At 71.8% G+C, this 45,797-nt stretch carries 47 protein-coding genes, 1 pseudogene and 1 CRISPR repeat array; of the genes and pseudogenes, 19 read left to right on the top strand and 29 right to left on the bottom strand.

The features are described from left to right. From BUE43_RS34495 to BUE43_RS30710, 3 genes are all read right to left on the bottom strand, one after another. Positions 1–222: HC3 family zinc finger protein (locus BUE43_RS34495; RefSeq protein WP_073489847.1), on the bottom strand; the 222-nt coding region annotated here is incomplete at its 3' end. 113 nt (positions 223–335) lie between these two features. After that, the gene (locus tag BUE43_RS34490) at positions 336–662 is read right to left on the bottom strand and encodes a hypothetical protein (RefSeq protein ID WP_159447817.1); all 327 of its coding nucleotides are present in this window, start codon (positions 660–662) and stop codon (positions 336–338) included. Continuing rightward, entirely contained in the window at positions 659–970 is a 312-nt protein-coding gene (locus tag BUE43_RS30710) for a hypothetical protein (protein WP_073489845.1), read from the bottom strand. Before BUE43_RS30710 ends, BUE43_RS34490 begins: the two co-directional genes overlap by 4 nt. 260 nt (positions 971–1,230) lie before the next feature. Here BUE43_RS30710 and BUE43_RS30700 point away from each other — a divergent pair, with 260 nt between their 5' ends. The 6 genes and pseudogenes from BUE43_RS30700 (at position 1,231) to BUE43_RS30680 (ending at position 3,258) form a co-directional block, all read left to right on the top strand. Further along, the gene (locus tag BUE43_RS30700) at positions 1,231–2,085 is read left to right on the top strand and encodes a DUF5753 domain-containing protein (RefSeq protein WP_073489843.1); all 855 of its coding nucleotides are present in this window, start codon (positions 1,231–1,233) and stop codon (positions 2,083–2,085) included. Between the two features lie 21 nt (positions 2,086–2,106). Further along, entirely contained in the window at positions 2,107–2,301 is a 195-nt protein-coding gene (locus BUE43_RS30695) for a DUF397 domain-containing protein (RefSeq protein WP_073489842.1), read from the top strand. A 117-nt stretch (positions 2,302–2,418) separates the two neighbouring features. Then, entirely contained in the window at positions 2,419–2,703 is a 285-nt protein-coding gene (locus BUE43_RS30690) for a DUF397 domain-containing protein (RefSeq protein WP_073489841.1), read from the top strand. A 12-nt stretch (positions 2,704–2,715) separates the two neighbouring features. Further along, a pseudogene (locus BUE43_RS35850) lies at positions 2,716–2,817 on the top strand (DUF397 domain-containing protein); the annotation flags it as partial. Further along, positions 2,818–3,021, top strand: coding sequence for a DUF397 domain-containing protein (locus BUE43_RS30685; protein ID WP_327083656.1), 204 nt, complete (start codon positions 2,818–2,820; stop codon positions 3,019–3,021). Between the two features lie 12 nt (positions 3,022–3,033). Further along, positions 3,034–3,258, top strand: a complete 225-nt coding sequence (locus BUE43_RS30680; RefSeq protein WP_073489839.1) for a DUF397 domain-containing protein — start codon at positions 3,034–3,036, stop codon at positions 3,256–3,258. Between the two features lie 266 nt (positions 3,259–3,524). Here the strand turns inward: BUE43_RS30680 and BUE43_RS30675 are convergent, their stop codons facing one another. The 11 genes from BUE43_RS30675 to BUE43_RS30625 all read right to left on the bottom strand — a co-directional run bounded on the left by BUE43_RS30675 (position 3,525) and on the right by BUE43_RS30625 (position 14,040). Further along, on the bottom strand, positions 3,525–4,937 hold the full coding sequence (locus BUE43_RS30675) for a M60 family metallopeptidase (protein ID WP_143174500.1): 1,413 nt from the start codon (positions 4,935–4,937) through the stop codon (positions 3,525–3,527). A 161-nt stretch (positions 4,938–5,098) separates the two neighbouring features. Then, the gene (gene mnhG, locus BUE43_RS30670; RefSeq protein ID WP_200797730.1) at positions 5,099–5,503 is read right to left on the bottom strand and encodes a monovalent cation/H(+) antiporter subunit G; all 405 of its coding nucleotides are present in this window, start codon (positions 5,501–5,503) and stop codon (positions 5,099–5,101) included. Beyond that, positions 5,500–5,760, bottom strand: a complete 261-nt coding sequence (locus tag BUE43_RS30665; RefSeq protein WP_073489837.1) for a monovalent cation/H+ antiporter complex subunit F — start codon at positions 5,758–5,760, stop codon at positions 5,500–5,502. Before BUE43_RS30665 ends, mnhG begins: the two co-directional genes overlap by 4 nt. Positions 5,761–5,778: 18 nt before the next feature. Further along, positions 5,779–6,318 carry a Na+/H+ antiporter subunit E gene (locus tag BUE43_RS30660; protein ID WP_073489836.1) on the bottom strand — a complete coding sequence of 180 codons (540 nt, stop codon included), beginning with the start codon at positions 6,316–6,318 and terminating at the stop codon, positions 5,779–5,781. Next, positions 6,305–7,828 carry a Na+/H+ antiporter subunit D gene (locus tag BUE43_RS30655; RefSeq protein WP_073489835.1) on the bottom strand — a complete coding sequence of 508 codons (1,524 nt, stop codon included), beginning with the start codon at positions 7,826–7,828 and terminating at the stop codon, positions 6,305–6,307. Before BUE43_RS30655 ends, BUE43_RS30660 begins: the two co-directional genes overlap by 14 nt. After that, complete coding sequence (locus BUE43_RS30650) at positions 7,825–8,211, bottom strand: Na(+)/H(+) antiporter subunit C (protein ID WP_073489834.1); 387 nt, start codon at positions 8,209–8,211, stop codon at positions 7,825–7,827. The genes BUE43_RS30655 and BUE43_RS30650 overlap by 4 nt, the downstream gene beginning before the upstream one ends. Beyond that, on the bottom strand, positions 8,208–8,759 hold the full coding sequence (locus tag BUE43_RS30645) for an MnhB domain-containing protein (RefSeq protein WP_073489833.1): 552 nt from the start codon (positions 8,757–8,759) through the stop codon (positions 8,208–8,210). Before BUE43_RS30645 ends, BUE43_RS30650 begins: the two co-directional genes overlap by 4 nt. Next, positions 8,756–11,068 carry a hydrogen gas-evolving membrane-bound hydrogenase subunit E gene (mbhE, locus tag BUE43_RS30640; RefSeq protein WP_073489832.1) on the bottom strand — a complete coding sequence of 771 codons (2,313 nt, stop codon included), beginning with the start codon at positions 11,066–11,068 and terminating at the stop codon, positions 8,756–8,758. Before mbhE ends, BUE43_RS30645 begins: the two co-directional genes overlap by 4 nt. A 382-nt stretch (positions 11,069–11,450) precedes the next feature. Further along, on the bottom strand, positions 11,451–11,852 hold the full coding sequence (locus BUE43_RS30635) for a hypothetical protein (RefSeq protein WP_073489831.1): 402 nt from the start codon (positions 11,850–11,852) through the stop codon (positions 11,451–11,453). 834 nt (positions 11,853–12,686) lie between these two features. Then, positions 12,687–13,112: a MarR family winged helix-turn-helix transcriptional regulator gene (locus BUE43_RS30630; protein ID WP_083960332.1), complete on the bottom strand. Its 426-nt coding sequence runs from the start codon at positions 13,110–13,112 to the stop codon at positions 12,687–12,689. A gap of 46 nt (positions 13,113–13,158) precedes the next feature. Next, complete coding sequence (locus tag BUE43_RS30625; RefSeq protein WP_073489830.1) at positions 13,159–14,040, bottom strand: NmrA/HSCARG family protein; 882 nt, start codon at positions 14,038–14,040, stop codon at positions 13,159–13,161. 105 nt (positions 14,041–14,145) lie between these two features. Between BUE43_RS30625 and BUE43_RS30620 the strand changes: the two genes are divergently transcribed. After that, positions 14,146–14,625 carry a MarR family winged helix-turn-helix transcriptional regulator gene (locus tag BUE43_RS30620; RefSeq protein ID WP_073489853.1) on the top strand — a complete coding sequence of 160 codons (480 nt, stop codon included), beginning with the start codon at positions 14,146–14,148 and terminating at the stop codon, positions 14,623–14,625. 240 nt (positions 14,626–14,865) lie between these two features. Here BUE43_RS30620 and BUE43_RS34865 read toward each other — a convergent pair whose 3' ends face one another. Then, positions 14,866–15,741, bottom strand: coding sequence for a bifunctional 5,10-methylenetetrahydrofolate dehydrogenase/5,10-methenyltetrahydrofolate cyclohydrolase (locus tag BUE43_RS34865; protein ID WP_073489829.1), 876 nt, complete (start codon positions 15,739–15,741; stop codon positions 14,866–14,868). After that, positions 15,738–16,358: a cyclodeaminase/cyclohydrolase family protein gene (locus BUE43_RS34860; protein WP_073489828.1), complete on the bottom strand. Its 621-nt coding sequence runs from the start codon at positions 16,356–16,358 to the stop codon at positions 15,738–15,740. The genes BUE43_RS34865 and BUE43_RS34860 overlap by 4 nt, the downstream gene beginning before the upstream one ends. Before the next feature lie 372 nt (positions 16,359–16,730). On the opposite strand from BUE43_RS34860, the gene BUE43_RS30605 reads away from it, so the two are divergent. Further along, the gene (locus BUE43_RS30605; RefSeq protein WP_083960331.1) at positions 16,731–17,189 is read left to right on the top strand and encodes a hypothetical protein; all 459 of its coding nucleotides are present in this window, start codon (positions 16,731–16,733) and stop codon (positions 17,187–17,189) included. Between the two features lie 264 nt (positions 17,190–17,453). Here the strand turns inward: BUE43_RS30605 and BUE43_RS34855 are convergent, their stop codons facing one another. Beyond that, a complete protein-coding gene (locus BUE43_RS34855) occupies positions 17,454–17,687 on the bottom strand; it encodes a hypothetical protein (RefSeq protein WP_073489826.1) in 234 nt (77 codons plus the stop codon). Positions 17,688–18,113: 426 nt separating this feature from the next. Here BUE43_RS34855 and BUE43_RS30595 point away from each other — a divergent pair, with 426 nt between their 5' ends. After that, positions 18,114–19,142: a response regulator transcription factor gene (locus BUE43_RS30595; RefSeq protein WP_143174499.1), complete on the top strand. Its 1,029-nt coding sequence runs from the start codon at positions 18,114–18,116 to the stop codon at positions 19,140–19,142. A 60-nt stretch (positions 19,143–19,202) separates the two neighbouring features. On the opposite strand, the gene BUE43_RS30590 is transcribed toward BUE43_RS30595, so the two are convergent. After that, entirely contained in the window at positions 19,203–19,808 is a 606-nt protein-coding gene (locus BUE43_RS30590; protein ID WP_073489824.1) for a DUF2510 domain-containing protein, read from the bottom strand. 3 nt (positions 19,809–19,811) lie between these two features. Further along, positions 19,812–21,191, bottom strand: a complete 1,380-nt coding sequence (locus BUE43_RS30585) for an SNIPE associated domain-containing protein (protein WP_234996014.1) — start codon at positions 21,189–21,191, stop codon at positions 19,812–19,814. A 476-nt stretch (positions 21,192–21,667) separates the two neighbouring features. On the opposite strand from BUE43_RS30585, the gene BUE43_RS30580 reads away from it, so the two are divergent. Both BUE43_RS30580 and BUE43_RS30575 read left to right on the top strand, forming a co-directional pair. Further along, entirely contained in the window at positions 21,668–22,927 is a 1,260-nt protein-coding gene (locus tag BUE43_RS30580; RefSeq protein WP_073489822.1) for an NAD(P)/FAD-dependent oxidoreductase, read from the top strand. Further along, a complete protein-coding gene (locus BUE43_RS30575) occupies positions 22,924–24,936 on the top strand; it encodes a radical SAM protein (RefSeq protein ID WP_073489821.1) in 2,013 nt (670 codons plus the stop codon). Before BUE43_RS30580 ends, BUE43_RS30575 begins: the two co-directional genes overlap by 4 nt. A 7-nt stretch (positions 24,937–24,943) precedes the next feature. Here BUE43_RS30575 and BUE43_RS30570 read toward each other — a convergent pair whose 3' ends face one another. Together BUE43_RS30570 and BUE43_RS30565 are read right to left on the bottom strand one after the other, a co-directional pair. Then, positions 24,944–26,140: a cytochrome P450 gene (locus BUE43_RS30570; RefSeq protein WP_073489820.1), complete on the bottom strand. Its 1,197-nt coding sequence runs from the start codon at positions 26,138–26,140 to the stop codon at positions 24,944–24,946. 211 nt (positions 26,141–26,351) lie between these two features. Next, on the bottom strand, positions 26,352–27,095 hold the full coding sequence (locus BUE43_RS30565) for an SDR family NAD(P)-dependent oxidoreductase (protein ID WP_073489819.1): 744 nt from the start codon (positions 27,093–27,095) through the stop codon (positions 26,352–26,354). Between the two features lie 129 nt (positions 27,096–27,224). On the opposite strand from BUE43_RS30565, the gene BUE43_RS30560 reads away from it, so the two are divergent. Beyond that, entirely contained in the window at positions 27,225–27,863 is a 639-nt protein-coding gene (locus tag BUE43_RS30560) for a TetR/AcrR family transcriptional regulator (RefSeq protein WP_073489818.1), read from the top strand. 128 nt (positions 27,864–27,991) lie between these two features. Continuing rightward, a CRISPR array of direct repeats spans positions 27,992–28,934; the repeat unit is 28 nt; unit sequence ATCGGCCCCGCGCACGCGGGGATGAGCC. Positions 28,935–28,998: 64 nt separating this feature from the next. Here BUE43_RS30560 and BUE43_RS30555 read toward each other — a convergent pair. The 3 genes from BUE43_RS30555 to mshC form a co-directional block, all read right to left on the bottom strand. Further along, positions 28,999–29,427 carry a VOC family protein gene (locus tag BUE43_RS30555; RefSeq protein ID WP_073489852.1) on the bottom strand — a complete coding sequence of 143 codons (429 nt, stop codon included), beginning with the start codon at positions 29,425–29,427 and terminating at the stop codon, positions 28,999–29,001. A 93-nt stretch (positions 29,428–29,520) separates the two neighbouring features. Further along, on the bottom strand, positions 29,521–29,937 hold the full coding sequence (locus BUE43_RS30550) for a nuclear transport factor 2 family protein (RefSeq protein WP_073489817.1): 417 nt from the start codon (positions 29,935–29,937) through the stop codon (positions 29,521–29,523). A gap of 63 nt (positions 29,938–30,000) precedes the next feature. Continuing rightward, positions 30,001–31,239 (bottom strand): cysteine--1-D-myo-inosityl 2-amino-2-deoxy-alpha-D-glucopyranoside ligase, encoded by a 1,239-nt coding sequence (gene mshC, locus BUE43_RS30545; RefSeq protein ID WP_073489816.1) that lies wholly within the window; start codon positions 31,237–31,239, stop codon positions 30,001–30,003. Between the two features lie 864 nt (positions 31,240–32,103). Between mshC and BUE43_RS30535 the strand changes: the two genes are divergently transcribed. Next, a complete protein-coding gene (locus tag BUE43_RS30535) occupies positions 32,104–33,030 on the top strand; it encodes a LysR family transcriptional regulator (protein WP_073489814.1) in 927 nt (308 codons plus the stop codon). 488 nt (positions 33,031–33,518) lie between these two features. After that, positions 33,519–34,898, top strand: a complete 1,380-nt coding sequence (locus BUE43_RS30530; protein WP_234996013.1) for an MFS transporter — start codon at positions 33,519–33,521, stop codon at positions 34,896–34,898. A gap of 140 nt (positions 34,899–35,038) precedes the next feature. Here BUE43_RS30530 and BUE43_RS30525 read toward each other — a convergent pair whose 3' ends face one another. Then, entirely contained in the window at positions 35,039–35,818 is a 780-nt protein-coding gene (locus BUE43_RS30525; protein ID WP_073489812.1) for an AfsR/SARP family transcriptional regulator, read from the bottom strand. A 213-nt stretch (positions 35,819–36,031) separates the two neighbouring features. Then, positions 36,032–37,246 (bottom strand): MFS transporter, encoded by a 1,215-nt coding sequence (locus BUE43_RS30520; protein WP_143174498.1) that lies wholly within the window; start codon positions 37,244–37,246, stop codon positions 36,032–36,034. 128 nt (positions 37,247–37,374) lie between these two features. Between BUE43_RS30520 and BUE43_RS30515 the strand changes: the two genes are divergently transcribed. The 3 genes from BUE43_RS30515 (at position 37,375) to BUE43_RS30505 (ending at position 40,926) form a co-directional block, all read left to right on the top strand. Beyond that, a complete protein-coding gene (locus BUE43_RS30515) occupies positions 37,375–38,298 on the top strand; it encodes a LysR family transcriptional regulator (RefSeq protein WP_073489810.1) in 924 nt (307 codons plus the stop codon). A gap of 702 nt (positions 38,299–39,000) precedes the next feature. After that, positions 39,001–39,531 (top strand): DUF1697 domain-containing protein, encoded by a 531-nt coding sequence (locus tag BUE43_RS30510; protein WP_073489809.1) that lies wholly within the window; start codon positions 39,001–39,003, stop codon positions 39,529–39,531. 180 nt (positions 39,532–39,711) lie between these two features. After that, positions 39,712–40,926, top strand: coding sequence for an FAD-dependent monooxygenase (locus BUE43_RS30505; RefSeq protein WP_073489808.1), 1,215 nt, complete (start codon positions 39,712–39,714; stop codon positions 40,924–40,926). A gap of 181 nt (positions 40,927–41,107) precedes the next feature. On the opposite strand, the gene BUE43_RS30500 is transcribed toward BUE43_RS30505, so the two are convergent. Both BUE43_RS30500 and BUE43_RS30495 read right to left on the bottom strand, forming a co-directional pair. Continuing rightward, complete coding sequence (locus tag BUE43_RS30500; protein ID WP_200797729.1) at positions 41,108–41,350, bottom strand: hypothetical protein; 243 nt, start codon at positions 41,348–41,350, stop codon at positions 41,108–41,110. 497 nt (positions 41,351–41,847) lie between these two features. Continuing rightward, entirely contained in the window at positions 41,848–42,222 is a 375-nt protein-coding gene (locus BUE43_RS30495) for a VOC family protein (RefSeq protein WP_073489807.1), read from the bottom strand. Positions 42,223–42,313: 91 nt separating this feature from the next. On the opposite strand from BUE43_RS30495, the gene BUE43_RS30490 reads away from it, so the two are divergent. Beyond that, positions 42,314–43,270, top strand: a complete 957-nt coding sequence (locus BUE43_RS30490; protein WP_073489806.1) for a helix-turn-helix transcriptional regulator — start codon at positions 42,314–42,316, stop codon at positions 43,268–43,270. 274 nt (positions 43,271–43,544) lie between these two features. Continuing rightward, positions 43,545–44,417 carry an alpha/beta fold hydrolase gene (locus tag BUE43_RS30485; RefSeq protein ID WP_073489805.1) on the top strand — a complete coding sequence of 291 codons (873 nt, stop codon included), beginning with the start codon at positions 43,545–43,547 and terminating at the stop codon, positions 44,415–44,417. A gap of 72 nt (positions 44,418–44,489) precedes the next feature. Here the strand turns inward: BUE43_RS30485 and argF are convergent, their stop codons facing one another. Further along, entirely contained in the window at positions 44,490–45,506 is a 1,017-nt protein-coding gene (gene argF, locus BUE43_RS30480) for an ornithine carbamoyltransferase (protein ID WP_073489804.1), read from the bottom strand. Between the last annotated feature and the right edge of the window lie 291 nt (positions 45,507–45,797).

The following is a 45,797-nucleotide window of genomic DNA, read 5'->3' as shown; positions in this document are numbered from 1 at the left end:
GGCGCGTCGGTCGGCGACCTGGTCGACCAGGGTTTTGCAGGTGGGGCATTCGGGCCAGAGGCGTTCGGGGGCGCGGGGGTTGTCGTAGGTCGTGGTGGTGGCGGTGAGTCGGCAGTAGGTGGTGACGGCCTGCCCGTCGGGTCGTTTCTCGCCGGGGTAGGCGTGGCGGGCTCCGTCGTGGGGGAGCCAGGTGTAGCTGTGGTAGGGGAAGGTGTCGGACACGGTGGTCTCCACAGTGGACAGTGCTGGGAGGGGGTGGCGGGGCGGGAGGGGCGTCCCGTCCCGCCACCCGGGGGCCCGGCGTGGTGTGTCGGGGGCACACCACGACGGGCGAGTCAGACGAAGTGGTGACGCGGTCTGATCTCGGTGGGTGCGAGATCGTCCTCGGGTGGGACGGTGACCTGCATCGAGCAGAGCCGGCCGGTCACCTGGCCCCGCTCCCCGGTCAGAACGTCGACGGTGATCACCCACCGCTGCCCGGAGGGCACCTGCTCGTCGAGGAAGTACTCGCATGCGAGGGCGAGGGCGTATTCCTGTGGCCCGCACGGGGCGATGTACCAGTAGTCATCGTCATCGATCGCCCGCTGGTGCCGCAGGCGCCGCTGGCCACGGTCGTCGATGCGGTAGAAGGACATGAGGTGCCAGCGTGGAGGGACGTTCACGTCTCGTCTCCTTGTGTCACCGGTGGGATGCGCCGGAGCCGGTTGACGGCCTCCTCGACCTCGTGGGGGTTTTCCGTTGGCGTATTGGTGAGTTCTCGCTGGAGCCGCCGTGATCTCCGAGGTCGGCGCAGGTCACCGCGCCGCAGCAAGTCGTTGAGGGAGAGCCCGCCGCCAGCTTGACGGAGAGCGTGACGCGGAAGCGAAGTCGAGGACGCGGACACCGGCAACTCCGGCATCGGACGCGCCGCGACCAGGAACAGACCGCCGAGGACGACGGCGAACATGCCGAAGGTGACGAGCTGGATCACGGGATCGCCTCCCATGCGTGTGCTGTCCCGGGGAAGCGGTAGAGGCAGACATCGGTCGGCCGCCTCTGCCGCCGAACTCTGGGCAGGACCCTGAACACCGAGCAGAGCCGGTGCTGGCGATCCCCGCCCAACTGGAAGGTGACTATGTGGAAGGCCATGAAACTGGAAACCTTCCACTGCGTCATCCACCAATCAGGGGAACCTGCGGGATGATCACCTGGAGGGGCACACTGTGGATGCTCTGGACCTGGAGGTGAGCCGTGACTGACAGCAGTCGATCACTGCACCGTCGTCGGCTGGCAAGAACACTGCGCCGCTGGCGAGCTAACGCGGAGCTCTCGATCGAGGCTGCGGCGGCGGAGCTGCTGTGTGGAGTGGGCACCGTCCATCGGATGGAGAACGGCGAGAGCGCTCAGCCTCTTCGCGTGAAGGCTGCGTTGGAGCTGTATGGCGCACCGGCTCACGTCGTGGCCGAGATGGTGGAAGCCGCGAAACGCGGCCAGCGTCGTGGACATGTGCGACGTGCCTTCGCTGGGATCGCGGATGCGCTCGCTGAGTACTTCGAGCTGGAAGCTGAAGCAGACGCCGTCCACGTGGTCGAAGGCGAGCTGATTCCTGGTCTTCTTCAGACTGAGTCCTATGCAAGGGCTGTCATCGGTGGTGCCGACCCACACGTTGCACCAGAGGATGTGGACCGCCTCCTTGCCATCCGGATGGACCGCCAAACGCGGCTTGCTGGAGAGCAGCCGCTACGCTTGGAGGTCGTCCTTGGCGAAGGTGCGTTGCACTGGCAAGTAGGTGCCCCAAAGGTCCAGCGTGAGCAGCTTCGGCATCTTGTGGCAGTCGCCAGCGCGACCCCCACGATCGAAATTCGCGTACTTCCCTTCTCGGCTGGCGCGCATCCAGCCCTCGGCAGGAACTTCACGTTGCTGTCCTTCGCAGGGCATCCGGAGCCAGAGATGGTCTACGTCGAGAACGTTGCGGTGTTCGTGCTGACCGATGATGAGGCCGAGGTGAAGAGGTACGGCGTGTCATATGCTCGTGTGCGGGCTACGGCCCTCAGCCCAGAGGACTCGGTCTCGCTGATCGCCCGAGTCGCAGATGGGATTCAGTAACCCTACGACCGGGGAGGGGTAATGACTGCCCCCGTGACATGGCGGAAGTCGAGCCGCAGCCAAGGCAACGGTGCCTGCGTTGAGGTGGCCACGTTCAAGGATGACGCAGCGGTGCGGGACTCGAAGAACCCGACCGGCCCCGCGCTCATCTTCGCGCAGCCGGCTTTCGAGGCGTTCGTGGACGCGGTGAAGCGCGGCCAGCTCGACCTCGGCTGATCTGCAAACCTTCGACGGCGGGGGCCAATCGGGTGGCCCCCGCCGTCGCGCATCCTCAGCAAGGTTCCCCGTTCGTACCCTGATGTGCGGTCATCTCACGAGCAGGCGGGAGGGTGCATGGCAATCAGCAAGATCGACCCCTGGCGGAAGACCAGCCGAAGCGGAGCCTCCAACGGACACTGTGTCGAGGTAGCTCCGGTGACTGCACCCGCCGGCGCTGACTGGCGGAAGCCGAGCCAGAGCGCGCAGACCGGCGGCAACTGCGTCGAGGTGGCCGCCGGCGAGACCGTGGCTGCGGTGCGGGACTCGAAGAACCCCACCAGCCCCGCGCTCGTCTTCGCACCGGCCGCCTTCACCGCGTTCGTCAGCGCGGTGAAGGAAGGGCGGCTCGACCTGAGCTGACCGAGACAGAAGATGAGGAGATCTCTGGTGGTACGACCTGATCTGTCAGACGCGAAGTGGCGCAAGTCCAGCCGCTCCTCCGGCCAGAACGGCAACTGTGTCGAGGTAGCTCCGATGACTGCACCCGCCGGCGCTGACTGGCGGAAGCCGAGCCAGAGCGCGCAGACCGGCGGCAACTGCGTCGAGGTGGCCGCCGGCGAGACCGTGGCTGCGGTGCGGGACTCGAAGAACCCCACCAGCCCCGCGCTCGTCTTCGCACCGGCCGCCTTCACCGCGTTCGTCAGCGCGGTGAAGGAAGGGCGGCTCAATCTGAGCTGACCGAGACAGAAGATGAGGAGATCTCTGGTGATAGGACCTGATCTGTCAGACGCGAAGTGGCGCAAGTCCAGCCGCTCCTCCGGCCAGAACGGCCAGTGTGTTGAGGTGGCGTCCGTGGCGGAGATCGCTGCGGTGCGGGACTCGAAGAACCCCACCGGCCCCGCGCTCGTCTTCACGCAGCCGGCCTTCGAGGCGTTCGTGGACGCGGTCAAGGAAGGTCAGCTCGACCACGGCTGATCTGCGGAAATGAGAAGGTGGGGTGGCTGGTCCCCACCAGCCACCCCACCCTGCTTGCCTCTGCTCGTCAGCCCTGGAAGACCGAGCCGAGGGGCGCGACCCCGGTTCCCCCGAACCACTGGGCTTACCCTCACCGGCCCCGATTCCGGTCTACGAGGTTCACCCCGTCGCTGGTATCCAGCTTGGCTCAGGCGCCAGCGACACGCCGGGGACCACAGTCCTGACCTGGCGTCCGGAGGTCCCGGCCGGGCCGGCCGGAGCGCCGGCTACTCGGTGGCGCCGTAGACGGGGGTGCGGGACAGGTCGGTCTTCGGTGGGGGGAGCTTGAGGTTGCCGATCTCCATGCGGGCCTTTCCGCCGTCGGCGTCGAGCTGGTTGATCCAGCCCCACTTGGTGAAGAAGTCCGTGAGGTCGCGGCCGGAGATCTGGCTCGCGGCGACCATGAAGAAGCGTTGCTTGTCGAGGGCGGACGCCTGGGGGTCCCGGGTTCGGGCCGCCTTGTGCAGCGCCGGGTAGAAGTGGTCGCCGAAGGCCACGCGGAGCTGTTCGTACATCACGAGACGCTCGAAGGCGTACCAGTAGTAGTCGTCGTCATCGACGGGTTCCTTGTTGTAGTCCAGCTTGTCCGTCTGGACCTTCTCCAGGAACTTCTTGGTGTCCTCCCACTCCTTCAGCGTGCCGTGCTCCGGGCCGGGTCCGGCGCCGAGGAAGTGGCGTTGGACGGCCAGGGAGTAGAGGTTGACCGAGACCTCCTGGATGGCCGGCCAGTCGGTGGGGTCCAACTGGTGGTGGTGGCCGATCTCGTGCCAGCCACCCCAGAAGGACTTCAGCCCGTCGACGGTGAGGAAGGCCCGGGCGCTGTCGGTGGGGATGCTGACGACCTGGTCGCTGGCGTAGGGGAAGCCGGGTTTCCTGCCTCCTTCCACAATGGAGTGTCGCAGCGGGGTCGGCACGTCGGAGGGTGTTTCGCCGTCGAGGCCGCTGATCTCCTCCTCGACGCCGACGATCTCGTCGTAGGTCGACAGGAGGGCGTGCGGGCTCGGGGCCTGCTCGCGGAAGGTGGAGGTGCGGGCGGTCACGATGACGCGGTCACTCACCAGTTGCGCATAGGGCACCTCGGTGCGCTCCAGCATCGCCCGCCACTCGCGTTCGTCGCTGTGGCCCAGCACGTAGAAGGGCAGCGGCTCGGCGGCCTCGTCGAAGGCGATCGTGACGCGCGGGGCCACGCGTTCGAACAGGCCCTTGTCGGTCACGTACCGCACGGACAGCACGCCGCCCTTGGGGTCGGTGACCGTAGTGGTGCCCTCACGCAGCGGGTACGTCCGCACGTCGGCGGATTCGCCGTCGGGGTTGTCGTGCTGGACCAGGCCGGGAGCGCTGACCTGCAGCTCCAGTTTGGCGCCCTTGCGGAGGCCGTGGGGGTGCGCTGTCACGGTCAGCGGGCGGTCGGGTGGGAGGTAGTAGCCCGTGGGCTGGAAGTCGGCGCGCTGCATGGTCATCCGGAGTCGGTTCCGCTCCGACTGGGCGGACGGCAGCGCCGGCAGGGTCAGGGTGTGCGTTCGGGCGGTGGGAGAACTCGACGCGTGCCGCGGGAGCGCGTGGACCTCGGGAACGGCCGTCCCCGGTGACGCGACAGCGGTGGCGGGGAGCAGAAAGCTCGTCATGCTGACCGCGATCACGATCAGACGCTGACTGAGTCGGGCACCGGACAGTCTCACGTGTCGTCACCCCCGTGGAGAGCGGCTACCTCGGATCTTCCGGGAGGCAGTCTCACCAACCACCGCCGTGCCCGCCGGGGCCAGCGGGCATCGCCCGCTGATCGGGTCAGCGATGCCGCCCCTCAGGGTGACCTTGGGCCGTCGCCGCGCCCCGCGTCCGGGCCTCGGTCAACGGGCTGGCGGTCGCTGGGCCGTCGCTCGCCGGGCTGGCGGAGTTCGTCGAGCACCAGGTTGTCCTTGCTGATCGCGTCGCCGTGGTGGGCGGCGCGGCCGACGACCTGCGCGATGACGGGCGCGGTCACGAACTGGACGAGGGCGACCAGGACGAGTGGGGCCGCCTGGCCCGGGGTCACGCGCAGCGCGGTGCCCACCAGGATCATCAGCAGTCCGAAGGACTGCGGTTTCGCCGCCGCGTGCAGCCGGGCCGGGGTGTCCGGGAACCGCACCAGCCCCACCGCGCCCCACAGGCAGGAGGAGGCGCCGGCCAGCAGGAAGACCGAGGTCACCACGTCGGACACGCTCGTCACAGCTCCCGCTCCTTGGCCAGGCGGGCCGCCGTCATGGAGCTGACGAACGCGAGCAACGCGACCGCCACCAGCAGGGCGATGTTGCCGCCCCGGCCGGTCATGGCGATCTGGACCGCCGTTCCGGCGACGAGCAGGACGACGAGGACGTCCACCGCCACGATCCGGTCGAGGGCGCCCGGCCCGCGCAGCAGCCGCACCACGACCAGCAACGCCGAGGCCGCCAGCAGGCCCAGCACGATCGTGAAGACGACCCCCATGGTTTCCCTCCCCTGTCCTCAGGGCCGGCGGAGCGCGGCGTCGACGTCCTCGTCCGGGCCGAACGCCCGCGCCACCTGCCGCTCGATGGCCCACACCTCGTGGCGCACCCGCTCGGGGTCGTCGGGGGCCGGCAGCACGTGCGCGTAGAGCACGCCCGCGTTCCGGTCGAGCTCCATCACGAGCGTCCCCGGCGTCACCGAGACGACGTTGGCGGTGAGGGTGACCAGCAGGTCGGAGCGGACCCGCAGCGGCACCGCGACGATCGCCGTGCGCACGCGGCCGCCTCGGCGCACCACCTCCCGCGTGACCGTCACCGTCGAGACGACGAGGTCGACGAGCAGCCGGACCAACAGCACGACCAGCCACAGTGGACGGACCCGGAGCCGGTGCGCCAAGGGCGGCAACGGGAACAACACCACCACGAACGCGGCCACCACCACACCGCCGAGCACCGCGAGCGGGGTCACCGAGCCCCACAGCAGCAACCACACCACCACGAGCCCGATCGCGCCGGTTCGTCGTCGCCACGCCTGCCGAAGCCGGTCACGGATTCCCATCAGCGGCCCCCAACACAGCGGTGAGATACGGCCGCCGGTCCACCAGGTCGGCGGCGGCCCGGCCGCTCAGGGCGGCCAGCGGGCCGGCCAGGACGGCGACCAGCACCCCGAAGCCGGCCAGCGCGCTCGCCGCGCCGAGCATCACGCGCGTGCCGGGCCGGGGCGTCGAGTCCACTGTGGAGCGTCGTGGCTCCCCCGGTTCGCTCCAGAACACCCGGACCCACGCCCGGCCCAGCGTGAGCAGTGTCAGCAGGCTGGTCAGCACGGCGACCGCCGCGACCGCGAGGGGTAGCGCCGCGCCGGTGGCCACGGCCGCGCGCAGCAACGCGAACTTGGCGACGAAACCCGACAGCGGCGGAATGCCGGACAGGCTCAGGGCCGGCACCGAGAACAGCGCCGCCAACACCGGCGTGGACCGCAGCAGCCCGCCCATCTTCCGCATCGCCGGCGTTCCCGCCCGGCGCACCACCAGTCCGCTCACCAGGAACACGGTGGCCTGGGCGGTGATGTGGTGCACCACGTAGAGGATCGCGCCGGTCAGGCCCCGCACGTCGAACAACGCCAACCCGAACACCATGAAACCGATGTGGCTGACCAGGATGAACGACAGCATGCGGTTGATGTCGTCCTGGGCGAGCGCGCCGAGGATGCCCACCAGCATGGTCAGCATCGCGGCCACCAGCAGCACCGGCCACGCGTCCTCGCGCGGGAACAGCAGGGTCTGCGTGCGCAGCATCGCGTAGACGCCGACCTTGGTGAGCAGGCCGGCCAGCACCGCCGTGATCGGGGCGGGGGCGGTGGGATAGCTGTCGGGCAGCCAGAAGTGTAGCGGCGCCATCGCCGCCTTGATCCCGAACACGACCAGGAGCAGCAGGGCCAGCGCGGCCCGCAGGTCGGCGGGCAGCCCCTCCACCTTCCGGCCGAGGTCGGCGAGGTTGACGGTGCCGGTGGCGGCGTAGACGAGGGCGATCGCGGTCAGGAACAGCAGGGACGAGGTCAGGCTGCTGATGGTGTAGGTCATGCCGGCCCGCAGCCGGCGGGCGGTGCCGTTGAGGGTGATCAGCACGTAGGAGGAGACGAGCATGAGCTCGAAGGCCACGAACAGGTTGAACAGGTCGCCGGTGAGGAAGGCGAGGTCGATGCCGGCGACCAGGGTCAGGTAGGCCGGGTGGAAGATGGGGATCGAGCGGCTGGGCGAGCGCGCGGCGACGCCCTGGCCGACGGCGAACACCAGCACCGCGGTGGTCACGGTGGTGGAGACGACCAGCAGCAGAGCGGAGAGCCGGTCGGCGACCAGCGTGATGCCGAAGGGCGCGGGCCATCCCCCGGCCTGGGTGACCAGTGGGCCGCCGCGGTCGGCCGACACCAGCAGGGCGATGGCGTCGGCGAGCACGACGAGGAGGACCGCGACGCCGATCGCGCGCTGCGCGGTGGGGCGGCGGGTGAGGGTGAGGGAGACCCCGGCGGCCAGGACCGGCAGCACGACGGGCAGCGCGAGCAGGACGTTCACTCCCGTTCCTCCCGCGCGCGCCGGTCGGCGACCGAGCCGAGGCGGCGGTCCTCCACGTCGTCCCGCACGGTGTCGTGGCCGGTGAACGTCCAGGACCGGTAGGCCAGGGCGAGCAGGAAGGTGGTCAGGCCGAAGGTGATCACGATGGCGGTGAGCGCCATCGCCTGCGGCAGCGGGTCCGCCATCTCCCCCGGCGCCACCGTGCCCAGGACCGGGGCCGCGCCGGGTCGGCCGCCCACGACGAGCAGCAGCAGGTTGGAGCCGTGCCCGAGGACGGCGAAGCCGAGCACGACGCGCATCAGGGAGCGGTCCAGCACCAGGAGGAACCCGACCGTGTAGAGGCCGGCCACCACGAGGACCACGGTCAGGTCGAGGGGGTTCACCGGGCCTCCCCGCCGTTGTCGGTCTCGCGCTCGATCCTGACGCCCAGCGAGCGCAGCAACTTCAACGTCACGCCGACGACGACCAGGTAGACGCCGGCGTCGAAGAGCAGGCTGGAGGGCACTTCGACCGGGCCGAACACCGGTGGCTCGACGTGCAGCACCGCGCTGGTCAGCACCGGCTGGCCGAGCAGGAGCGGCGTCAACGCCACCGCCGCCGCCAGCGCGAGGCCGACCCCGAGGACCTTCTGCGGCTCGGCGGGCGCCGCCCGGGCCAGGTCGGCGCGCCCGCCGGCGAGGTAGCGCAGCACGAACGCCTGGCTGGCCACCAGTCCCCCGCTGAACCCGCCGCCGGTGCGGTGGTGCCCGGCCAGGAGCAGGTACAGCGAGAGCACCAGCACGGCCGGGAACACCAGCCTGGTCACGACCTCCAGCAGCATCGAGCGGCGGGGCACCGGGAGTTCGTGCGCCCCGGGCAGCCACCGGTCGCGCGGCTGGTGCTTGCCCCGGGGCCTCGGTGGGGTGTCCGGCCCGGGCCGGTCCGCGCTCACCGCGGCACCTCCTCGCGTTCCCGCTCCCGCTCCCGCTCCTGCTCCTGGCCTCGGCGGGGTCGGCGCGCGCCCACGACCAGGCTCGCGACGCCGACCGCGGCCACCGCGAGGACGCCGATCTCGCCGAGGGTGTCCAGGGCGCGGAAGTCGACCAGGACGGCGCTCACCACGTTGTGCGCGCCCGCCTGCTCGGCGTGGTCGAGGTAGGCGTGGGAGATCGCGGGCTGGTCGCGGGCCGCGGCGGCGCGCAGCGCGAACGCCCCGACCATCAGCCCGACGCCGCCGGCGGCGAGCCAGCGGGGCCAGTGCAGTCGCCACCCCCGGCGCAGGGGCGTGAAGCGGACCGGCATGCGGCGCAGCACCAGCGCGAAGACGACCAGGACGAGCGTCTCGACGAGGAACTGGGTCAGGGCGAGGTCCGGTGCGCCGTGCGCGACGAACAGGCCCGCGACCCCGTAGCCGACCACGCCGGTGAGCAGCACGGCACTGAGCCGGTGGCGGGCGCGGGGCACGGCGATCGCGGCGGCGAGGACGAGCACGCCGAGGGGCACCTGCACCACCAGGCCGTTCATCGTGGCGGGGACGCTCGTGGGCGCGTGGAGCGCCAGGAGCAGGCCGGGGCCGGCCAGGACCACGAGCAGGATCACCGTCAGGTACAGCGGCAGCGAGCCGACCTGGGTGCGCCGGGTCAGCTGGAGCGCGAGGGCGTCGAGGCCGCGCACCCCGTACTCGTACCCGCGTTGTGCTTCCGGCGCGCGGGGAAGTCGGGCGCGTAGCGCCGCCAGGCGGTCCCACGCCCAGCCCACTCCGACGCCGGCCACGAGCGCGACCGCGGAGAACAGCAGCGGCGCGGTGAACCCGTGCCACATCGCGAGGTGGTACTCCTGGGTCGGGCCGTAGCCGTTCGCGTAGCCCCGGGCGAGGTCGTCGGTGAGGCCCGGCCACAGTCCGAGCAGGAGGCCGGCCGCCGCCAGGACCGCCGGGGGCAGCACGAACCCGATCGTGGGACGCTGGCCCGCGCTGGCCTTCACTCCTGGTTTCGTGGCGAACCCGCCCCAGAGGAAGCGGACGCTGTAGGCGACGGTGAGGACCGAGCCCAGCACCAGCGGCGCCAACACCACGGGATCGCCGGCGAACGCCTCGTAGCTGGCCTCCTTGCCCAGGAACCCGACCAGGGGTGGCAGTCCGGCCATGGACGCGGCCGCGAGCACGGCCACCGCCGCCAGCCCGGGGAAGGTCCGCGCCACGCCGGACAGCTCCCGCGCGTCGCGGGTGCCGAGCTGGTGGTCCAGCACCCCGGTGAGCAGGAACAGGGCGGCCTTGAACGCGCCGTGCGCCAGGAGCATGGCGGCCCCGGCCGAGGCGGCCACGGGGGTGCCCGCGCCGAACAGCACCATCAGCAGCCCCAGCTCGCTGACGGTGCCGAAGGCGAGCAGCCGCTTCAGGTCCGTCTCGGCCAACGCCCGCCACGCCCCCACGAGCAGGGTGAGCAGCCCGACGACGAGCACGGCCGGTCGCCAGAAGGGCACGTCGGCGAACGCCGGTGTCCACCGCGCGACCAGGTACACGCCGGCCTTCACCATGGCGGCGGCGTGCAGGTAGGCGCTGACCGGGGTCGGGGCGACCATCGCCGCCGGCAGCCACGGGTGGAACGGCAGTTGCGCGGACTTGGTGAACGCCCCGACCAGCACCAGCGCCAGCGCGGCCTCCACCAGGCCGCCCCGGGGCGGGGCCGACAGGATCGCCGACAGCCGGTAGGTTCCCGCCGCCTCGCCGAGCATCACCAGGCCGAGCAGCATCAGCAGGCCGCCGAGGGCGGTGACGAGCAGGGCCTGCAACGCGGCCTTGCGCTCGGCGCGGGTGGCGCCCACGCCGCCGATGAGCAGGAAGGAGCAGACCGTGGTCAGCTCCCAGAAGACGTAGAGCGTGATCAGGTGGTCGGCGGTGACCAGACCGACCATGGCCCCGGCGAAGACCAGCAGGAGCGCGCCGACCCGCCCGGCGTCGGCGTCGTCCAGGTAGTAGGCGCCGTGGACCAGCACCGCCGCCCCGACTCCGGTGACGAGCAGGAGCACGAGCAGCGCGAGCGGGTCGAGGCGGAACGCGAAGCTGAGGTCCAGGGTGCCCGCCCACTTCACCGTCTCCCGAACGGCCTCGCCGGCGAGGACGCCCGGCGCGCGGGTCAGCGTCCAGGCGAGCGCGGCGGTGGGGAGCGCGGCGAAGGCCAGCAGGGCCCTCGGCCCCCAGCGGCGGGCCGCCGGGGGCACGAGGGCCGCCACCACGAGGTGGGCGATCACCAGGATCAGCACGCCGCGTCTCCGGGCAGACGCGGGGGCTCCAGGTGGACCAACATCACTACTCCCGGGGACGAGGACGCGTTGCTACCTCCCCTACCCTCACCCGAAGCGCGATAACCCGCCGCGTGAGAACGGGCCGGCAACCCCACCGGACGCCGCGCGCCGGCGTCGAGGCGCGTGGCGTGCTGGTCATCGTGGTGTGCTGGTCATTCGTGGCGCGCCCGCTGGCGCGTCAGCGCCCCTGCCCGGGGGGTCGCTGCGGGCGGGTGCGCCACGTCCTCGCATGGTCTGGACAAAGTGCGGCCGGAGGCCGGGTCGGGCGGTTCGCGTCCTCTCCGGCCCGCATGTCTGTCCCAAGTGGACAGTCATGGCGATGCGCGAGCCGCGAGCCGGTTCACCGGTCGGGGCCGTCAAAGCGGTCGACTCCCGGGAACGGCAGCGCGTCGCCCGGTGTCCAGAGCCGAGGCGCGGAGCCGGTGATCCGCCGGGGCGCCAGCCGGTCCCCCGGCGCCGGCAACGACAGCAACGCGAGCACGACCTCACCGAGACTCCCGGTGCGCTCCCACACGATGCCCGGCGGGTCCTCACCGGTCATCCGGAGACCGGTCACCTCGGTCGGCGAGCGCACCCCGATCACGTCGCGGGAGCCCTCCGGCCACTCCCGGAACCCGTCGATCTCCACGTGCTGTCCGTCCCGGACCAGTGGGGGGAGAAACCGCCACCCGCAGTGGCGCAACGTGATCAGGTGCCGCAGCTCCGGAAACGCCTCGATCGCCGCCTCGTCGAACGCGTTCATCGCTGGCACCCCGCCTGGCGCCGGAGCTGGTGACGCGCCTCGATCATCCCGAGTTCCTCGAACTCGACAGTGCCCACTTTCACCTCACACCGTCCTCTGTGGTCAAGCGCGGGACAGGATCTGCGGGGGTGGGACCCGTCTCGGACTCCCGGACGTGTCCCACCCCCCACGGCCCATCTCGCGGCTGGGGGTGGATCTCCCGAACACCCACCCGACAACCGTTCCCGCCGAGGATCGGACGAACGCAGGCATCGCGACCTCCGGTCGCTTCCACTGTTCCCCACCAACACCGGCAGCAGGAGGGAAACCCGTTCGCGGCCGCCACCCGAACTCTGTCCACACAGGACAGGACCGGGTGAGGTGGCGAACGTGTGGCGGCACGGGCGCGGGAGGAGCGACACCGTGTCGTTCAGCGACATCGCTGATGTTGGAGGTGGCCGTAGTACTGCCTTTCGCGTCGGGCGTCGACCGGAAGCTCCGGCGTCCACCTGACTCCGACCCGTCAACGGCTGGCGGGTGTGCGCCCTTCCCCGTGAGCGCGCACACCGTTGGATGCCGCGTGCGCCAAGAGGAAGGCGCCGGCCAGGAACCCGTTAGGGGCTCGCTGTCCGCAGACATCGTGAGGTCGGAGCGATGGGGACACCATCCCCGCGAATATCCCCCACGGGGATATTCCCGCTGGGGATGGCAAAGCGCCGAGCAGGCTGGTAGACGCGCGCCGCGCGCGCGATCACTCCCGCGATCCGAGTCTACTGTGGACCAGGTGAGAGAATCTCGCGGTTCAGCGATGGGCCATGAGAAACGGGAGGCGTCCGGTCGCCGGCCCGGCGATCGTCACGACGCGGGGGCGGTGTCCGTCGCCGTTTCGAGGTTGCGGGCCATGCGTTCCAGGACTTCCACGGCGGTGCGGTACTCGTCCCCGGAGATGCCCGTCGTGGACAGCTCGCGGAACTCGTCGACGCGCTCGGCGACCCTGACCAGGCGTTGCTGGCCGTCGGGTGTGAGGACGAGCTGGTTCGGCGCGGGACGGGTCACCCAGCCGTCGCTGAGCATCGTGTCGATGGCGGCCGACAGCGTGCGGGTGTCGGCGTTGGCGGCGAGGATGGCCAGGACGTCGGCGTCGGCGACGCGCGGGGTGTCGTGGACGACGTTGAGGACCTGCCAGGCGATCCGGGTGAGGCCGAACTCGGCCAGCATGCCGTTCATGGAGCTGGTGAGTGCCTGGTCGGTGCGGTTGAGCCAGTAGCCAATGGGTTTCACGGGTGTTCTCTCTCGTGGTCGGGTCGGGTCGGGCTGGGTGTCGCGGTCATCGGCTCGGGGCCGTGGCGGACAGGAGCGCGGGCCAGTCCTGGTTGCTGGCCCAGTCGGCGAAGCTGTGCCAACCGACCTCGGGGTAGTCGCGACGCAGCGCGGCGACGTCGACGTCGAGGCCGGTGGTGCCGAAGTAGTCGAACATGGCGGCCAGGTCCTCGGATCGGCTCCGCACGGCGGCCAGGGGCACTTCCTGGTGGACGACCGGGCGACCGAGGGCGGTGGCCAGGATCTCGGCCATCTCGGCGGGGGTGCGCTCGTCGGAGGCGATGTCGATGCGGTGGCCGGCGAACTCGTCGCGGCGCGACAACACCAACGCGGCGAACGCGCCGATGTCGGTGGCGGGGATGAGGGTGAGCGGCCGGGAGGCGGGCATCGGCCAGGCGAAGACGCCGTCACGGAGCCCGTCGAGGGTCCAGCCGCTGGCGTAGTTGTCCATGAACGCCGCCGGCGCGATCACCGTCCAGGGAACGCCGACGGCGCGCAGGTGCTGCTCGACCAGGTACTTGCTCTCGTAGTGCGGGACGCCGGTGCCGCGGTCGGCGTGTGCGGCCGTGGTCAGCACGACGTGCCCCAGACGGGCGGTGGCCGCGGCGTCGACGAGGGCCGTGCCCTGCCGGACCTCGGTGGCGAGGTCGGTGCCGAACGGGGTGGTGACCGCGAACAGGGAGTCCGCCCCGGCGAGCGCGGCGTCCAGGGAGACGCGGTCGTCGAAGTCGGCGTGGCGGACCTCCGCGCCGAGGGCGCGCAGGGTGTCGGCGGCGGGCAGGTCGGGGTGGCGGGTGAGCGCGCGCACCCGGTGACCGGCGCTGAGCAGGGCGCGGGCGGTGGCCCCGCCCTGGGTTCCGGTGGCTCCGGTGACGGCGACGGTGAGCATGGTTCCTCGCAAACTGTACGATCTGCTGTGTGGCGCATTAGCTGCGTCGCACAGCAGAGTAGACACAGATTGCTGCGTCACGAAGCGATTTGGAGGGTGATCCCGGTGACAGGAGCCCGACGGGCCCGGCTGTACGAGGAACTCCTGCTGGAGTCCCGCCGCTACCTCGCGGCCTACGTGCTGTTCAACCAGGCCGTCGCCGACCACCTCGGGCTGCACCCGACCGACGTGCAGGCCCTGAGCCTGCTGACGGCCGCGCCCGGCCCGCTCACGGTCCGGCAGATCGCCGACCTGACCGGCCTGACCACGGGGTCCGCCACCCGACTGGTGGACCGACTGGAACGAGGGGGCTACGTGGCCCGCGAGCCCGACCAGCACGACCGCCGCCGCGTGCTCGTCACCTCGGTGCCCGACCGCGTGGCCCGGGTCACGGCGGTGTGGGACGACCTCGGCCAGACCTGGCAGACGCTCCTCGACGACCACACCGAGGACGAGCTTGAGGTGATCACGCGGCACATGCGCCGGGCGCACGAGCTCAGCCACGTCCAGATGGAGCGCCTGCGGTCCCGGCCCAAGCCGGACTGACCCCGCGCGGGGCGGGCGGCCTGTTCGGAGCACATGACCGCCTCATCGGCCGGGGCCAGCCGCCTGTGTCCTCAGTGGACAGACACTCGGCGAGGGGCTCGGCGTCGACGCCGCAGGCGTGAGCGCGGGCGGGAACCCACGCCCCTCGGGGAGCGACATCTGCTCAGCCCCAAGCTCCTCCGGCGATCGGATGAAGTCCTGACCACGCAGGAAAAGCCGGCGCGGCCGAGGAGCACGCTCTCAGCCGACCGCAGGCGCGCGTGACGAGCGAGGCCGACACCGCTCGGCGGCTTCGACCGTGTGGTGGAGAAGCAGCGCGGTGGTGACCGGCCCGACGCCACCGGGAACCGGGGTCAGCGCGGCCACGGACTCGGCGACCGCCGGGTCCACGTCGCCCACCAAGCCCCCGTCGGGCGTCGGGTTGGTGCCCACGTCCACCACCACCGCCCCGGGTTGGACATGGTCCGGGGTGATCAGCCCGGCGCGGCCGACCGCCGCCACCAGCACCTCGCCTCGGGAGGTCGTCGCCGCCAGGTCCCGGGTGCGCGAGTGGCACACGGTCACCGTCGCGTTCCGGTCGAGGAGCAGGTGGGCCACCGGTTTTCCGACCACAGTGGACCGTCCCACCACGACCACGTGTCGGCCGGCCAGCTCGACCCCGTGGTGCTCCAGGACCGCCACGACCGCCGCCGCCGTGGCGGGCGCGAAGGCCGGCAGGCCCGCCGCCAACCGCCCCAGGGACAGCGGGTTCGCGCCGTCGACGTCCTTCGCCGGGTCGATCGACGCCGCCAACTCCTCCCGGCGGGCGCCGCCAGGCAGCGGGGCCTGGAGGATGACGCCGTGCACGGCGTCGTCAGCGCTGAGCGAGGACAACGTCTGCGCGATCCGCGCGTGTTCGGCGTCGGGGCCCAGATCGACCACGTCGCAGGTGATGCCGACGCTCGCGGCCGCCTTGGCGATCATCCGCACGTAGGCGGCGCTGGCCTCGTCGGCCGTCGCCGTCACCACGGACAGCCGGGGCGTCACCCCCTCCTCCGCCAGGCTCGCGACCCGCCGCGCCGCCTCGCCCCGGAGCGAGGCGGCCAACTGCCTGCCCGCCAACCGGGCGGCGGTCACCTCGCGATCTCCTTGCGCACCAGCGCCGTGACGTGCTCGGCGCGCCGGGCCAGGGACTGGACCAGGCCGGCGCGGGCGGTCAGCTCGTCGCGCACCGCGGGGTCGGTGATCCCGGCGAGGTTGGTCTCGACGTTGATCTGCGCCGTGGTCGCCGCGGCGCGGGCCGCCTCCACCGCCGCCGCCACATCGCTGATCACTGTGCGGTTGCCGATCGGGCGCAGTGTCTCGGCGAGGCTGACCAGCCGCTCCGCGACCCCGATCAGCTCGGCGGGCGCCATCGCCGCGCCGACCAGCGCGCCGGCGATCGCCGCCGAGCGGCTCCGCCTCGCCTCGCTGGTGTCCTTGGGCAGCTTGTAGGCCTCGGCGACCGCGCCGAAGGCGGCGACGTTCTCCGCCATCAGCCGCAGCGCGGCCACGCGGAGCCGCTCGGCCTCGTCGAGGATCTCGCTGATCGTGGCCTCGTGCGCCTGGTGCTTCGGGCCGGTGCTGTATCTGGCCACCATCGCCAGCAGCGCGGCGCCCTGGGCGGCGTGGAGCGCGGCGACCGCACCCCCGCCCGGCGCGGGCACCCGGGCGGCGAGTCGGTCCAGGAAGTCGCTGATCACATGGTCGCGCACGTGCGTCCCCTCGGGTAGCGGAGGGCATCAGAGATGATCGAGACGAGAACACCATGCTAGCGAGAACGACCGACAGAACGGTCGAAGTCGAACAACACCCGGCTCTTCGGTTCACCTCGTGAGAACCTCCGCGACGTGCGGCTTCACGAAAACCTCACACGCGCCGAGCGCCTCGACCGCCGACCACCCGGGCCGCACAGCTCGGCCCGGCTGTCGCCATCGGCCACTGCTCCGCCCACCGCTGCGCTGATCCGCTGAAGGGTCCTCGCACGATGTCCTCGGCCGAAAGTCGCTGCGTGTCGTCAGAGATCTCCAGGCATCATGCGGAAATGGCCCGCGTCCGACTCCGACGAAATCCCCACACCAGAACTGGTGGCCGCGTGGGCGGCACTCGACACCGTGGCTTCCGAACGGGTCCCGCTCTGGGCCGCGCACTGGCTCGCCCGGGGCCACGACGGGGAGGCGCTGAGGACCCTGGCCGGCCTCAACGAAGCCGATCCCCGCGAGGTCAACGACATCCTGCGCGCCGCACTGGCCAACTGCGATGTGACTGTGCCGGATTCCCCGGGAGCCGCCGCCCACGTGGCGTTCATCGCGTTCGCCCGTCTGCTCGCCGACGACCGGGTCACCGAGCGGTGGGTGCTGGACAGGGTCGGCGAGGTTGTTTCCGATTCCTGTTATGCCGACAGCGTTCTCGACCTTCCACTCGGCCAGATCCTTGCTCTCGACGACGAGTGGGGAACCGACTGGGGCCGCCCGGAACAAGAACTCGCAATCGAGATCCAGGACGCGTGCAAGGACCAACTCGCCATGTCCCACACGTCCGCGTGAAGGTCGCGAAGGTGGAGCCCGGCGTGACGCGACAGCGGGTCGGTCACAGATAGTCGAAGAACCGGAGCCACCAGGTCGGGCGGCCCCGAGGCGGAGAGGACCACGCCGGAACGCCGGGGCCGTCGCAGCCGGCGGAGTCCGGAACGCCGATCGTGCGTGGTCGCGGGGAAACTCCAGGTAGGCCGGATCTGGAACGTTCAGCGCACGCAGCGGAACTCGCGCTTCCTGGTCACTCAGCGGCACGAACACACCTATTTTCGTCCACTATGGACACATGTGCCACGCGATCTTCCATCCCCGTCCGCCGACGAGGAGTTCCCGCGTTGCCACGGCGGTGACCTCCGCCACCGGTCTCCTGGCCTTCGGCGCGTGCCGCTCGGCGAGGGCGACCAGTTCCGCATGAGGGCGCGGGGCGTGTTCGGCGTCTGTGACCGCCTCCATCGGGCCGCACCCGTCTGCCAACAGCCACAGGTAGCTGGCCAGGTCCTGGGCCACCACGCCGATTTCCCCCCCTCCGACCCGAGAAAGACGACCGGCTGGTCAGCCAGCGCACGGCCGGGGCGGATCAGCCAGAACGCCGCGTACCCTCCCGTACCGTCGTGAACGAACACCGGCGAGCGCGGGCGGGAGCACGCGGTCGTCGGAAAGCATCATCCGCTCACCTTAAAGATCTTCTTGTTCGACCGAACCCCTGCCCTCGATGGGCGGCGAGTCCGTAGCTCACCACCAGTTAGGCGACGCCCGGTCGCCATGTGCACACCGTGATCGGTCAACCAATGGAGCCTGGGCTGTGGGCCACGCTCGCCGGTAGCCCCAACCGCTGCCGGGAAAGACCGTCCCAGCCACCTACCGCCGGCACCCAAGTGGCAACCGAACTGAAGCGTTCACTTCACGGAGCAAGCTTCCTGTGCGGATACTGGCGTGGTGGCAGTGGATCCGGAGTTGGCCGCTCGGTCGGTGCACGCGGTCGCGGCGGACGCCTCGACCATGGCCGACGTGGCCGCGGAGATGACCCGGCACCTGGCACGGGCCGTTCCGCACGAGGGATATCTTCTGATCGGGCTGGACCCGATCACGTACGGGGGGAGTTTCCGCGGCCAGCACAACAGCTACAGCGGGGCGATGGTGCGTCGCCTGTCCCACGACTTCGTCTACCACGACGGGTGGGGCCTGCTGGACGATCCGCTCCCCGTTCGCGTGCACGGCGGCGAGACGGGACACCGGCTCCCGGACTACTTCCGGCCGCGGCTGCGGGAGATGACCGCCGAGGGCGTGGGCAGCGAGATGGGTCTTCCCCTGATCCACCACGGGCGGACCGTGGGGGCGCTGCTGTTGTTGCGGGAGAACGGAAGCCGCCCCTTCTCCTTCGACGACGCCCGACACCTGCGGCAGTTCCGCGATCCGTTCGCCTCCGCGCTCCGGCACTTCGTCGCCAGCAAGCCCTTGCGGCGGGCCCGGCCGCCCGCGCGACCGCCGGGCGTGGTCGTCGTCGGCGCGGACGACACGATCAGGGCGGCCACCGCCAGCGCGTGGCACGTGCTCGGGGCGTTCGTCTCCCCGGAGGAGCGCGACGACGAACAGGAGGTGTTCAGCTCCGTCTGGAAAATCGTCTATCTGGTGCGCCGGACGGGTGCGCCCGCGGTGACCCACGTCCCGAGCCCGTTCGGCTGGCTGGCGCTGGACGCCCAACCCCTCGCGGGACAGAACGCCGGCGACATCGCGGTCACCCTGGAACCGGCCACGGGCGAGGCGCTGCTCCCCACGATCGCCGCGTGGTACCACCTCACCCCGAGGGAACAGGGGGTGGTCAGGGCCCTGCTGCGGGGTGAGCCGACCAGGCGCGTCGCCCGCGACCTCCACCTGTCCCCCCACACCCTGAACGACCACATGAAGGCGATCTACCGCAAGACCGGCGTCACCAGTCGCGACGAACTCATCGCCGGCCTGACCTGACGGTCTGTCCACAGTGGACTCCGTGCGGCCAACCAGGACGAGGCGTCGGACTGCGGGCTGTCAGACGATGTCCAGGCGGGGCGCCGCGGCGGCGGCCTGTGCTGCCTGAACCACCGCCTGTGCGTCACCGATGTTCCCGACGCGCACCGCCAGGGCGGGCACCGCTCGTCTCGTGGGTTTCGTGGTGTAGACGGCGAAGGTCCGCGTGGCCTGGTCGTAGATGACGGCCTTCGCCTGGTTCCAGTCGACCCGCAGGAACTGCTTTCGCAGCAGGCCGACGAAGAGGAAGAGCAGGCGTTGGTTGGTGCAGACGAGCACACCCGTGCCATCGCCCTGGGCTCCGGTCAGCGCCAGCACCTGCTCCTCGGGCTGGAGGTAGCCCTCCAGGAGGTTGATCTCCCTCATGGAGCCGACGAGCAGGCCGCGCACGCGGTTCAGCGCCGTGGCGATGTCCGGGCGCAGCGCCGTTCCGGGCGCCGGCGGCGCGGCATGGTGTTGGGGCGCGTGCGTTTCCACGGCGGGGACGCTGGGACGCACGGCGGTGTGGAACGTCCAGCGGTAGCCATCCCAGTACCGGAGCAGGCCGTCGTCGAGCGGATCGGGCAACCACGCGGCGGGCCGCCCGGCGGGAGCGACGGGAAGCGGGCCTCCAGGCGGGTACGTCATCGGTCACTCCACTCCATCGTCGGACAGGTCTCCGTCCCCGCCCGCGTCGGTGTGCGTCGCCGCGGCGGCCAACGCCGCATCCCCGCGGGGTTCCGCCGGTGGTTCCTCGGCGGCCGAACCGCTCCGTCGGCCGGGTTCGGAGGCGCGCCACTCGACGGCCTCCGCGGTGTCGGTGTACTCCAGGACGTGGTCATCGCCCAGGCTGACCAGGAGGTCCCTGACCTCGGCCGGGGTCGCGTAGAAGAACTCGCGGCGCGGGTTGACGAGGTTGACCCGCTTGTCGGCCAGCCGCTGGTGCAGCGCGGTCTCCAACGCCACCGCGTCCTCGGAGAAGATCAGGGCGTGGGTGTCGAACCGGAACGGCACCGACGCGTCGCCGAGTTCGCGCACCCGGTCCATCGGCTCCAGCCGGCGGGTCATCCCGATCTTGACCACGTCGGGGCCGAACGCCCCGATGTTGGAGATCACGTAGACGTAGCCGGCGCGGGCGTTGGCGGCCCGTTCCTCCACCCCGGCGATCGCGTCGTCGATCGCGTCGAGCTGCTCCTGCGCCCGCTCCAGCGCTTCGAGGTCGCCGTTCTCCCTGAGCCGCCTGACAACGGTGCGGTAGTGGGAGCGTTCCTTCCGCAGACGCTCCCGCTCCCGCTCGATCTCCTTCATCACCTTGGCTTCCTCGCGGAGACGCTCGCGCTCGGCCCGGGCCTGCTCGCGCTCGACCTCGACCCGCATCAGGTAGTCCGCGGTGAGGTCGATCTCCTGGAGCCGAAGCCGGTGGTAGTCCACCGAGATCGCGATCCGCATCAGCAGGCCGAGTCTGGCGATGGTGTCCCGGGTCGTGGTCAGCTTCTTCTTGACCGCCTCGCGGGTGTGCGGTTTGACCACGCGCACCGCGTTGTCGGCCTCGGCGTTGTAGGCGCGCAGCATCAGTTTGGCCATGTCCCGGCCGAGCTTCTGGCCTTCCTTCACCGACCCGTTCACGGCCCAGTCGACGTGACAGGTCACCGCGTCGCCCTTGGCGGCCGTCTTGATCTGCTGCTTCAGCGTGGCCAGCGCGTCCTTGTAGGCGAGCGCGTCGTCCAGCGGGTGCGCGTACTCGTAGACGCCGACCTCCTGGAGCAGGGCGAGGTCGCGGGTCTCCACGAGCTGCGCCTGCAACGACTCGGTCTCGGTGCGGAGCCGGTACCCCGACTCGGTCAGCGTCGCGTACTCCCGCTTCGACTGCTCCACCGCGGACCGGAGCTGGCGCAACTCGGCCTCCAGCGACGCCGTCCCGGCGCCCCGCAGGTGGTCCACCCACCCCCGCAGTTCGGCGATCGTGGCGTGCGCCGCGGCCAACTGCTGCTGGAGCGCGGCGATCTCCGCGCCTCCCCTGTTGCCGAACACGCCTGTTCCTCTCCCCATGTCCCGCCAGAACCCGTGCGACCGACGGGCCGTCGCCCGCCGGTCGCACTTGTTGATCTTTCTGGCCGGTCGTCGTGTTACACGCTTCCGTACCAACCGGCTTTGCGGGGCGTCGCGACAGGAGCGCCGTGCGGGGCGGCCGACGGGGTCCCCATCGAAGGACGTCGTGTCGTGAACGAGTGAATTCGCTCAAGGGGAGGGCCGCGCCACCAGCGCTTTCCCGCCGGAACACGGGTTCCGCCTGACTGGCTACCCGTTCAGGTGGGCGCTCTTGCTCCCCTTCAGAGCCCACGGTAGGGAGAACGGGAAGTGGCTTTCCGACGGGGAGCGCACTGGCGGGAATGTTCCGTGCAGTCCGTTCGCGAGGAGCGCGCCGATGGCAGCGACGCAACAGGACAGTGCGTCCACCCGCCACCGCAGCACGGGCGGGGCCGGCGGTCACGCGGCGCGGAGGAATCATGGGTGAGGACTACGACGTCGTCGTAGTGGGCGCCCGTTGTGCCGGCGCGCCGACCGCGATGCTGTTGGCGCGGCGCGGTCACCGGGTGCTGTTGGTGGACCGGGCGACGTTTCCCAGCGACACCCTGTCCACCCACTACCTCCATCTCCCCGCGGTGGCTCGGTTGCGCGACTGGGGATTGTTGGACCGCGTGCTCGCCACCGGCTGCCCGCGCATCACCGGAATCACGCTGGGGGTAGGAGATCTCTACCTCAGCGGTATGTCACCGGAGTGGGAGGGCGTGCGCTTCGGCGTCGCCCCACGGCGATTCCTGCTGGACCACCTCCTGGTGGAGGCGGCAGCGGCCGCCGGCGCGGAGGTGCGCCAGGAGTGGACCGTCGACCGCGTGCTCACCGCCGAGGACGGCAGGGTCGTCGGCGTCCAGGGCCGGGATCGGGCGGGACGAACCGAGGTCGTGACCGCGACGATGGTGGTGGGGGCCGACGGCGCGCGCTCGCTGGTGGCGCGGACTGTCGCGGCCGAGGAGCAGTTGTCGGCCCCGGCCCGCACCGCCGTCTGGTACGCGTACTGGCAGGGCACGGACATCCGGGAGATCCTGGTCCGGATCGAGAGCCCCGAGATCTTCATCGTGCCGACCAACGATGACTGCGTGAACGTGTTGGTGGGTTGTCGGAGCGAGGAGTTCGCCGAGTTCCGCGCCGACATCGAGGGCAGCTACCTGCGGGTGCTGGACCGCTTCCCGGACATCGGGCGTCGTGTCCGCAGTGGACGGCGGGTGGGGCCGCTGCGCGGAACGCGCGACACCCGCCAGTGGTTGCGGCGCACGCACGGCCCCGGGTGGGCGTTGGTGGGCGACGCGCTCCAACGCAAGGACCCCGTCGCCGGCATCGGCATCAGCGACGCCTTCCGGCAGGCCGACGCGCTCGCCCACGCCCTCGACGCGGGTCTCACCGGGCGCCGGCCGATGGCCCAGGCCCTCGCCGGGTTCGGGACCTGGTGCGCGCGCACCTTCCGGGACCACTTCGACCACGTCGCGGAGATGGCGAAGCTGGCGGCGTGCGACCCGGACCAGCTCCGGCTCTTCGAGGCGTTGCGGCACAACGAGGAGCAGCGCACCCGCTTCTTCGGGACCGTGGGGGCCCAGGTCTCCCCGCAGGAGTTCTTCGCCCCCGAGAACATCGCACGCATCATCTCGGGCGCGCCGGCCCACGCCGCGCGGCACGAGAGCTGTCGGAGGAAGGCGAGCACGCCGGCATGACCGTCGCAGACCACGCCCCCAGCGCCCCCCGCAGGCAGGTCCACCTCATCGACCTGACGTCCATTCCCGGCATGGTGTACAGCGCGACGTTGGGCTACCTCCAGGCCGCCGCCGAGGCGGACCCCGAGGTCGGCGCGGCCTGCGAGTTCCACCGCCACGTCCGGCTCCCGCGCGGGGAGGGGTTCGAGCGGGCCTGCGCCGACGTGCTGGCCGCGCTCGACGACCCGCTGGCGGTCAGTTTCACGATCTACTTCTGGAACCGGGCCAAGTCGCTGCTCATGGCCCGTCGCATCAAGGAGCGGTGGCCGGACTGCCGGGTTGTCGTTGGTGGCAACGACGTCAGCTACCAACAGGACGAACTGTTCGCCGAGGCACCCTGGGTCGACGTGCTGGTGCACGGCGACGGCGAGCTGCGGTTCGTCGACATCCTGCGCTCCCTCCTGCATGGCCGGGACGACTTCTGCGACATTCCCGGCGTCAGCTACTGGTCCGGTCGGGGCAGCGCTCGGCACGTGGTCACCACCGAGCCGGCGCCGCGCATCGCCGACCTGGCCGAGGTCCCGTCACCGGTCGCGGTGCACTCCGACCGCGAACTGGCCGAGACCTCCCTGGTCGTATACGAGACGAACCGGGGCTGCCCCTACGGCTGCGCCTTCTGCTACTGGGGCGGCGCGACCAACTCCAAGGTCCGCCAGTTCCCGCTGGAACGCATCGAACAGGACCTCGACCGGATCATCCGGCTGTCCGGGCCACAACTGAGTTTGGGGCTCGCCGACGCCAACTTCGGCATCCTGCCCAGGGACGTCGACATCGCCCGGCTGCTGGTGGAGCTGTGCCACCGCCACGGCAAGAACCCGGACCTGATCGTCACCTGGGCCAAGAACAGCAACGACCGGGTGCTGCGGACGGCGAAGATCCTGCACGACGGCGCGATTCTCGCGCCGGTCACGTTGTCCACCCAGTCCTTCGACCCCACGGTGCTGGACCTGGCGAACCGGTCGAACATCCGGCTGGAGAACTACCGCCGGCTCCAGACCGGTTTCCGCGAACTGGGCATCGCCACCTACACCGATCTCATCTGGGGCATGCCCGGGGAGACCTACGACAGTTTCACCAGGGGCCTTGAGGAAACGCTCACCGCCGGTGGGTCCCCGGTCGTCTTTCCCTTGCTGCTGTTGAACAACACCGACTACACCCGTGAGCGGTTCCGGGAGGAACAGCGGCTCGTCGTGCGCCGGTCGCCGGCGGACGTGACCGACCCGGAGATGGTGGTGGAGATGGTGGTCGGCCATTCCCGCATGAGCGAGGAGGACTGGCTGCGCGGACTGGAGCTGCGGCTGTGCGTGTACCTGTTCCAGAAGGCGGTGCTGCGCTGCGGCCTGCGCGTTCTGCATACCGCGGGGAACGCGCGGCTGGTGGACCTGTGCGACCGGCTGCGGGACTTCCTCTTCGGCTGGGACGGCGACGACGTGGTCCGCCGGCTCGCCCGCAACTACCGGGAGTCGTGGCGCAGCCCGGAAAAGGTGGACTGGGAGCTGATCGACGGGCAGTTGGGTGTGGAGTCCGGCGACAACGGGGTCTACCTGCGCAGCGAGATGCACTACGAGGCCATCCTGCACCGACTGACCCAGGACGGCGTGGCGGCCCGATTCCTTCGTGATGCCACCGGTTTTCTCCTGGACGGCCTGCCCGACGTCGACGAGGACGGTCGGCGGCTCGCCCGCGAGACGCTGGACGTGGATCTGGCGGCGGTCGCGGTCTTCCGGTCGCTGCGCAGCGGCGAGAGCGAGAAGGTGCCTGTCCGCGTGCCTGCGGCGGCGGTCCCTCTGTTGCGGGACAACGGAGATCTTCCCCCCGATCTCGCGTCGGACGAGGGCGACGTGGTCGGTGTCGCCCTGACGCCGCCGTCGCTGTTGGCCAACCACCATCCCCAGTTCTCGTTCAGCCGCTACGCCATGCTGGTCTGGCGCGGTCTGGCGCGGCCCCTGCACGACCTGGTGTTCGCCTGAGCGCGGATCACCAGGCGACTGGTAGTTCGGCCACGCGCCGCACCTCCAGGTCCACCCGCCACGGCACCCGCTCCCCTGGCACGGCCAGCCGGATTCCGGGCAACCGGGACAGCAGCGCGTGGATCGCGGTGCGCATCAGCATTCGGACCAGCGGGCCGCCCAGGCAGTGGTGGGTGCCGTAGCCGAAGGACAGGTGGGGGTTGCGGGGGCGATCGAAGATCGCGGTGCGCGGTGACGGGAACACGGTGTCGTCGAAGTTGCCGGCGGGCAGGGCGGGCAGGATCGCTTCGCCCGCGCGCACGGTGGTTCCGCCCACTTCGACGTCCTCGGTGGCGTAGCGGGCGAAGGTGGCGTGCGCGGGAAACGGCGCCAGGCGCAGGAGTTCCTCGATCGCGGGGGCCAGCAGCTCCGGTCGCTGCCGCAGCCGGACGACGTGGTCGGGTTCCCGGAGCAGGAGGTACACCACGTTGCCCAGTTGCGCCGAGGTGTTGTCGAAGACGGCCAGCAGCAGATCGCTGGCGAGCTCCACCAGGGACAGACCGGCCAGCCGGGTTCCGTCGCTCACCTCGACCAGCGCGCTGAGGACGTCGTCGCGCGGCTCCCGCCGGCGACGCGCCAACAGCCCGCCCATGTAGTCGAAGACCGCCGCGACGCGCTCCTCGAACTCCGGGGGCGGCAGGGTGTTGGTGGCCAGTGCCACCAGCCAGCTCCGGAACATCGCGCGGTCGGCGTAGGGGACGCCGAGCAACGCGCACCCGATCCCGCCCGCCAGCGGCACGGAGAACCACTCGTCGAAGTCGACGGGAGCACCGTGCCGCGTCATGTCGTCGATGAGGCGATGCGCGAGGCGCTCGACCTGGGGGCGCAGGCGCTCGATCCGCCCACCGGTGAAGGCGAGCGCGGCCACGATGCGCCTCCGGACCTCCGTGTGGTTCGGCGGGTCCAGCGAGAGGACGCTCGTCTTGAGGGGACAGGGACTCATCCGGGGTTCGTCGCGCCGCACCGCGACGGCCCGGCTGAACCGGGGGTCCCGGAGCACCGCCCGGAGGTCCCCGTGCCGGGTGACCAGCCACGCCTCGTCCCCGAAGGGCGGCCGGACCCGGGTCAGGCCGGCCCGCGACCGGCACCCCGCGTACGCGGGATCGAGCTCCAGGCCGTTTCGCGGGCCGAACGGGTAGGGAACGGGGTCCTGCCGCGCGCTCATGAGATCCCTCCGACGTCGTCGGACTGCGCCCGCCCCGGCGTGGTCGAACCTAACCGCCAGCGTGGGACCACAACTCCGGAAACGCCTGAAAGAGTGTCGTCGCCCCTCGGGTCTCCGGGTGAGGGCGTCGAGTCGTGGTGATCCTGTCGATCACCATGACTCGACGTCCACTGAGGACAGTCACCGGAGGTGGTTGTCAGACCGGCGCTCCTCAGGCGGAGGCGAGATCTTCCTGGCCGAAGTTGCCCACGACGTCCTCCACCCGGTCACGACGCCGGTACAGCTCCCAGCACCGCTCGGCCAGGTGGTCGGGTTCGACGCGCTCGACCTCCTGCTCCGGACGGACATCCGGGTTGGCGTCGAACAGCCGTTGCGCGTCGCTGCGCTCGATGAGCGCGCCGATCGGCAGCATTCCCGCGTAGACACCCTCTCCTGCCAGGGCGGCGTGCAGGTTGTGGACGTAGTTGCGCAGTCCGGCCAGGACGATCCCGACGTTGCCCATGAACGGAACCGGGTACTTGGCGGAAACCCCCGCCGCGAACAGCAGTCCGCCCTCGCCGCGTTCCCGCATGCCGGGCAGCACCGCGCGAACCAGGGCGATCGGCGTGCGCAGCATCAGGTCCAGGTAGCCGTCGATGCTCGCGGAGTCGACGTCGAGCACCGGCACCGGCAGCAGCCCGCGCTCCAGCCCGGAGGGACCGTAGTAGACGACGTCGAGGGAGCCGAACCGTGCGGTGATCGCGTCGACGACTGCCAGAACTCCGTTGGGGTCGGAAAGATCGGCAGGGAAGGCGGCGGCCTCCACACCCTGCGCCGCGAGTTCGGCGACCAGGGCGTCGAGCCGGTCCCGGCGCCTGGCCACCAACGCGACCCGGAAGCCCTCGCGGCCGAACCGGATGGCGATCGAACGTCCCAACCCGGGACCTGCGCCGAACACGGCGATGGTGCGTGACATGTCGTTGTGCCCTTCTCCTGGGAGCGGGTCGGCCAGCGTCTCCTGGCACCACCCGAACGGAAGTTGAGGCGACCCTCAAGATCGACCGTAGATTAACTTGAGGACACCCTCAAGTTCTAGGATCGAGACATGCCCAGCGCCCGCCCCCTGCGCCGCGACGCCCAACGCAACCGCGAGCTGCTCATCGACGCCGCCCGCACGGCGTTCGCCGAACGCGGCCTCGACGTGCCGCTGGAGGAGATCGCCCGCCGCGCCGGAGTCAGCATCGGCACGCTCTACAACCGCTTCCCCCACCGCGCCGCCCTCATCGACGCCGTCTTCGCCGACCGGATCACGGCCACCGCCGCACTCGCCGAACACGTCCTGACCATGGCCGACGCCTGGGAGGGCTTCGTCTTCTTCCTGGAACACGTCTGCGAGTGGCAGGCCGCGGACCGCGGCTACAGCGACCTGGCCGCCCGACACATCCCCGAAGCCACGGCGACCGAAGAAGCCCGACGACACGGGTACGCGCTGATGCAGCGCATTGTCACCCGAGCTCAGGAATCCGGAGCGCTACGAGCCGACATCACCCTGGAGGACCTGGCCTTCGTGATCTGGGGCCAGGCCCGCACGGTGGAGGCCACCCACGACGTCGCCCCCCGCGCCTGGCGCCGCCACCTCGCCCTGATGCTCGACGGACTCCGCGCCCCAGCCGCCCACCCCCTCCCCGAACCCCCACTCCGCCCCGAAGAGGCAGCACGAGCCATGCGGGGCCGCTGCGACTGACCTCCAAGCCGAGAAGATCAGAAGACTCCGCCCCGGCACCCCACCTCCCCCAGCACCAGTTGATCTATTGTCGAACCGAACTGGTCAAAAACACGACGAGCCCGCACCATCACCCCAGGTCAAGAAGTATCGGCCCCGCGCACGCGGGGATGAGCCGTCATCGCGCTCGCCGTCGACGGCGAACTGCGCATCGGCCCCGCGCACGCGGGGATGAGCCGGTGGCCAGGCCCGCCCGGCGTCGCAAGGCCGCATCGGCCCCGCGCACGCGGGGATGAGCCGGTCGGAACGACCCTGCGGCCAAGCGAGGCCGCATCGGCCCCGCGCACGCGGGGATGAGCCGTCCAGGACCCGGCCGCCCGGGCGGATGGACACATCGGCCCCGCGCACGCGGGGATGAGCCCCCACGACCTGACGGATTATGAGCGAGCTTTGTATCGGCCCCGCGCACGCGGGGATGAGCCGCTGATCTCCGCCCTCACCTCGTCTACGTCGAAATCGGCCCCGCGCACGCGGGGATGAGCCCTGCGCGAGGAGCTCGCGCAGTTCAGCGGCCAGATCGGCCCCGCGCACGCGGGGATGAGCCTGGGCGTGGGGTCCATGGGTAGCGGCTCCTGCTATCGGCCCCGCGCACGCGGGGATGAGCCCTCGTCCCCACGACTTGTGCGAGTTGCGATCGCATCGGCCCCGCGCACGCGGGGATGAGCCGGCTGGGCCGGGTCAGCAGCCAGACCTGGTCGGATCGGCCCCGCGCACGCGGGGATGAGCCGCCCTACCCGAAGTCGAAGGCGGGCCGCCGGGTGTCGGCCCCGCGCACGCGGGGATGAGCCCCAGTGATCGAGGATGCTGGCCACAGCGGCCTGGTTGGCCCCGCGCACGCGGGGATGAGCCTGGTCCGACAGGGCGGTGGCGAAGTCTCCGTAGATCGGCCCCGCGCACGCGGGGATGAGCCCTACGTGGGCGAGCTGTTCGCGATCTCCCCCAGGTCGACCCCGGGCACGCGGGGATGAGTCGTCCGAGCAGGCTGGCACGTCCTCGCGTGCCATATCGGCCCCGCGCACGCGGGGATGAGCCCGACCTGCTCTACGTGGACGACCAGGCCGAGCTGTCGGCCCCGCGCAGGCGGGGGTGGTGGTGGTTAGGCGACGAAGATGCAGAACGGGTGGCCGGCTGGGTCGGCGTAGACCCGGAGTGGTTCTTCTGGGTCGTCTCGGCGATCTTGGAGTAGTCGTCCGCCGAGGCTCAGGACGCGGTCGTGTTGGGATTCCAGGGCTTCGACCGACGGCACGGTCAGGTCCAGGTGCATCTGCTGGGGCACCGGATCATCCGGCCAGGTCGCCGGGGGCAGGTGATCCACCTGTTGGAAGGCCAGGCAAGGCATGCCGTCGGTGGTGGTCAGCACGAGCCAGTCGCGGTCTTGCTCGTCGGGTTGGCCCGTTGGTGGGGGTTCGTCGCCGGGACGGTAGGTCAGGCCCAGGAGGTGGCGGTAGAACTCCGCCAGTGATCGGGCGTCAGTGCAGTCGAGCACCACTTGGCGCAGGACGGGCAGGTTCGCCGGGTTGGCCATCGCGATCACCCCCGGTCATTCTGCACCTGGGCAGAAGCAGGCGCACAACAACAGGACGCGCGCGGGCTGGTGTCCACAGTGGACAGAAGGCTGTCAGGTGGTGTCGGTGCTGGACACCGGGGTGACCTCGTCGTCCTCGGTCACGTCGACGGTGCCCAGCGCCTCGCCCAGGTCGCGGTAGCGGTGGATCATCTCGATGCGTCCGTCGATGACCCGGAAGACGCTGGCCACCACCTGCGGTTCGGCAGGCTCGCTCGGCTCGTCGCCGGTGTCGCGCCGGCGGACGTCCTGCTCGGCCACGACGAACTCGCCGCGCCGGAACACGCGGCGGGGCACCAGCACGAGCGCGGCGTGGCCGAACCACTGTTCGACCATGGCGATCCCGCGCACCCCGCCGTAGGTGCCGCCCACCTCGACGTCGTCGTGCAACAGGGGCCGGAGCCGTTCGGGCTCACCGGCGTTGACCGCGTCGTGGAAGTCCAGGACGATGCGCACCTCGGCCGCAACCATGAGGTTCAGTATCGCGGCCGAGGCGCGTCGTCGCCGCGTGGCGGCGGGAGGCCCAGAGAGGGCTTACAGCTCCACGCCGAGCAGGGCGTCCACGGCGGTGCGCACCAGGGCGGGCGCGGCCTCGTCGCCGTCGCGCCGGTCCAGCGCCTCGCGCGCCCAGGCGTCGACGGCGGCCAGCGCGGCCGGGGTGTCCAGATCGTCGGAGAGGTGGTCGCGCAGGCGGGCCACCAGCGCCTCGGCCGAGGGGCCGGCCGGCAGGGCCACGGCCGCCCGCCACAGGTCCAGCCGCGCCTGGCCCTGGGTCAGGGTCTCGGCGGTCCAGGCCCGGTCGGCGCGGTAGTGGCCGGACAGCAGCGCCAGGCGCACCGCCATCGGGTCCACCTTGTCGGCGCGCAGGCGGGAGACGAAGACCAGGTTGCCCCGGGACTTCGACATCTTCTCGCCGTCCAGGCCGATCATGCCGGCATGCACGTAGTGCCGGGCGAACGGGAACTGGTCGGTCAGCGCCTCGGCGTGCGCGGCGCTGAACTCGTGGTGCGGGAAGGCCAGGTCGGAGCCGCCGCCCTGCACGTCGAAGGTCATGCCGAGCCGGTTGAGCGCGATCGCCGAACACTCCACGTGCCAGCCGGGCCGGCCGGCGCCCAGCTCGGACTCCCAGGACGGCTCGCCGTCCCTGGCCGCGCGCCACAGCAGGGCGTCCAGCGGGTGCCGCTTGCCCTGCCGGTCGGGGTCGCCGCCCCGCTCGGCGAACAACGAGGTCATCGTGGCCTCGTCGTAGTTGGACTCGTAGCCGAAGTGGCCCGAGGCGCGGTGGTCGAAGTAGATGTCGGGGTACTCGGCGTCCTCGACGCGGTAGGCGGCGCCGGAGGTCAGCAGCTTGCCCACCACCTCGACGATCTCCGGGATGGCCTCGACGGCGCCGGTGTAGTCGCGCGGCGGGAGCACCCGCAGCGCCTCCATGTCCTCGCGGAACAGCGCTGTCTCGCGCATCGCGAGCACGACCCAGTCCTCGCGGTCGCGCTCGGCGCGCTCCAGCAGCGGGTCGTCGATGTCGGTGACGTTCTGCACGTAGTGGACGTCGTGGCCGTTGTCGAGCCAGATCCGGTGCACCAGGTCGAAGGCCAGGTAGGTCGCGGCGTGCCCGAGGTGGGTGGCGTCGTACGGGGTGATGCCGCAGACGTACATCCGGGCGGTCCTCCCCGGCGCCGTGGGCCTCACCTCGGCGGTGGCGGTGTCGAACAACCGCAGGGGACGAGGCGTGCCGGGCACGCGCGGAACCGAAACCGAGGACCAGGGTTGCATGTTTTCGACCCTAACCAGAGAGACCGTCAACCTGATGACCGGGCGGTTGGTCACCCGGTCTCTCGGCAGCAACCACCGACGGGTGTCATCTGTTCCATCTCCGCCGAACGAGTGAGATCACCCCTACGCGCTGTCACCGCAGGTGATCAAGCGGTGGCGCGGCGCTGGTCGTCCTCCGATCGGGGCGGCCCCCCTGGCTGTCAGGTCCTGCGCCACGGCGGTCCGCCGCGCGGCCCGGTGCGCGGTGGCGGCGGCCCACCAGCCCCCCGGTGGACCGCCGCCACGGCAGGCGTCCGGGTGCGCCAGCTCCATAGCGCACCCGTCGCCGGCAGGGATCAAAGACGTTTCCGCCTGCCCCGTTGCAGGCTTTGTGTCCCGACCCTCAACAGGTTTGTCGCGTTGTCCACGGGAACGAACAACGCGGCGTTGTCGAATTCCCAGCACCACGGGTCCGACGAGCCGTGCTCGAAGCAGATGTCCTTCCCCGGTTTCTCCGACCGGAGTGGCGCTCGAACGGGCGCGGGTGGCCGTCAGGCCAGCGGTGCAGGCCAGGCGCCTCCGCGCACGTCGGACGAGACCGAGGGCAGCGGGACGGGACGGGCTGGCCACTGCCTCGGCGGCGGCGCTTCCGCCGTGACATCGGACGCACCAGTCCCCTCCCCCGCGCGGTCTCCACACCACCGAAATCCGGTCGAACGCCCTCCCCGAAGCCGACCACCCATTCCGGAGGCGCCGGCGACAAATCATCCGCCCCCGGCGCTCCGCACCAGGTTAACCCAGCAATCGGGCTCTTTTTGTGACTGTTGACGACGGATTGGTGACCTGCTAGTCATCAATCGCGAAGCGCGCGAGCGGGGAGGGGACGTGAGTGGTGGGCGGGACCCCAGCGTTCACCAGCTACGTCTGCTGCTCACGCTGGCCGAGGAGCTGCACTTCGGGCGGGCCGCCGACCGGTTGTTCATGACGCAGTCCGGGTTGAGCCGGCAGATCCGGGCGCTGGAGGAGCGGCTCCGGGTGAAGCTAATCCGCAGCACCACGCGCCGGGTCGAGCTGACCTCGGCGGGGCAGGCGCTGTTACCCCAGGCGGAGGCGGTGGTGGCCGCCATGGACGAGCTGCACCGGTCGGCCGCGCTGAGCGCGCGCTCGGCGGGCGGCCGGCTGGTCCTGGGCATGTTCGAGGGCTCCGCCGCGCTGCCCTCGACGCGGAGGGTGCTCGCCGCGCTCGGACACCGGCACCCGGACATCGCGGTGGACGTCCTCGTGGTGGACTTCGTGGAGCAGGTCCACGCCCTGCGCTCCGGGCGCGTCGACGCCGCGTTCGTCTACTTCCCCCACCCGGCCGGCGTCCAGGCCGCGCCCCTGACCAGCGAGGACCGGCTCCTCTGCGTCGCCAGCACCGATCCGGTGGCCGGCAGGGCCGAGGTCGACCTGGCGGACCTCCGCGGCTACCCGGTGGTCAGCGTGGCCGAGGAGGTCCCCCAGGTCTGGCGCGACTTCTGGGCCGTTGATCCACGACCCGACGGCACGCGGGCGCGCCACACCTCGCACCAGGTCACCAACCTGGAGGCGCTGCTCTCCGCTGTCGGGTTCGGCGACGGGATCGCCTTCGTCCCCGCGTCCACGCGCACCCTCTACCCGCGCCCCGGTGTCGCGTACGTCCCCGTGCGGGACCTGTCTCCCTGCACCTCGGGGGTGCTGTGGCCGTCGGAGAAGCGTGACGACCCGGGGGTCGTCGCACTGCGCCGGATCTGCGCCGACCTCCATCCGGACGGAGCGCCCCCTGGGACCTGACCGTCACGCGGTTTCGGCTGTGCGGTCGACGTGGTGTCGCTCCAGCTCCCCCGTGCGCGGAGTGGAATAAGGAGGAATTGTCGAGCGAGAGGAGAAGTCGTCACCCGTGGAGAAGAAGTGCTCGCGCACAGTTTTCACTCCTCTGGCGGCTTTTCTTCGAAACGATCATTCACGGGGGACGGGAACGCGGCAGGTCGTTCGCCCAGGTCAGGCGGCGTGCCGTGGTGCGCGGCGGCGCCCCTGTGGCTGCCACCTCGAAATACGGAACTGACCTGTACCCCATTAGTGTTACGCAGAGTGGCGTGGCCCTCAAAAAGCCCGCATGCGCTGGCTCTTCTCCGCCTGCGCTGGCTACTTTGGGCAACGGTCATTGCGCCGGACACCCGGGCTCTCCCCGACCGCCACCCCCGAGGCGGTGAGCCCCCGGTCCCCCCAGAGCGTCCCCCGACGCCGTCCGGCGGATCAACCCCAAGGAAAGGGATCTGCCCGTGCGGCGACGCATGCCGCCGATGTTCCGCGCCCTGGAACAACGGAACTACCGCCTCTGGGCCCTGGCCGACCTCGTCTCGGTCACCGGCACCTGGATGCAGGTCATCGCTCTCAACTGGCTCGTTCTCTCCCGCACCGGCTCGGCGAGCGCGGTCGGCGGCGCCATCCTGCTGCAGGCGCTGCCCACCCTGCTGCTCGGCTCGTGGGCCGGCTCGCTGGCCGACCGGTTCCCGGCCCGGCGCATCCTGGTCATCACCCAGGGCGCGCACGCGCTGCTGTCGGTCGGCATGGCCGTGCTCGCCGCCGGCCACGCCCCGCTGTCCTGGGTCTTCGCGCTCACCTTCGGCGCCGGCCTGGTCGGCGTGTTCGACGGCCCGGCGCTGGGCCGCTTCGGCTCGCAGGTGGTCGGCCGCAAGGACCTCGGCAACGCGCTCGCGCTGGGCTCGATCCTCAGCTCGGGCGGCCGCATCCTCGGCATGAGCCTGGCCGGCGTGCTGGTCGCCGTCACCGGCGAGTCGACGCTGTTCCTGATCAACGCGGCCAGCTTCCTCGTCGTCATCGGCGCGATGTTCGCCGTCCGCCCCGAGGAGCTGCACCCGCTGGCCACCAGCACCCCGGAGCGGGCCGGCGTCCGCGCCGGACTGCGCATCCTGCTGCGCGACCGCACCCTGCTGACCCTGTTCGCGCTGGCGTTCGTGCTGTCCAGCCTGGGCCGCAACTACCAGGTCACGATGGCCGCGATGAGCCAGGGCCCGCTGGGCGCCGGCGCGGCCGGCTACGGCCTGCTGTCCACGGTCTTCGCCGTCGGCACCGTGCTCGGCGGCCTGATGGCGGCGCGGTTCCGGGAGCTGTCGGTCAAGCTGCTGCTCGTCGCCGCCGGCGCGACCAGCGTGCTGCAGTCGGTCAGCGGCGCCATGGGCGGGCTGTGGACCTTCGCGGCCGTCCTGGTCCCCATCGCCGCGGGCGCGGTCATCATCGACACCACGATGAGCACCCGCGTCCAGCTCGACACCGCCGAGGACCTGCGTGGCCGCGTGGTGGCCACCCACGGCATGGTGGCCGCCGCCGCGGGCGCGGTCGGCGGGCCGTTGCTGGGCTGGCTGTGCGAGCGGTTCGGCCCCGGCCACGCGCTGGAGAGCGCCGGCCTGGTCACCGGCGTGGCCACGCTGGTCGCCGCCGGGCTGCTGATGGGCCGGCCCGCGCTGGTCCGGTGGCTGCCGGGGCGGTCCCGGGTCGCGCCGGCCACGCCCGAGCTGGTGGAGCAGTCCCCGGCCGTGCCCGGCCTGACCCTGGTCACCACCGTGCCGCCGGTCACCACCCCGGCCCAGCCCGCCGCGGCCCAGCCGGCCGTCGCGCGGCTGGCCACCGCCGAGGTCTGACCCCGGTCCGACCCTCGCGGAGGCCCGACCCCCGCGGAGGCGCCCCCTCCACACCCGTGAGCGCTCCCCGGCCACTCCGGCCGGGGAGCGCTCACGTCTGTCCAGGTCTGGGCGCGACCACCGCCGAGCCCGGCCGCACCTCAGCGCGTGCCGTGGGGGTGAGCGGGCCGGTAGGAGCGCAGCGCGTTGGCCATCAGCGTGGTGAGCGCCCGGCTCGGCGCGACCCCCAGCTCGGCGGCGAACTGCAACCGCACCACCTCGTAGTGGCGCAGGGCCTCCACCACGTTGCCCTCGGCCAGGTGGGCGGCCAGCACGCACCGGTGCCCGCTCTCCCGCAGCGGCTCCAACCGCACGGCCTCCAACGCGGCGTCGAGGGCCTCGGCGGCCCGCCGCTCCCGCAACAGGCGGCGGGACAGCGACTCCAACGCGTGGATGCGCAGTTGCCGCAACCGCTCCCGCTCGAACAGGACCCAGTCGTCGTACCAGCCGGGTAACAGCTCACCGCCGTGCAGCCCGGACAGTTCCAGGTCCTCCCTGGTCACCACCGCGTCCGGCCGCAGCAGCCGGCGCGCCCGCGCGGTCAGCGCCTGGACGTCCACCCAGACCGACCGCGCCAGGCTGAGCTGCTGCCGGCCGATGTCCAGCAGGTCGCCCGCGTACCGCCGCAGCCGCCAGATCGTGGTGCGCAGGCTGCCGTGCGCGTGCTCCTCGCTGACGTCGGGCCACAGCACCCCGGCGAGCACGGCGCGGCTGGCCACGCCGTGCACCGCCAGGTAGGCCAACAGGCGCTGGCAGCCCGGCGAGGGGTGCAGGACGACCTCGCCGAACTCCAGCCGGAAGCCGCTCAACAGCCGCAGCCGGAACTGCCGGGGCGTCGCGACGGCGCCGACCGAATCCTCTCCCCGAACACGCAGACCCATGGTTGCCCCCCACCAGATGTCCGCTCGCGAATCCAGGCTGTGCGGTGACGGTCCGTGACGTCAAGCGAAGTGCCGGACCGCCCCCCGGAAGTCGAACCTGTTGGCCCAAACGTCTTTGACCAGGCTCAACCGAACGGCCCATCGCCGGCCCGCGGTGGTCGACGTCCGCGCCGCTCACCTGCGGCGGCACGCCGGACCACCGCGGGATGCGCCCTACTCCCGCCCGCCGGCGGGGGACGGACCGAGCGTGACGGCCACCAGGGCGGCCAGCGCCAGCCCGCCCCCGACCCACAGGACCTCGGCGACGCCGAGCGCGTCGACCACGCGGCCGCCGATGGCGGAGCCCAACGCGATCGAGGCGTTGAAGACGCCGACGAACAGGCCGGAGGCCGCCTCCCTGGCGTGCGGGGCGGAGGCGACCAGCCACGTCTGTGTCGAGACCGACACCCCGCCGTAGGCCAGGCCCCACAACACCAGCAGCGCCGTGCCCACCAGCACCGAGGTGCCGATCTCGGGGAAGAGCACCGCGACCGCCCCGAGCACCGCGCTGATCGCCATCAGGGTCGCGCGCGGGGAGCGCGCCGCCCCGGCCGCGCTCACGAAGTTGCCGGCGATGCCCGCGACGCCGTAGGCCAGCAGCAGCGCGCTGATCAACGCCGGGGCCGCGCCCGAGATCTTCTCCAGCACCGGACGCACGTAGGTGTAGGCGGCGAAGTGCCCGGTGACCAGCAGGGCGACCACGACCAGCCCGGTGCGGACGGCGCGTTCCCGCGCCAGCCGGGCCATCCCGCCCAGCCGCACCGCCCGCGCGACCGGCAGTCGCGGCAGCAGCAGGAACAGCGCGAGGGCGACGAGCAGGGCCAGCAGCCCGGCCGAGGCCAACGCCATCCGCCAGCCCGCGGCCTCGCCGAGGTAGGTCCCGGCGGGCACGCCGAGCACCGAGGCCACGGCGACGCCGCTGAAGATCAGGGAGGTGGCGCCGCCCACCGCCGGTGGCGGCACCAGCCGCGGGGCGAGCGAGGCGGCGAGCGCCCACACCCCGCCCATCCCGACGCCGACTAGCGTCCGGCCCGCCATCATCACGCCGAAGTGCGGCGCCCACGCGGACATCAGGTTGCCGATCGCGAGCACCAGCATCAGCCCGCACAGCGCCGCGCGGCGGTCCAGCCGGCCCACGGCGGGGGTGACCAGCGGCGCGGCCACCGCCGCGACCAGCCCGGTGACCGTCAGGGTCAGGCCGGCGACGCCCTCGCTGACCCCCAGCTCCGGGCTGAGCGAGGTGAGCAGCCCCACCGGCAGCATCTCCGAGGTCACCACCGTGAAGGTGGCGGCGGCGACGGCGGCCACCGCCGCCCACCCGCGCCACGCGGGCCGGTCCGGCCCGTCCTCGACGGATCTCGGCGGTGAGCTCGGCACTGTCTCTGTCATGTGCCCCAGGCAACCTGGGGCCTCGACCGGGAACAACGACCAGTCCCTCATCCTTTGATGAGTCAGACTCATCGATGCTGGTGGTCGACCCAGCGCCAGCGAGCGGAGCGGAACGGACTGGAGTGGGGATGAGCGGCCTGGACATCCGCGAGCTGGAGTGCTTCCTCGTCCTCGCCGAGGAGCTCCACTTCGGTCGGACCGGCGAGCGGCTGTACCTGTCGCAGAGCAGGGTCAGCCAGCTCCTGCGCTCCCTGGAGAGCCGGATCGGCGCCCGGTTGGTGGAGCGCACGAGCCGCCGGGTGCGGCTCACGCCGGTGGGCGAGCGCTTCCGCGACCGGCTCCGGCCCGCCTACGACGGGCTGCGCGCCGCCGTCGACGACACGCGCGCGGCGGCCAGGGGCGTGGAAGGCTCGTTGCGCCTGGGCTTCCAGGGCACCGCCAACGACCACCTGATGAACGCGGTGGCCCTGTTCCAGGAGCGGTACCCGGCGTGCGCGGTGGAGATGGTCGAGGTGCCGTTGTCCGACCCGTTCGGCGGGCTGCGCCGGGGCGAGGCGGACCTGGCCGCCGTGCTGCTGCCCGTCGTCGAGGAGGACCTGGTGGTGGGTGCGGTCTTCTCCCGGCAGCCGCAGACCCTGGCGGTCTCGGCGCGGCACCCCTTCGCGCGGCGCTCCTCGATCTCGGCGGAGGACCTCGCCGACTGCGTGCTGATCGGGGTGGACGAGCCCGCGCCGCGCTACTGGCGCGACGCGCACGCCCCCGCCGTCACCCCCGCCGGCCGACCGATCCCGGCCGGCCCCACCGTCGGCACCCTCCAGGAGGGGCTCACCCTGGCCGCCGCGAACCGGGGCGCGATGCTGCTCTGCCGGCCCTCGGCGGAGTACAACCGTCGGGCGGCGCTGGCCTACGTCCCGATCACCGGTCTTCCGGACTCCGCGCTGGGGATCACCTGGTGCCGCGACCACGAGACCGCGCGCGTGCGCGCCTTCGCCGAGGTGCTGGCCGAGGTCTCGGCCGCACCGATCGCGATCGGCGCCGCGGGCGCCGCCTGATCGTGCTCTCGGCCGTCTCCTGGGGTGGGATCCAGGACCCGCTTGGCCTGCGACGGTCGGGGTGGGCGGGTGAAGGTCCACCCGTCGTCGGCCCGGTGGTCTCTTGGTGGAGGGAAGCGCTCGAAGCCACATGACCAACGGGGCAAGGTCCACCATGCCCTGGCAGGACAGGGCAGTCCGGTCATACCGGGTCGCCGCCGTCCGATACCGCTTCAACCGGTGACCAGCGATCACGACCCCGAAAGGGGCACCAGCCGCAGGTTGTCACCGGCCTCGTCTCCCGGGATGAGCGGCACGCGCAACGACAAGACGTCCGTCCACCACGAGGTGGATCTTCGATCACCACGACGCTCGGGGCACAGCCCCGTTTCCGGGCTCCGGCGGCGCGCTGATGCGCTCTTCCACGCGCACCGCTCCGGTAGATCACGCCAGGGCGCGCCGGCGCGGAGTGTCCGAAAGAACAACAACTCACCCCGACCCACCACAGCCGAGAACACACCGGACAGAGTGTGTTCTCGGAGCCACGTGATCAGCGGGGCCAGATCGGGCATTCCTGGTTATCCCGCTCCGGGATCGCGGCCCCGATACCCCGTCGCGGATCGGCGGAGGGCCGGGGATGTCGGTGGCGGCTCGCATACTGGTCCCCCGCGCCGGCCCTCGGCTGACGCGCTCCTCGTGGTTTAGTCGGGAAGGAACCGGGACGTGACCCGTTATGTGGCGCTGCTGCGGGGCATCAACGTCGGCGGACGGCAGAAGGTCGCCATGGCCGACCTGCGCGCGCTGCTGACCGGTCTCGGGCACACCGAGGTGAGCACTCTTCTCCAGAGCGGCAACGCCGTGTTCACCGCCTCCGACCAGCGGACGGAGCGGCTGGCCGCCGAGATCGAGGAGGCGTTGGCCCGGGAGCTGGGGCTCACCGTCAGGGTCGTCGTCCGCACCGGCGAGGAGCTGCGGGCGGTGGTGGAGCACAACCCGCTGGAGGTGGTCGATCCGGCCCGGTTCCTGGTGTCCTTCCTGGCCGAGAGGCCCGATCCCGCACTGTTCGCCGCGCTCGACCCGGCCAGCTTCGCGCCCGAGGAGCTGGCGGTCGGCGATCGCGAGCTGTACCTGTCGCTGCCCGACGGCATCCAGAGGGCGCGGCTCCCCCAGCTCGTGGACAGGCTCCTGCCGGCCCAGGCCACCGCGCGCAACTGGAACACCGTCACCAAGCTGCTGGCGCTCGTCGGGAGCTGAGGCGAGCGGCCCAGCGGGGTGCCACTCCTGGAGCACAGGCCTTGACCGCGCGCCGTGGCCGTGGGAACCACGTCCTGACGGCGCGCCCGGTGTCGTCGACCGCCCGGCCGCCGGAGATCGCCCTCGCCCCTCGCTCCGCCTGATCATCCGCCGGGGTCGGCAGGACCGACAGGAGGGTGGATGGCTGTGCCTCTGCGAGTCGTGGTGGTCGGTGGTGGCATCGGTGGTCTCACGGCCGCGCTCGCCCTGCGGCGTCAGGGCGTCGAGGTCGTGGTCCACGAACAGGCGCCGGCACTGGCCGAGGTGGGCGCCGGCATCGCGGTGGGGGCCAACGCCAGTCGGCTGCTGCGCCGCATGGGCCTGCTCGACGAGCTGGCCGAGGTCGCGGTGCGGCCGCTGCGCCTGCAGTTCCACCGCTGGCACAGCGGGGAGATCTTCTGCGCCCACGAGATGGGCGACAGCTACGACGAGCTGTTCGGCGCCCCGTTCCTCACGGTCCACCGCGCGGACGTGCAGCGGCTGCTGGCCGAGGTCTACGTCCGCGAGGGCGGGCGGCTGGAGCTGGGGCGCGAGTGTGTGGGGGTGGCGGAGGACGCCGGGGGCGTCGAGCTGGTCTTCGCCGGCAACACCACCCCCGTCCGCTCCGACGTCGTCGTCGGCGCGGACGGCGTGCACTCGGTGGTCCGCGCAGCGGTCGCCGGCGCCGACCGCCCCGTCTTCTCCGGCACCAGCGGCTATCGCGGCCTGGTGCCCGTGGAGCGGCTGCCGCGACTGCCCGAGCTGGGGTTCGAGCCGGACCGGCCGGCGCTGTGGCTCTTCCCCGGCCCGGGTCGGCACCTGATCTCCTACCCGGTGAGCGGCGGCCGCCTGGTCAACCTCCTGGCGGTGGTTCCCGACGAGGAGTGGACGCGGGAGTCCTGGGTGGCCCTCGGCGAGCCGGCCGAGGCGGTGGAGGCGTTCGCCGGCTGGAACGCGGTCGTCGCGGCCCTGTTGGGCGGTCTGGACGTGGTGTCCCGGTGGGCGCTCTACGACCGGGAGCCGGTCCGGCGGTGGAGCACGGACCACATCACCCTGCTCGGGGACGCGGCCCACCCGATGCTGCCGCACCAGGGGCAGGGCGCCAACCAGGCCGTCGAGGACGCGGTCGTCCTGGCCGACTGCCTCGCCGACGTCGGGCGGGACGAGGTCCCGGCCGCGTTGCGCCGGTACGAGTCCGTGCGCCGGCCCCGGACCCGCCAGCTCCAGCTCGCCTCGCGGCGCGGCCGCGAGTGCTTCCAGGCGCTGGACGGGCCGGCCGCCGAGGAACGGGACGGGTGGCTGCCCCAGCTCCCCGACCGGCTCGCCTGGATCCACGGCCACGACGCCCAGGCCGAACCGCGCGGACACGCGGGCTGAACCGGCACGGGCCGTTTCTGGTGAACCGTGTCCGTGCTCGGCGCCGCCGCGACGGGAGGCCGGGAACGACGACAGAAGCGAGCAGACGCGGCAGAAGGGGGTCGCGCGGCAGACGCGCCCGCGCGACCTCCTCCTCCGAGCACAGGTCGAATTTCCTGAGGTAAAGCGGTTCGCGCGCCACCTACACCACTTGCGTCGCCTCGACGGGATTCTCCACCGTGATGGTCACAGCCACGTCAATAGGGCTGAGGGATTCCGCGTGCAGGAGGAACTCCACTCCGCCGGCCTCGACGCCGGGCTTTCCGTGCGCCCCGATGTTGGTGACGTAGACGTTCGGCTCCTGTCCGGGCTCGCCGAGCACCGGCCGTCCCTCGGGCTCGAACGCGCCGCCGTCATGATGACGGCCGAGTCTGGCTGATGGCATCCCAGTTGAAATTCATCCGGTGCCTTCCCCGCACGTTGCGGAAAATCACCCGCATTGACCGAGCCATGGCGCACCTCCACTGATCGACCGACGGCGGCCGGAATGGCCGTGTCCGTCACCGGCCCACCGATTCCCCTCCGACACGCGTCGTCCTCGCGGGATTCGCTCCGCCTCCGGGCTGACGCGCTTGACCTGAGGAGTCGCGCGCCGTCCGCGGGACACGACTCTTTCACGTCGTTTCGAGCGGATTTTGTTCGCGATTCGGGGCCGAACCGCGCCGAAGGGCGGAAATTCCCTTCTGGTCCGACGCCTCCGCCACTTCCCGACATGCCCGCGCGCTCTGCTCGGGCGGGGGGCGGCCCGCTGACGGGACGCGCCCACGGCTGGAGGCCGCTCACCCGGGCACCCCCGACCGCGTCCGAGGACGGCGCCCGGTCCGTGCCTGTGCCCGCCCACCAGTCCAGGGGCCGTCGATCCGGAGTGTCCCGATCGGTCGCTCAGCTCTGGCTGGTCGGGCACAGGCAGAACGGGTGACCGGCCGGGTCGAGCAGGACCCGCCAGCGGTCACCGCCGGGCTGGAAGTCCGGCACGGTCGCGCCGAGCGCGCGACAGGTGTTCTCGGCGGCGGCCAGGTCCTCCACGGCGAGGTCGAGATGGTAGCGCTTGGCCCCGGTGGTGTCCGGCCATGCCGGGGGCGTGTGGTCCGGCACGCGCCCGAAGCCGATCGACGTGGTGCCGTCGCTGACCATGGCGTACTCGTCCTCGCTGTGCGTCACGGGCAGGCCGAGCAGCTCGCCGTAGAAGGCCGCCAGCCGACGGGGGTCCTGGCAGTCCAGGTTGACCATGATCAGGCGAGCCGTCGTCGTGTTCATCAGGGAGAAGCTCCTTCGTTCGTTCGCTGTGCCACCACCGTGTCAGCCAAACCCGACATCCTCTGTCGGGTACGTTTGCGAGACTTCGCGAATGCGCGCCTCCCGGATGCTCAACCTGCTGACGCAGCTCCAGGTGCGGGGCCAGTTGACCGCCCGTGAGCTCGCGGATCGGCTGGAGGTCGACGAGCGCACCGTCCAGCGGGACGTCCAGGCCCTCGCCGCCGCGGGCATCCCGGTCCGATCGGTGCGCGGCCCAGCCGGCGGCTACCGGCTGGAGGGCGGCTACCGCACCCGGTTGAACGGTGTGGGGCCGGACGAGGCCGCCGCGCTGGCCTTCCTCGGCCTGCGGGGCCCGGCGGACGACCTCGGGTTGACCGGGACGGTGGACACGGCGCGCACCAAGGTGTTGGCGTCGCTGACCGGCGAGGCCCGGCAGCGGGCGCAGCGCAGCGCGGACCGGTTCCACCTCGACCCCGTCCGCTGGTACGGCCGGCCGGAACCGACACCCTGTCTCGCCGACCTGGCGGAGGCGGTCTGGCAGGACCGTCGCGTCCGGATCGGCTACGTCCGCCGCGGCACGCTCGCCGAGCGCACCGTCGACCCGCTCGGCCTCGCGCTCGCCGCCGGCGACTGGTACCTGGTCGCGCTCCGCGACGGCCAGCGCCGCACCTACCGCGTGTCGCGGGTGCGCACGGTGGAACGGCTGGACGAGCCGGTGCGCCGCCCCGCCGACTTCGTCCTGGCCGAGGCGTGGGCACAGGCCCGCCACGAGATGGAGACCGAGCACACCTGCGTGGAGGTCACCCTCCGGGTCGCCACGGCCGCCCTGCCCCGGCTGCGCCGGGTGGTCGCGGTGGAGGGGCAGGACCGGATCGACCTGACCGCGACCGGCGACGAGATCGAGCTGACCGTCCCGTTCGAGGGCGAGAGCTGGGCGTGCACGGCGTTGCTGGGCCTCGGGCCGTGGGTGGAGGTGTTGGCGCCGGCCAGTCTCCGGCAGCGCATGGCCGAGCAGACCCGGGCCGCCGCCGCCCGCTACCAGAGCTGACCCGCGAGGAGCGGCGACGGACACGCGCAGGGCACCCGTGCGCGCACAGCCACTCGTTCGGGTGCTGCCCCGGGGCGGGACGAGCACAGCAAGATCGCTTCCGGGGCTGGTCAGGCCAAGCGCGCCGCCTCGGGAGTGGGGATGATCCCGGCGGAGGCCGGTCTGTCCGCCGGACCAGCCCGCCGCAGACAGGACCTCGCCCACCGCGTGCTCGTCATGGCGATCGGCGCGGCCCACGTCCGACGCGCCCCGCTCGACGAGAGGAGAGCTCACCATGGCCGACGAGCCCGGAGACTACGCCGACGCCAACGGCATCCGACTGTGGTACCGCGACGAGGGCGACCCCGACGGGCAACCGCTGCTGCTGGTCATGGGACTGAACTCGCAGCTGATCGCGTGGCCCGAGGAGATCGTCACCGGCCTCGGCGAACGCGGCTACCGGGTCATCCGGTTCGACAACCGCGACTGCGGCCTGTCGGAGAAGATCGACACCGGCACCGCCGACGCCTACCCGCTGGCCCGCGGGTACTACCTGACCGACATGGCCGCCGACGCCGTCGGCCTGCTGGACCACCTGGGCGTCCAGCGCGCCCACGTGGTCGGCGCCTCCATGGGCGGCATGATCGCCCAGCTCGTCGCGATCCACCACACCGACCGGGTCGCCACCCTGTGCTCGATCATGAGCACCACCGGCAACCGCCTGGTCGGCAACCCCACCTTCGAGGCCGCCCAGGCCATGCTGCGGCCCACTCCCCCCGAGCGCGAGCGGGCCATCCCGCACATCGCCGAGATCTACCGGATCGTCGGTTCGAGGACCCACGCCGAGACCGAGCAGGCCAACCGCCTCCGGCTGGCCGAGGCCTCCTACGACCGCATGTTCTACCCCGCCGGCGCGCAGCGCCAGGCCGCCGCGATCGCCGTCGCCGTGGACCGCACCGCCAAGCTGCGCGAGCTCACCACGCCCACCCTGGTCGTCCACGGCGCGGAGGACAGCCTGATCCAGGTCAGCGGTGGCCAGGCCACCCACAGGGCCATCCCCGGCTCGACCTACCTCGAACTGCCCGACATGGGCCACGACCTGCCCACGCCGCTGCGCCCCCAACTGGTCGACGCCATCGACGCCAACGCCCGCAAGGGCGCCCTCTGACCACGCGCTTCCCCGCCGGTCACGCCGCTTCCGGGGCCGCGCCGGCTCCGGAAGCGGCCGGGCACGGCGAGCTCAGAGACCGGGGTGGGGTTCCTGGTCCCCGGCGCGCTCCCCGGCCGTGGTGACGAGGGTGTGCAGCACCGCCTGCGCGGTGGGCAGGCGGTTCGCCGCCTGACGCCAGACCAGCGAGCGGTTCCCGTCGAGCACCTCGGACGTGATCTCCAGCCCTCGCACCGCCGGCAGGCAGTGCAGGACCACGGTGTCCTGGCGCGCCTGGGCGAGCAGGTCGTCGTCCACCCGGAAGCCGGCGAACCGCGCCACCCGCTCGGTCTGCTCGTGGTGCTTGTCCATGGGCACCCACGCGTCGGTGTAGACGGCGTGCGCGCCGCGGACGGCCTGGGCCGGCTCGGTGGTGAGCGAGACGGAGCCACCGGTGTGCGCCATCAGCTCACGGGCCTCGGCGAGGAGCGCCTGGTCGGTGTCGTACTCGCGCGGGCTGGCGATGGTCAGGTTCATGCCGGTCGCCGCGCACGCCCCGAGGAACGAGTGGCACGTGTTGCCGCGCCCGTCCCCGACGAAGGCCACCGTCATCCCGGCCAGCTCCCCGAAGTGCTCGCGCAGGGTCAGCAGGTCGGCCAGGGCCTGGCAGGGGTGGTGGGTGTTGGTCAGGGCGTTGACGACGGGCACGGTCGCGGCCCCGGCCATCTCCTCGACGACGGCGTGCGCGAAGGTGCGGACCGCGAGGACGTCGAGGTAGCAGGACAGCACCCGCGCCGTGTCCACCGCGGTCTCGCCCCGGTCGAGCTGCGTCTCCTCCCGGTTGAGCACGATGGCGCGCATGCCGAGCCGGTGGGCCGCGGCGACCAGGGAGACCCGGGTGCGCGTGGACGGCTTCTCGAAGAGGCAGCCCAGTTCCGCCCCGGGCAGGGCGCTCGTCCAGCCCAGCGGCTCCCGCTTCATCGCCGCCGCCAGGTCCAGCAGGCCGGCGAGGGTGTCCGGGGCCAGGTCGCCGACCCGGAGCAGGTTCCGCGGGACCGGGCCCGGCACGACCGGCCGGGCGGCGGCGTTCGCCGGTGTCGGGGTGGTCATCAGGGCCTCCGGGCTCGTGCTGCTGCGACGCCGTGCTCCCAGGGTGCTGCACGCGGGTACCGGAACGTGCTCAGCCACACGAACGGGCGACTCCGGAGCGGGGGATGGTCCGCGCTTGCGGATCACCCGGACTTCACGTCGCGTCCACCGTTGGTTCTTCCCGAGGTCTGCTTTGTTTTCACCACCGGATGGAGAGCGGACAACGCGCCGTAAATCACGGCGGGAATCCCCGTCGGCGCGGTTACCCCGATTGTGCGGCGACGCGCGTCCGATCGACGACGAGCACGAGCG

This window comes from Streptoalloteichus hindustanus (genome assembly GCF_900129375.1).
Taxonomy (GTDB): Bacteria; Actinomycetota; Actinomycetes; order Mycobacteriales; family Pseudonocardiaceae; genus Streptoalloteichus; species Streptoalloteichus hindustanus.
This window is presented reverse-complemented; position numbering and strand designations above follow the sequence as displayed.

Bases quoted from the DNA above. Each gene is read 5' to 3' on its own strand.
- BUE43_RS30695 (WP_073489842.1), top strand. From the start codon at position 2,107: ATGACTGCCCCCGTGACATGGCGGAAGTCGAGCCGCAGCCAAGGCAAC.
- BUE43_RS30690 (WP_073489841.1), top strand. From the start codon at position 2,419: ATGGCAATCAGCAAGATCGACCCCTGGCGGAAGACCAGCCGAAGCGGA.
- BUE43_RS30685 (WP_327083656.1), top strand. From the start codon at position 2,818: ATGACTGCACCCGCCGGCGCTGACTGGCGGAAGCCGAGCCAGAGCGCG.
- BUE43_RS30680 (WP_073489839.1), top strand. From the start codon at position 3,034: ATGAGGAGATCTCTGGTGATAGGACCTGATCTGTCAGACGCGAAGTGG.
- BUE43_RS30665 (WP_073489837.1), bottom strand. From the start codon at position 5,760: ATGGGGGTCGTCTTCACGATCGTGCTGGGCCTGCTGGCGGCCTCGGCG.
- BUE43_RS30660 (WP_073489836.1), bottom strand. From the start codon at position 6,318: ATGGGAATCCGTGACCGGCTTCGGCAGGCGTGGCGACGACGAACCGGC.
- BUE43_RS30635 (WP_073489831.1), bottom strand. From the start codon at position 11,852: ATGAACGCGTTCGACGAGGCGGCGATCGAGGCGTTTCCGGAGCTGCGG.
- BUE43_RS30625 (WP_073489830.1), bottom strand. From the start codon at position 14,040: ATGCTCACCGTCGCCGTCACCGGAGCCACCGGAACCCAGGGCGGGGCC.
- BUE43_RS30590 (WP_073489824.1), bottom strand. From the start codon at position 19,808: ATGACGTACCCGCCTGGAGGCCCGCTTCCCGTCGCTCCCGCCGGGCGG.
- BUE43_RS30580 (WP_073489822.1), top strand. From the start codon at position 21,668: ATGGGTGAGGACTACGACGTCGTCGTAGTGGGCGCCCGTTGTGCCGGC.
- BUE43_RS30575 (WP_073489821.1), top strand. From the start codon at position 22,924: ATGACCGTCGCAGACCACGCCCCCAGCGCCCCCCGCAGGCAGGTCCAC.
- BUE43_RS30570 (WP_073489820.1), bottom strand. From the start codon at position 26,140: ATGAGCGCGCGGCAGGACCCCGTTCCCTACCCGTTCGGCCCGCGAAAC.
- BUE43_RS30565 (WP_073489819.1), bottom strand. From the start codon at position 27,095: ATGTCACGCACCATCGCCGTGTTCGGCGCAGGTCCCGGGTTGGGACGT.
- BUE43_RS30560 (WP_073489818.1), top strand. From the start codon at position 27,225: ATGCCCAGCGCCCGCCCCCTGCGCCGCGACGCCCAACGCAACCGCGAG.
- BUE43_RS30555 (WP_073489852.1), bottom strand. From the start codon at position 29,427: ATGGCCAACCCGGCGAACCTGCCCGTCCTGCGCCAAGTGGTGCTCGAC.
- BUE43_RS30550 (WP_073489817.1), bottom strand. From the start codon at position 29,937: ATGGTTGCGGCCGAGGTGCGCATCGTCCTGGACTTCCACGACGCGGTC.
- mshC (WP_073489816.1), bottom strand. From the start codon at position 31,239: ATGCAACCCTGGTCCTCGGTTTCGGTTCCGCGCGTGCCCGGCACGCCT.
- BUE43_RS30525 (WP_073489812.1), bottom strand. From the start codon at position 35,818: ATGGGTCTGCGTGTTCGGGGAGAGGATTCGGTCGGCGCCGTCGCGACG.
- BUE43_RS30520 (WP_143174498.1), bottom strand. From the start codon at position 37,246: ATGACAGAGACAGTGCCGAGCTCACCGCCGAGATCCGTCGAGGACGGG.
- BUE43_RS30515 (WP_073489810.1), top strand. From the start codon at position 37,375: ATGAGCGGCCTGGACATCCGCGAGCTGGAGTGCTTCCTCGTCCTCGCC.
- BUE43_RS30505 (WP_073489808.1), top strand. From the start codon at position 39,712: ATGGCTGTGCCTCTGCGAGTCGTGGTGGTCGGTGGTGGCATCGGTGGT.
- BUE43_RS30500 (WP_200797729.1), bottom strand. From the start codon at position 41,350: ATGCCATCAGCCAGACTCGGCCGTCATCATGACGGCGGCGCGTTCGAG.
- BUE43_RS30495 (WP_073489807.1), bottom strand. From the start codon at position 42,222: ATGAACACGACGACGGCTCGCCTGATCATGGTCAACCTGGACTGCCAG.
- BUE43_RS30490 (WP_073489806.1), top strand. From the start codon at position 42,314: ATGCGCGCCTCCCGGATGCTCAACCTGCTGACGCAGCTCCAGGTGCGG.
- BUE43_RS30485 (WP_073489805.1), top strand. From the start codon at position 43,545: ATGGCCGACGAGCCCGGAGACTACGCCGACGCCAACGGCATCCGACTG.
- argF (WP_073489804.1), bottom strand. From the start codon at position 45,506: ATGACCACCCCGACACCGGCGAACGCCGCCGCCCGGCCGGTCGTGCCG.